Origin of the sequence: Paenibacillus solisilvae, from assembly GCF_042656405.1 — a bacterium.
GTDB classification, from domain to species: domain Bacteria; phylum Bacillota; class Bacilli; order Paenibacillales; family Paenibacillaceae; genus Paenibacillus_Z; species Paenibacillus_Z solisilvae.
In genome coordinates this window covers 57,092-114,762 of record NZ_JBHSOW010000106.1, presented here as the reverse complement: position 1 = coordinate 114,762, position 57,671 = coordinate 57,092, and the positions used below count along the sequence as shown (strand labels likewise).

Below are 57,671 nucleotides of genomic sequence, written 5' to 3'. Positions count from 1 at the left end.
TTTCAACTGATTTGGGTTACTTCCTTCAATCCGGTTCTATTGAACCGGACCTGGAACGCCTGAAATATGAATTTGCCTTGTACATGGAAGAATGGCCGGGGATTATTGACCGGGAAATAAATTTTCTTCTGCAGGAGAAGGTCGATTTGGTTGTTTCGGACATCTCGCCCATTCCGTTTGCAGCAGCTGATAAATTGAATATGGTTTCTGTCGGTATTTCAAATTTCACCTGGTACACAGCCTATGAGCAGATGATGGATGAACAATCATTAGCTTTTCTGTATCAGGCATACTCCCATATGGATTATTTCTTAAGTCTTCCGGGTGCCGACGAGCCTGATTGGGGCCGTCTTGGTCATATCCAAACCAATTTTTTCAGCCGTGCTGCAAGTCAGCAGGAGGTTAGTAAAATAAAAGCCCGTCTGAATCCGGACGGTTCCAAATTAATCGTTTATTTTGCTCTGGGCATGAATATAAGCGTTAATGATTTAGAAGAAATGAGCATGTGGGCAGATGATTCCTGCCAATTCATTGTATCGAGCAATATGAGCTTAGAGCGGTCTAATGTTTGTGTTATCCCTTCAGAGGATACAGAGTCGCAAAATTATTTAGCCGCCGCTGATCTCGTGATTTCCAAGCCTGGATGGGGGACGGTCAGCGAGGCAGTCTGTTTCAACAAACCGCTGCTGCTTGTAGACCGCAAATCCTTTACGGAAGATCAAAACACGGTAAAAGCATTAACAGGCAGGCATTCTTATCAGAAGATGGAATGGGAAATGTTAAAGCGGACTGCCGTAACGAGGGAACTCGTAGCAGCAATTGAAGAGCAGGATGTTCAAGAACGTGCTGCTGATCGTGATTTGTCTCTTCCAAGCATAACGGGCTTTTTAATGAATTTGCTGAAATAAACTATAGATTATCAGGGGTGAGAGAGAATGAAGCTTGCTGTGATCGGTACCGGATATGTAGGTCTCGTGTCAGGAGTGTGTTTCTCGGATTTGGGTAATGATGTTACGTGCGTAGATAAGGTAAATGAAAAAATCACAATGCTCCGCCAGGGAGAGGTTCCCATTTATGAGCCTGGCCTCAAAGAGCTGATCAAGAAAAATACCGATGCGGGACGCCTGCAATTTACAACGGATTTGTCCTCAGCGGTGAAGGAAGCCGAAATTATTATACTTGCAGTGGGTACGCCTTCTCTCCCCAATGGAGAAGCGAACTTGACCTACATTATGGAAGCTGCAAAGGAAATTGCGCTGGCTGTCGACGGGAAGAAGATTATAATGACCAAGAGTACCGTTCCGGTAGGTACGAATGAGAAAATCGAAAACCTGGTGCGCAAACATACTGCACATCCGGTAGCAATCGCATCTGTACCCGAGTTTTTAAGAGAAGGCTCTGCAATTCGGGATACTTTAGGTCCGGATCGAATCGTCATCGGTACAGAAAACGAGGCTGCGCAGAAAAAGCTGATTGAGCTGCATCAACCATTAACGGAAAACATCTTGTTAACGGATGTCAGAAGCGCTGAAATGATTAAGTATGCATCGAATGCTTTTCTGGCAACAAAAATTTCATTCATAAATGAAATTGCGAATATTTGTGAAAAGGTAGGCGCAGATGTAACGAGAGTTGCGGAAGGAATGGGGTACGACAAACGTATCGGATCTTCATTTCTACGGGCGGGTATTGGCTATGGTGGGTCTTGTTTCCCAAAAGATACCCAGGCGCTCATACAAATTGCCGGTCATGTAGACTATGATTTTAAATTATTGAAATCAGTAGTCGAGGTGAACCATGACCAAAGGTTTAATGTCATCCGTAAATTAGAAACGATTTTGGGTGATTTAAGCGGCAAGACTATCGCCATATGGGGACTTGCATTCAAACCGGAGACGGATGACGTAAGGGATGCGCCTGCTTTTGAAATCATTTCATCTTTACTGCAAAGAGGCGCGCTCGTGAAAGCTTATGACCCGATTGCGACTGAAAATTTTAAGAAGAACCTTCTTCATTTAGATGTAACATACTGCCAAACAGCGGAAGAGGCGGCTCTGCATGCCGATGCGCTCTGTGTGTTAACGGAGTGGAAGGAATTCCAGGAAACCTCACTTACGGATATCCAGTCCTGGCTGAAGACGCCAAATTTAATTGACGGCAGGAATATTTACAGCGAAGAACAGTTAGCAAAAACCGAGTTTGTCTATTATTCGGTTGGTCGTCCTAATATGAATAACGGAGTAAGAGAGCAAACACCGCTGTTATCATTCTAGTGAAATTGTCAGAAAAAAGTTTCGCGAAAATAGATACAAAACGGATAAACCGTGCTATAATTGCTACAGAACGTATCAAAGATAGGTCATAGGAACCAGGGGGATTACAATGATAGACCCAAAGGGCAATAATCTTATCTTCTTGCTTTGTACTCCCCGGAGCGGAAGCTCACTGGCTACCGTGATGCTGCAAAATCACAGCAAAGTATTCGCTACCCAGGAAATGTGGTTTTTAATGAGCTTGTATGATCTGCAGGCTGCGCCGCATCGGCCTTATGGCGGAGCTGGAATTATAAAACAATTCTTTAATGGTGTGCTTCCAAGCGAAACCTATGAACAAGCTTGCCGTGCCTTCGCTCTTCAAGTGTATAACGGACTGGTTCATAGCAGCGGAGCTGAAATGGTTGTTGATAAATCACCGCGTTATTACTATATGCTGGAATTTCTGGATACACTGTTTCCGCAATCACGCCGGATCTGGTTGGTAAGAAACCCCTTGTCCGTTATCGCTTCCTACAAAAAGGTTAATAAACATGTGAATGACCGTTTCAGCCTGAAGGAAGATTTGCTAAATCCGCAATTCAATATCAAGATGACTGATATAACCGTCGGATTGTTTCGATATATCAATTATTTCTCGACTGATAGCCCTTACGCATACCGCCTAAGTTATGAAAATATGGTTACTAACCCTAAAGAAGAAATGCAGAAGTTGTGCGAGTTTTTAGGGCTTACATACGAAGAAGGGCTTGAGAAATACGGTGACTATATGGATACATCTAAAGCCGGTCTGTATTACAGCATGGGCGTAGGTGATCCATTCGTCGGGCAGCACACAGAGCCGCATCTCGAATCCATTCATAGCTGGAAAGAAGTCCTGGATAAGCAGGAGGTCGAGATGTACTGCCGGGTGTTGGGAGCTAAGGTCTTTCATGATCTGGGCTACAGCGAACAACTAGCCGAAGCAGAGAAATGGACTGGAGTTCGCTTCGATATGAAAGCGAATATGGAACTGATTCATTCGCGCACCAAACAGCTGGTAGATGCTACAGGCTGCAGGTGGGAAGACAACTATCGGATTAAAGCCGATGTGAAGGAAAATGCTATTTTGCTTCAAGCCGATTCTGATGAAATTCAGAATGCGATTCAACCGCAGGTTCTGCAATTACAAATAACCGTGCGGGCCTTAGAGAATCGGCTGGAGAAAAGCTATGCCAATCAGAAGCGTGTAACCGATCAGCTGGATGCCCTGAAGAATAAAATCAACCGCATCAAATCTTTCATTCCTTTTGGAAATCATTTATCACAATGGGCATCGGCTTACTTGATCAATGGCGGGAGGAAGAAATGAGTGCTATAGCAGGTATTCTAAGCTTCGGAGATAATCATGGAGCAATTGAGGATAACGATAACATCATGCTCGATCTGCAGCGATACCGCGCCGACTATACGGATACTTGGCAGAATGGACCCATCTTTCTTGGATGCCTCGCCCAGTGGGTAACTCCAGAATCGTTAAACGAAAGATTGCCCTACTACGATGCTGAGAACAAGCTTGCGATAACGGCAGATGCGATCATCGACAATCGTGAGGAACTATTTTCTCAACTGCAGATTGAGTACACACGCCGTTCTATGATAACAGACAGTGAGCTCATTCTTCTGGCTTACCGGAAATGGGGGAAGGAAACACCCGGCTATTTAATTGGTGATTTCACATTCCTAATCTGGGATGAACGCGAGAAGATGCTTTTCGGAGCAAGAGACTTATTCGGCAACCGAACGCTCTATTACCATCAAAATGCAAGCCGGGTAGCCTTTTGCACCACGATCAATCCGTTGTTCGCTTTATCGGGTATGAGGAAGGAGCTTCATGAGTTATGGCTCGCTGAGTTCCTTACTATTCCGGTTATGCTTGAATCGTCGGATACCTCTTCAACTGTGTATAAGGATATCCGCCAGATTCCTCCTGCTCATACGATTACGGTTAAGGCGGATGGCGGCATTTCCTTATCTCAGTACAGCGCGCTGGTGTCTGATGATAAGCTCGAACTGAAGTCGGAGGGCGAATATGATGAGGCATTTCGCGAGGTGTTTGACCAAGCGATCAAATCCAGTATTCGCAGCTACAAACCAGTAGGGGCGACATTAAGCGGGGGGTTGGATTCGGGTGCGGTCGTCGGCTTCGCTGCCAAGCATCTGCGGCAGCAGAATAAAACGATGCATACTTACAGCTATATCCCTTCCGATGACTTTGAAGATTGGACGGGAAATGGAAGAATAGCCGATGAAAGGCCGTTCATCCAAGCTACGGTTGACTATACGGGCAACATTACTGACAACTATCTGGACTTTGCGAATCAGAGTCCGTTGTCGGAGGTCAATGATTGGTTGGAACTGCTGGAGATGCCTTATAAATTTTTTGAAAATTCCTTCTGGATTAAAGGGATTTTTGAGAAAGCCGAGCAGCAGGGAATCGGTGTTCTGTTAACGGGCGCCAGAGGCAACCATACCATATCGTGGGGGCCGGCGGTTCACTACTACGCACTTCTGCTTAGGAAATTGAAGTGGGTTCAGTTATATCGCGAAGTACATATGTACAGCAGACGAAAAGGCATACGCAGAGCTCATTTATTGCCGATCATCGGCAAACAGGCGCTGCCTTTCATGGCTCAAACATCTCTATTAAACAGTGATTCAGATGTCCCGCGCTTGATTCATCCGGAATTCGCGAGAAAGACAGATGTTTTTGCTAGACTTCAAGAGAAGGATAGCGGATTAAGCGGATTCCTCCGAAGAGATGCGACAGAAGCGCGAAGTAATCACTTGAACAACATGGCTATTGCCAATTTAAGAGGTACCAAGGGAACCAAGCTTTCGTTGAAATATTCAATATGGGAACGGGATCCGACCTGTGATCCTAGAGTCGTCAACTTCTGCTTATCCGTTCCGTTTGAACGATATGTCGGACACGGATACGACCGAGCGCTTATCCGCAGGGCGACAGCCGGTTATCTGCCGGATAAAGTGCGATTGAACCAACGAATCCGCGGCATCCAGGGTGCTGATTGGGTACACAGAATGATCCCGGTATGGCCTTCCTTTATGGAGGAGCTTAGAAACCTTTGCAAGGATGCCATGGCTTCTGAATATTTGGATGTAGCTTATATCAAGTCAGCGATGTCCAAGGTTGGCAGAAGTCCGCAGCCGCAGGATGCATTCGACCCGGAAATTCGGTTTCTGATGCGCAGCGTAATCGTATTTCGTTTTATTAAAAATATTCACACTCAACCTTACTGAAAGGAGGTGATAAATATGCAAAAACAAGCATGGCAACAACCAGTTTTGGAAACTCTTGAGGTTAGCTCCACAATGGCTGGTAAAGGCACGAAGTACATTGACTTCGTAAGCCCAAGCGACCTGGACATCACTGACACACCACCGGTATCCTAGTATTTCTCTAGTCTGAAGGTTCGTTATACTTAGGGCCCTTATACAAATTCAATTTGTATAAGGGCCATTCTTCAAATTGGACATGAACGCTATCAAATCATGTATGTAAAGGTGAGGAATATGATATCAACCGCCAAGAAAACGAAATATAGAGCCTTTGGATTACAGATTGTTAGCGAAATCGCCCTGCCTGAATTGATCTCTTCGGATGAACAATCAAATAAAGTAGATGTGGAAATTGTCGTTGGCGATTTAACCAAAGCTTGGGAGGACGCGGCAGTCTATCAGGAGTTCTATGGCTTTGCCAATGGTTGCATTTATCTTAATGTGCCGAAAACGGCGATTTTTTGCATTCAGGAAGGCAACAAGATTATCGTCTCTCCCGTAATCGGAGGAGAAGAGAATAAAATTCGTCTTTATTTGCTTGGAACATGTATGGGTGCTGTATTAATGCAGCGGAGAATTCTGCCTTTACATGGAAGTGCTGTCGTTATTAATGGCAAAGCTTATGCTTTTGTAGGAGATTCGGGAGCTGGGAAGTCAACGCTTGCCGCTGCATTCCTAAACAATGGCCACCAGCTTCTAAGTGATGATGTCATTGCCATATCGCTTACGGAGAACGGAAAGCCTGTTGTTACACCGTCTTATCCTCAGCAAAAGCTGTGGGAGAACAGCATTGTACATTTGGGAATGGAGACCAACTCCTATAACCCGTTATACCAGGAAGTTAACAAATATGCCGTTCCGGTCACTGCGACTTTTTGTGGCGAACCGATTCCTCTAGCAGGCGTTTTTGAGCTTCTGCCTTCTGAGAGCGATAAAGCCGAAATTCATTTCATTAAAAGCTTGGAGCGGTTCCCGCTCTTGCTCAAGCATACTTACCGCAATTTATTAATTCCGCTTTTGGAGCTGGAACAATGGCATTTCTCCACCACCGCAAGTATCGCCGGCCTTATCGATGTCTATCAATTACGAAGGTCGTCTGCAGGATTTACAGCTCATCAGTTGGCAGAGCAAATCATAAGTATTGTGAATAAAGGGGAGTAGATAAAGATGAATAATCAGCAAATAGCGTTAAACGATGTTTTTGTTCAGACCAAAGGCAACCTAGTGAGCAATATGGATGGCGAAAAAGTGATGATGAGCATTGATACCGGAAAATACTATAACCTCGGATCAATTGGAGGAAGAATATGGGAACTTCTTGAAACCCCAATGTCGGTAGAAAGTCTCATAGCTACTTTAACATCTGAATACGATATCGATGCAGCTTCCTGCGAGAATCACGTCGTTATGTTTCTGCAGCAATTATCTAAGGAAAATCTGATTCAATCCGGTGAAGGTGTCAAAGTCAATTCTTAATCAGAAAGGGCATACACACATTGAGGAAAAAAATGAAGATGTTTCTGTCCATGTCCCCATATATGAAGCGGCTAGTAGTTGAAGCATTCATTTATTTGGGATGGGCGCGCATTCTTAAAGCATTGCCTTTCTCCAAGATCGCGTCTTCTTTAGGAAAACGGATGGAGGAAACCCCTTTTCAACGTGACCGGGTAAATGAGGCCGAATTATTGCAAATCGCAAAGGCGATTCATATTGTCAGCCGCAATACCTGGTGGGAGAGCAAATGCCTCGTTATGGCTATTGCAGGCATGAAGATGCTTGAGCGCCGCCGGATAAACAGCACGCTTTATCTAGGGACAGCAAGGAACTCAAGAGGACAAATGATTGCGCACGCTTGGCTTAGGAGCGGTCCTTTATATTTAACAGGCGCCGATGAGATGGATAAGTACACGGTAGTCGGCATATTTGGAAAAACCATTCGGTATACCGAGAATCAAAGGAGCACAATAAATGGATAACGAGTTCACGCTCGATTTGAGCCCGTTCCCAAGGGAATTAAAGTTACTGCTTTTATTCACTGCGATGGGAAACGATCCGGATAGAGCGGATCGGATCAAAGACTGCTTGACTGACATCGATTGGAATCTCTTTCTCCAGCTGGCCAGACATCATCGTGTTTACCCGCTGGTTTATTCGAATTTAAAAAAAGTGGATAAAGAACTGATTCCTGTCCATATCATGCAAGCACTTTATCTGGATTATAGTAGAAATACGTTTCAAATGCTCCATTTGACTGCCGAAATGGAAAAAATATGCCGTTTATTCGATGACAATCATATCCGTACCCTCCTGCTGAAAGGCCCTGTTCTTACGCAGGCCCTCTATGGTGATCTCTCTCTGCGGACATGTAAAGATCTAGACATTCTTCTGCCCTTTGAGGATGTTGAGAAGGCGGAACAACTTCTGATTAAGCAAGGATTTGCACCGGATCATGAAGAAATCCGAATTCTGAACGACTGGAAGTGGAGAGTTCATCATCTTTCCTATTATAATCCTGAAACGAAGGTACAAGTCGAGATTCATTGGAGACTTAATCCGGATAAAGGGTCAGAACCTGATTTTGATGAAATGTGGAGCCGCAGAAGCGTCAGTACGGTGACTAACTACCCGATTCATGTTCTTGGGGATGAGGATATGTTTCTGTTTCTGGTTACACACGGTGCCCGTCACGCTTGGTTCCGTCTTCGTTGGCTTGCTGATATTGACCGGTTAGTTCGTAAACCGCTGAACTGGGAGGGTATTTTCACCTTATTGAAGAAGTATCACTGCCAAGCGGTTGGCGGGCAAGCGCTTGTCCTGGTTTCCGAGTTATTGCTTACGCCGCTTTCAGAAGATTTGAAGCCGCTGTACTTCAAGAAACAGATGTACCGGCTGGCGCAGTCTGCGATTATCTTTATCCAGGATATGATTACATTATCGCCGGTACCCAAACATTTGAAGATTTATTACAGACGTTATTTATTTTCTTTGAGATCTCTTCCACAGAAGTGGGCGTTTGTCTTCAGTCAACTGTACCCTAACAATAGGGATTTAGAAACGCTGCCCTTACCTAAACAGTTATATCTTCTTTATTTCCCGCTGCGCCCATTTTTATGGTGTTGGCGGCGAATGAAGCAGCAGCAGCATGCATCATCTTAGGGGAGGATCACATGAAGCAAATCTGGTTTTACATTAAGCGGCTGCAGGCATTCGCTGGCAAATGGTTTTATATCAATCTACTAGGCATGATTGTCATTGGTTTCCTTGAAGGAATCGGTATTTACTTAATTATTCCCATGTTAAGCCTTATCGGGATATTCAATCTAAATATGGGCAGCGTACCTTTGATATCTTGGATGCTGGAAGCTTTAAACGGCCTACCTACGAAGCTAAATCTGCCGGTTATCCTGGCAATCTATACCGTTCTGCTAGTAGGCCAAGCATTATTGCAGCGGAATCAAACCATCATGAACGTGAAAATCCAGCAGGGGTTTATCCGATATTTAAGGACCGATACCTATCAGTCGTTACTGCAGGCAAATTGGATGTTTTTTTTGAAAAAAAGAAAGACGGATTTTAACCATGTCTTAACATCGGAATTAGCTCGTGTCAGTCAAGGGACCAGCTTGACGTTGAAGCTGGCAACGTCGCTTATTTTTACCGTGGTACAAATCATTTTTGCCTTCTGGATTTCGGTAGAGCTGACAGCAGTCGTCTTATTAAGCGGGTTGATCCTCGCCGTTGTCTCGCGCAAGTTTATCAGGAATGCGAAGAGACTTGGTGATCGCACAACGGAGCTATCGCAAAGCTACTTTATTGGTATCACCGACCATTTCAATGGAATTAAAGATATTAAAAGCAATAGGCTGGAACAATCCCATCTCACATGGTTTCGTAATTTATGCAGTCAAATGGAACAAAATTTGAACCGTTTTACGAGGCTGCAATCCAATACCCAATTCTTTTACCGGACAGCATCGGCTCTATTAGTCGTCATGTTTGTTTATTTATCTTTCGAAGTGCTGCATGTCCAAGCTGGACAACTGATGCTTATTGTCATTATTTTCTCCCGGCTGTGGCCCAGATTTACCGACATTCAATCCAGTGCAGAGCAAATCGTATCTACGATTTCCGCATTCAAGAGCCTAATCGAGCTGCAGCAGGATTGCGAGGAATTCAAAGAACAGTATTCACTCGATATCCAATCGAATGTACAGCCTATTCACATGAAACAGGGACTTGAATGCCGCAACCTCTATTTCCGCTATGACTCGAAGCATTCCTCCTATGCCCTTCAACATATTAACGTTCATATCCCCATTAATAGCATGACAGCAATCGTCGGCAAGTCCGGAGCTGGTAAGAGCACGCTCATTGACATTCTCATGGGTCTAGTTCAGCCTGAGCAGGGCGAAGTATTAGTTGATGGAGCAAAGCTCGAGGGAGATAAAATATTGTCTCTGCGCCAATCGGTCAGCTACGTGGCACAGGATCCTTTCTTGTTCAATTCAAGTATCAGAGAAAATCTGATGCTGGTGGAGCCCGGTGCAAGCGAAGAACAGCTTTGGGAAGCTTTGAAATTCTCAGCATCCGATGAATTTGTAAGGAATCTCCCCATGGGGCTTGATACAATTCTCGGCGACCGTGGAATCCGGATTTCGGGCGGAGAGAGGCAGCGGATTGTGCTGGCCCGGGCGATCTTGCGTAAGCCATCCATTCTTGTGCTGGATGAAGCGACAAGCGCTCTGGACACGGAGAATGAAATGAAGATTCAACTAACCTTGGACCGTTTGAAACATAACATGACTATCATTGTTATTGCCCATCGCTTATCTACTATCCGTAATGCTGATCAGGTTGTTGTATTGGAGAAAGGCGAAATTATTCAAAAAGGCGGATACCAGCAGCTTTCTAGAGAATCAAAAGGCACGTTCAGCCAATTGCTTTCGTACCAGGCAGAAGCGAAAGCCTAACTTTGTTTCATACCTCAAACCCGAGTGAGATTGAGCTTACCGGCCTGGTTGGCCGGTAAGAAACTCAGACTCAAACATTAATTTTAATTAATAATCAGGATATAAGGGTCTGATGTCCTAGTCATAATTACCCTTGACGCATTTAAAAAACTTCTATAAATTAACAGTGTATACAAAAAGTTGCTTTATGGGAGGCGTTAAGAAATGCCGAATATTAGTTCAACTAGTAGAATGAAGCTAGGCTTGCAAGCTATGATTTCTATATTGCTGGTGTCCCTTATGCAATTGTCTTATTTCACCCAGTTTGTCTCGGCAGATGTAATTGATACAAGCAGAATTCAACTGGAACAAGGAACCTACTATGTGAATGAAGAAGCAGAATCTGTTGCTGTTCAAGTGCTCCGTAAGGATGGATTAGAAGAAGAAACCTCCGTCGACTACACGACGAAAGAGGGTACAGCTTCTAATGATAGCGATTATTCCGAAGTTTCCGGTACACTGACTTTTGGGGTAGGGGAAACGTCCAAGACGATTATTATTCCTGTGAATGATGACTTAATTGATGAAAATAACGAAATATTCAGCATTTACTTAAGTAATCCGACGAACGGAACATTGCTGGGCTCTCAGGTAAAAGCGATAGTGATTATTACAGATAATGATCCTGTCAGTGTTATTAAATTTGAGTCTCCCAACTACTACGTTGTTGAAGAATCAGGCTTAATCACGCTCACTATCACTCGGACAGGAAACACGAACGGTGCGGTCAATATCGTCTACTCAGCGGCATCCGATACTGCAGCAGCAGGGTTCGATTTTGCCAGGACCTACGGTAATCTGACTATGGCAGACGGTGAAACAACGAAGACGTTTCAAATAAAAATATTGGATGATAACCAGATCGAATATAATGAAAAATTTCTCGTTGAGATTGATTGCCGGACTGTCGGTACATGGATCGGATCAATCGCTTGGACGAAGGTGAACATTCTCGATCAGGATCATCTCAAAGACCTATAAATCGCATAGATTCTGCGGTATGACTTTTTTCAAAAACATACTGCAGAATTTTTTTATTCTCTCATCAGAAATTTGTTATCAATACCTGTAATTTAGGCGATCAGATGTGCATCAAAACACCTGGAAGTGACGTCTAAGTAGATGGAGGTCGACTATCTCGGGAACAGCACAGCACAGTTAAGGACTAGAACCAGGCCATTGATTGTAATGAAATGAAGCTGGGTAAAAGATAGGTCTCCCGAACTGTCGACCGCTTTCCATTTGTTATGATATAAAGAGAGGAAATAGAGTGTAAACTAACAGGATTTGCGCTCAAGTGGAGGTAGATTATGCAGAAACTAGACGAAACAATGAGATCTGAAAGGAGTGCAAGGAAAAGAAAAAGCCGCAATCGCTTCACTTACTTGTTTGTTTCAGTTTTGGCCATTATTAGTTTATTGGGCAACGGGACGTCAGCGTTCTCATCCGAAATCCCCACTAGTACGCAAGTAATCAATGTCAAAGAAGATTTTAATGCCAGAGGCGACGGTGTTCGGAATGATACAGCGGCGATTCAGGCTGCTATCGACGCAGTAGAGCCGGGCGGAACGCTTGTGATCCCACCCGGCGCTTATAATGTTAATGCGAACATGAATAATAAGGTGAATACGAACTATGGCAGAAGTTATTTTTCATTAAAAATTTCCAAGCCGATGACGATTATCATGGACGGCGCGGTTTTCTTAATGAAAACCAAAGATATGCATGGGGTATTCTGGATTTATAAGACTTCCGACGTACATTTAAAAGGCGGCTCCATCAAAGGCGATGTCATGCCGAAAGATGGAATACTCTCATCTAGAGTTGGTGTTCTGGTGCAGGAGAGCCGGAATTGTTCGATAGAAAACATGTATACAACCAACCTGTCGCAGGGCATCAACATCTACCGTTCTTATAATTGCGCCGTCCGCAATGTGTTCACTGAAAACAATAGAGGATCAGGGATCATCAATCTGAACTCGGATTATACGCTCATTGAGTCATGTAAGGTTATAAATTCAGGAGACGGTCACTTATCCTTGTACGGGGGAGGTTCTAACAACACGGTACGAAATTGCATTGTTGTGGAGAACCGCCTCGGTAATAACGGACAGCAGGGAATTACGTTGGAAAATGAACACAATAGTTATATTTATAATAATACGGTTAAAGGTTTTTATTATGGCATTGATATCAAGAATGGAACGGAGTCTTGTTCAATCGTACAAAATACCGCTTTTAATAATCAATATAATATTGCTATCCGTCTCGGTGACCCTTCACAAGAAACGGAACATGAGAGTCATAACATCATGCTTTATAAAAACAATGTCAGGAGTCCAAAGATTGGATCAGCTAATGCAGGCATTCTGATAAAAGCCGGCAGAGGTCACATTGTTCAGGAAAATGTGGTCGACACAGGGAAAATAATGTATTTTGGTGCTCAAATCAATTCCGATATCGAAATAAACGGAAATAATTTTACCAGTAACACATATGTTGATTAAGGTTAATTAAAAGAAATTTTATCTTTCAAATGAAGCGCACCCCTTAGAATGAACATTGGAATAAACCTTTGGTTTATCCGATGAAATCTAAGGGGTGCATTTTTTTGCAAGCAGGGCTAAGAACAGAAGTTTAGCAGGAATTCATTGAGGCATTAGAGGCGTCATAGGGTTCCATGTCGAAGAATATGGATGAAGAAGCATAGTTGAATGCTGTCGTAAGTTCATGTAAGCGGCTGTTACGCCCACTAGAAGCCGCAAACGCAAAGCAGTGAAGCGAGACCAAGTCCCAGACTTCTCTAAGCGTCCCTATAGGCTTTATACGCGAAGTGTGACAGCAATATGGGCTATTGCTAAGCAGCATCGTCAAACGGGAACTTAAAAGTAAGGGAGGTGGTTACGAGATGAATGAAAAATTGGGAAAGACGAAAGCGTTATGGGTTATTAGAGCTGCGGTATTTAGTCTATTAACTGCCGTTTCGTATTTTTATTTTTTTCATCATGACTCCCATCAAGCAGCTACGATTAATGTCAAAACCGATTTCAATGCACACGGCGACGGCATTCATGATGATACAAATGCGATTCAGGCTGCAATCGATTCTGTTGCTAAAGGTGGAACGATCGTGATTCCCCCGGGTGTCTATAAGATAAGCAAAGATAGTGAACACAGGATTAAAACCGGTTATGGCATAAGCTATTCCGCTATTAAAATATCCAAGCCGCTTACCCTTATTATGAATGGCGCTGTTTTTCTAACGTCAACGGAAGATAAATACGGTGCCTTCTGGATTTATAAGACTTCCGAGGTACATCTGAAGGGCGGATCTTTAAAGGGTAATGTATTTCCTACGGATGGAATATATACATCCAGAGTAGGTGTTCTGGTACAGGAATGCGATCACTGCTCGATTGAAGATATGAACACCCAAAATTTTTCTCAGGGATTAAACATCTATCAGTCAACGTACACCTCGATTAGTAAAGTGACTTCAGAAAATAATCATGGTTCTGGTATTATCAATTTTTCATCTCATCACACTCAGATTGATTCATGTGCGGTCAGAAATTCAAGCGACGGACATATCTCGCTCTACGGCGGCGGAACATATAATACCGTTACAAATTGCAAGGTCACCGAGAATCGGAAAGGATATCCCCGCGAGCAGGGAATTACAGTGGAGACAGAGAAATACAGCCTGATTAAGAATAATACGGTTTCCGGTTTTTTCTATGGGATCGATATTAAAAATGGATCAGACTCAGACATCATAGAACTTAATAAGACGTATAATAACCAATACAATATCATCGTTAGGGCTGGAGATCCGGGGAGGAACCTCCAGACCATCAGCAATAATATACAGATTCTGAAAAACACAGTAACCAAGCCGAGAGCTGCAGCGTCCAATGCAGGTATAGTCATTCAAGTCGGTCGCGGTCATGTCGTTCAGGAGAACGTTATCGATGAAGGGAAGCTGCGGATAACAGATGGTATAGAGAACCGAACGATGAAATCCGATGAGATTAAAGTTATGAATAACATTTTTATTAAGAGATCAGATTCGTACAGTATTGCGAGCCCTTAAGAAAAAAAAGAGGCGAATCCCTATAAAAGGCATCCGTCCCTGTCTTCATTCGATGGTTAAGTACTGTCTCAGCTCCAGTTGTTCCAGTAAAAAGCCGACTGCTTCCTCAACTGACATCATTTCAGTATCGACAATTATATCAGGTGTTCTTGGTACATCATATTGCGCCGATACACCTGTAAAATTAGGAATCGTTCCAGCTCTTGCTTTAAGATATAACCCCTTTGGATCCCGGCGTTCACATTCCTCAAGCGAGCACTTCACATAGACTTCCAGAAAATCACCAGATGGGAACAGTTCTCTTACCATCGATCGATCATTCTCATTAGGCGAAATAAATGCTGCAAGGACGAACAGTCCGGCGTCAACGAACAGCTTGGACACCTCGCCAATCCGTCGAATATTTTCTTTCCGGTCTTCTTCCGAGAAGCCGAGGTCGCGATTTAAGCCATGGCGGATATTATCGCCATCCAGCACATAAGAACCGATATTGCGTTCATACAATTCTTTCTCCAGACGGAAAGCAAGCGTAGATTTGCCGGACCCGGACAACCCCGTTAACCATAGGGCGCAGCTCCTATGCCGGCTGCGGTGATGCCGTTCTTCTCTAGTAATATTGGAGTCATGCCATGAGATATTTCTACTCTTTGGGTCCCTTGAATTTTTTAAAGGGCTGATTTCCATACAAATTCCCCCTCTTTTTCCTTCTTATTTCCTATTGCTGACAATACTACTTTATGATACATAACGTAACATGTCAAATGCTTTTTATTCCATTGTCTTCGTTTAAAAGCCCTTTCCACAGCTGAGAAAAGGCTTATTTAGGATGAAAACTAGAAGCAATTCAGGTTGAATATAGGAATAGAATTAGGAGGAGTCAGTATGCCAATGATAGTGGATGTTAAGCTGGATTACCAAGCGGCAGGGGATGGTATAAACGATGATACGCAAGCGATACAAGCTGCCATCGATCAGGTGGCGGAGGGCGGAACAGTTTTGATTCCACCTGGCGTATACCGGCTTACGAAGAATATGAAGAATAAACAGGTTACCGGATACGGAACGAGTTATTCCGCACTGAAAATTTCGAGGCCGGTGACAATCCTTATGGAAGGCGCTGTGTTTGAAACCGAAACCAGTCATTCATACGGTGTATTTTGGATTTACCAAGCATCGGAAGTTCATTTAAAGGGCGGCTCTCTGAAGGGTGATGTACTGCCGGCGGATGGGATATGGTCATCAAGGATCGGTGTACTGATCCAGAATAGCCATCATTGTTCGATCGAGGACATGGAGACGTTTAATTATTCGCAGGGTATCAACATCTACAATTCGGAATACTGCACCGTTCGCAGCTTCAAAACCTCTTACAACATGGGATCGGGTATCATCTGTTTCGGTTCCAAATATTCGCTTATCGATTCCTGTACGATCAGCAGCTGTGGAGATGGTCATTTATCCCTTTTTGGCGGCGGTCAACATAATACAGTCGTAAACTGCTTCGTTTCTGAAGACAGACCGGGATATTCCAGTGAGCAGGGGATTACTCTCGAGAGGGAGAGGAACAGCCTGATCAAGAACAATACGGTCAACGGATTTTATTACGGCATCGATATTAAGAATGGATCTGATTCCTGCACGATCGAATCGAACAGAACTTATAATAATCAGAACAACATTGCCATTCGCCCGGGAGATGGGGGAGGGAATGGACAAGCGGCCAGCAACAATATTAGTCTCAAGAAGAATGTAACTACTAATCCAAGAGGAGTAAGTCCAAACGCAAGCATTCTTATTAAAGCCGGCACGGGCCACACGCTTATAGAGAACACGATCAACAAGAACAAACTGGTATTGACGGGAGGAATTCTTCTTAACAGCAACATAATCACAAATCAATATAAACTGATAGCTAATACATTCATCGATTGATCGGCAATAAGATAATCATTTTGTGCAAACCTTGGTCACTTCATGAATGGAATGGGAGAGGCACGCGGGAATATAATGATACCAACAAGAGATACAATCATTATAAATTTTATGCGGGCGGAGGAGTTTGCTATGAGCTTATCCGGGATGTCAGAACAATCTTACATTCGGCCGATCCTGGTGCAAGACCGCTGGTGCGTGCACAGTTATTATACCCTGAGTCCCTATGCGCCGGACGGATCCGGACGAATATTACTAGCTGGAGGGGATTTGGATAAAGGAACCGGAGAGGTTATTATCGTCTCTTCAGAAGGAACGGTGCTGGATCGTTTCGGGCAATCCGCTCTGCACTCCGGATTTTTTCATACGGGTTTATGGCAGACATGGAGTCCGGATGCGAAATATGTGTATTACCAAAGCGGTACGTTAAACCGGCCGCTTGTCGTCAAACGTGAGCTGGATACGGGAATTGAGAGTACGCTCGAAGGCGATATGGAAGGAGCGCCGCCGCAGGGTGAGCCGATTATATCAGGTTTAATGGGCATGCTCTATGCAGCGGGATACGGCTACGACAAATATCAACCGGAGCTTGCTCCAGTTCCTTTTCATCATCGGAGTGAACATGGGCTCTTTCGGTTCTCGTTTGATCCAATCTGCATTTCTCTAGCTTTAAGCACGGCCGAAATACTGGATAGGCATCCGCATCGTGATCGGCTCCTTCAAAGTGATCAGGAAATCAATCAGAGGCTGGGAAGCAGCGAAGGTTTGACGTTAATGAGCTACTGCGTCAGGTGGAATGCGGACGGAAGCCGGTTATTATTTTATTTTGGGAATCATTGCGTTGACAAGAGCAGAGGCGAGCCGAAACTGGCTTATGTATTCACCTCCGATAGAGAGCTTAAGGAGCTGCATCTGGCCGTTGATTTGAGCTATGGGAGGCCGGGCGTTCATTGGTCATGGCATCCTGACGGAGAGCATCTGGTTGGTTACGGGCCTGATCCTGAAGATGAAAATCGTCTATGTTTAGCTCAAGTTCATTATAATGGAAGCGATTACAAAAAGCTGAGTAATCATAACAGCGGAGGTCATCCGAGCATTTCACCAACGGATTATAATTTGCTTTTAACGGATACGGGCGGAATTCCTGGAGAGGTATTGTTTATTGATATACAGAAGGATCAGGTTATTCGGAGCGTGTTCTTACCGCGGGTATTCGGGGAAACGGAGGAAGGAGGCAGACATCCCCTCCGGGTATGTCATCACCCCGTATTCTCAGGGGACGGTAAAAAAGTATTGGTGAACACATTGCCTGGCCGACATGCTGTTGTTTGTGAAATCGACGTCGAAGAGGTACTCGGATGAGCTTATGGACGTTATTGGATGGAGGGTACAGCATGCCGGACAAACAAACATGGAGCCGAAGATTGAGCTGCAAATTCGGTTATTGGTTGGCGACCAGACACCCAAGATCAATTGTGCACCCAACCTGTCTGATCAGTCCCGAGGCCAAAATTTGCCCCAGGGATGGGACGATCGAGATTGGCGAGCACTCGATGGTCGCTGTTGGCGTACTGCTCCAGGGGAATGTGCAAATCGGGAAACGCTGCTCGATTCAGGCTTATTCCAACATTGTGGGATATGGCACGACAGAGGACCTAAGCGGGCAGATTACGATCGGGAATGATGTGCGTATTGCATCCCATGCCATCATAATTGCGGGTAATCACCGATTCGATGACTTGAACCGGCCCATTTGCGAGCAGGGGGGCGATTTAGCGCCTATTACGATTGAGGATGACGTTTGGATCGCCGGAAGAGTGAATATCACTGCAGGAGTAACCATAGGCAAAGGGTCGGTGATCGGCGGAGGATCCGTGGTAACGCGTGATATTCCTCCTTATAGTATCGCCGTCGGGATACCGGCCAAAGTTATTAAAAAAAGAGGATCCGCATTAACATAAAGGTGAGCAGCCTCACTTCCGGTGAGGCTGTGCTTTTTTTTGTGCGTATTTTATGGTGTTTAAGACAAAATCCCCATGATATCTGGGTCTTCATGATCATCGCACTTTTATGCGCCGATATCGGACTGCAAAAAAGTGCAGTTTGGGGCAGTGAACATTTTTGCCGCAAGCGGATCACTGCATGTCCAAACAGCGGAAATCAAGGGTTCCGTGAAATGGACTGACCGGCAAAAGAGTCGTCTAGACGTGAGGCGCTGCTTCAAGTAAATTGAGCTTAACAACTTCCACACAACCAAACAGACGAAGAATAGGAGGAGCATTGATCATGGGAAAGTCAATCACAACCGTTCATCCGGAAATCCAACATACCCGAAGCCGGATAAAAACCAAGTCAAGAATGAAGATCATTTACCGAGACCGTTTCTTGTACCTGCTGGCACTGCCCGGCTTGCTATTTTTTCTCGTTTTTAAATATGTTCCCATGTGGGGGTTGATTATTGCTTTTCAGAATTACTCCCCGTACACCGGCATTATGAATAGTGAATGGGTAGGATTCGATCACTTTATCCGGTTCTTTAGCAATTCGGATTTTTATCTGTTACTGCGCAATACGCTTGCGATCAGCTTTCTGAATCTGCTGCTTTTTTTTCCAGCTCCGATCCTCATTTCCATTATGCTGAATGAAGTCAGGCAGGTCGTTCTCAAGCGATTTATCCAAACCGTTATTTATTTTCCCCATTTCCTCTCGTGGGTTATCATAGCGGGCATCAGCTTTATTATGCTGGGTCAGTCGGAGGGGGTAGTCAATAGTATCTTGTCGCTTCTAGGATTTGAAAAAATCCCGTTTCTAACCTCAACGAATTTGTTTTGGCCCATGTTGACGCTGCAAAATATTTGGAAAGATGCAGGATGGGGAACGGTGATCTTTCTTGCAGCGGTATCCGGTATCGATCCTACCTTGTATGAAGCTGCGAAAATGGACGGTGCCGACCGGTTGAAACAAATTTGGCATGTCACGCTTCCTGGAATCAGGAATGTTATTTTTGTCCTGCTTATACTGAAGATCGGGGATATTATGGATGTTGGTTTTGAACAGGTCTTTCTGATGGGAAGCGCGGCAGTTTCAAATGTTGCCGATGTTTTCGACACTTACGTATACCGAAACGGCGTCTTGAACGGAGAGTTCAGCTATACGTCTTCGGTCGGTTTGTTCAAATCCATTGTCGGGCTGATTTTGGTGATGGGCACCAACAAACTAACAAAAATGTTCGGTCAAGACGGCCTCTATTAAGCGGATGCTTAGAGAAGCCGCCTGGCTGAAGGAAAACCTCAAGGAGAGAAAATATGATTAAAGAAACCTTCACCGATAAATTATTTGATCGGGTAAATATACTGCTGCTGATCCTGCTTAGTCTAGCAATGGTTTTTCCGTTGTATTATGTATTAAGCGTTTCACTCACAGATCCAAAGGAATACTTGAAGGGCGGACTTATTCTATATCCACATAAATTTACACTTGAAAATTACAAATACTTGTTATCGACGCCATTGTTTATCCGTTCCATGGGAGTTTCAACTTTCCTTGCCGTTGTAGGAACAGCACTCGGTCTTATCGTTACTTCCGCCCTTGCTTATACGCTTTCTAGAAAGCGCTTACTCGGAAGGAAAGCAATTCTGCTTTTAATTCTAGTTACGATTTTATTTCATCCCGGCATTATTCCGAATTATTTGTTGATCAGGGATATGGGATTAATGAACTCTTTGTGGGCGCTCATTCTTCCGGCGCTCAGCAGCGGATGGAACGTCTTTCTGATGAAAAGCTTCTTCGACAGCATACCCGAAAGTCTGGAAGAAGCGGCTGTAATAGACGGCTGTAATGATGTGAACGTATGGTGGCGCATTATTCTTCCGCTTTCTTTGCCAGCCTTGGCGACCTTCGGCCTTTTCTTTGCCGTCGCTCATTGGAACGTATTTTTTAATGCAGTACTGTACATTAATGATTTTCAGAAATGGCCGCTGCAGCTCGTATTAAGGCAAATGCTGATCGAATCGAACACATCAGCCGGCGGGGGCAATATGCTCGAGCAAGGACAGATCATTAACCCGCAATCGATAAAAATGGCTGCTGTAATCATTGCGACGATTCCTATTATGATGGTATACCCATTCCTGCAGAAGCATTTTACCAAAGGGGTTATGGTAGGATCTGTAAAGGAATGAGAATATACAAGATATTAGATGTTAAAAGGGAGGAAAAAAAATTGAAGAAATCAAAACTGCTATCCATTCGAAAGATGTCGGCTGTGCTGCTTGTGTTTACACTTGCAGCCGGGACCCTGCTTGCAGCGTGCAGCAACAACAGCCCAAACAACACGACTAGCGGCAGTAATGTGAACAACAAAACAACCAACAACACGGGCAACAAACCAGATGATCAAAAGAATGGAAACGGCACTGGAACCGCACAGCAGGAAGAACCTACTCCCATCAGCATTATGACGACGTTCTTTGGAGCGGAGCCGCCAGGCCCGGATAACGTCATTGTCAAGGAAATTGAGAAACGAACGAATACCAAACTTAACATCACTTGGGTGTCCCCTAACAGCTACAACGAGAAAGTGAATGTCACTCTTGCTTCAGGAGATATCCCGGATCTGACCCTGATCGGCGATAATTTTGCACCAAATGTTAGAACAATGGCCGAACAAGGTGCTTTTTGGGAATTAGAATCATATATTAAAGATTACCCGAGTCTAAGTGAGTATCCGAAGGAAGCCTGGGATAACTCGCGGTATCAAGACGGGAAGATTTATGGCGTACCGCGTGTCAGAGGATTGGACGGAGGTATGGTCTCTGTCCGTAAAGACTGGCTCGATAAGCTGAAACTGCCGGTACCAAAGACTATGGATGATCTATATAATGTGATGAAGGCATTTACTAATGACGATCCTGACGGGAATGGCAAGAAAGATACGGTCGGACTTGTAGGCAGTATCGGCTCGGACGGTCTAGGTCTGGGTAGTTTCGCACCTATTGTTAATACATTCCAAAATGCCAATGACGGATGGAAAATTGACGGAAGCGGTAAATTGGTTAATATGATTACAGATAAATCGACGAGAGATGCGCTTGCATGGCTCAGCAAGGCGTATAAGGAAGGACTTATTCACAGCGATTTTGCAACTTTGAAGAACACCCAGGCCAGAGAAGCCGTAATGGCCGGCAAAGCGGGTATTGCTTTTGAGGCTGCATCAGCGGCATGGGTAATGACGGAAGGGATCAGAGCGACGAATCCTAGCGGTGATATGCTTCCACTTGTTTCGTTAACCGGACCGAGCGGCATTCCATATATCGGCAAAAACGTTGGATATAACGGAATATTCGTTATTCCAAAAACCGTTTCTGAAGAGAAGATGAAAAAGATTCTCTCCTTCTTGGATTTCGGCGCATCGGCGGAAGGATATGAGCTGGGATCTTATGGGTTTAAGGATATCCACTTTACGAAAGACGGAGATTTCTACGTGCAAACGGAACAAGCGAAGAAGGATATCGTCTCCACCTCTGCAATCGGGCAAATTTTCACCCGTTACGATAAATACGCTTATGCGAAGGCTCCGAACGTTCCGGCCGACTATTATAACCGGAATAAAGGAATCATAGACGAGATCGGCAAGGTCAGTGTTTCCAATCCGTCATTTGGTCTCTATTCCGAAACATGGACGAAATACAGAAACGACCTCCTTAAAAAGGTGACTGATCTGCAAGTGAAAATTATGCTTGGAACAGAATCGCTGGATAAATGGGATGCCTTCACGAAAGAGCTGGCGTCGGATCCGAATTGGAATAAGTCCTTGGAAGAATTGAATAGCGCTTACAATAAAAAGGCAGGTAAGTAATGGCTCGAAGTTTGTTATAATGGTAATATTATGAAGTTTCAAAGATTGGATTGATCGCCATGAGGAAGATAAGTCTGAACTTTTTCTACAAGAATTTAATAATTGTCTTCTTGGTGACTTGTCTTCCTATGGCGATTATTGCAGTTAGCAACTATTTTATCGGCGTTAAACAAATTGAGGCTGAGGTGAAACGAAACCACCGGCTGCAGCTGCAGGAAATCTACCAGAGCATGGAGAAGCAGCTGTTCCAGGTTGAAATTATCGGTAATCAATGGGTGTTTAATCCGGTGTTTAACAAGGAACTGCTAAACGGTGATTTGCGTTTAAAGCCTGATACAACCCGTGAGCTCCTCGTTTCTTTACGGATTTTGAAGGAATCGAACCCGCTAATCGGCAATGCGGTATTGTATCTGGATAAGAATCATTTAATCGTTTCGGATGAAGAAGGGATCTATACCATCACAGATGAGGAAATCAAGCAAACCTTCCATCAATTATTAAACGAAAAATCCTCTCTTATGTGGTGGAACCACCCTATTAGTCCGCTTAAATATAAAAGCAAGGTTAACGTAGCGTTTGCTCACAAAATTCAAGGAGCGGGAGGCGATCCACTCGGCACGATCATTCTGTATCTGGACAAAAACCAAATCGATGAATTCCTTTATCCGCTTAACCCCGATGGGGAAGGCGTTGCCTATATATTAAATAAGGATGGAGATTGGGTAACAAACGGCAGAAATCAGAATGAGAAGGTACTTGAGCTGGACGAAGCGGTCCGGCGCGAAGTTATCGATCATGATCTTGAAGCCGGGGACTTTATCTTCAAACGACAGGGAATCAGTTATTCGGTTACAGTAGGTACCTTCTCGCGGAACGAGTGGAAGTATGTCGTGGCCACACCGCTCTCCAAACTAACATCCCCCGTTATACTGGTATCCCAACTTGGTTTTGCAATCAGCTTAATTGGCTTGTTTGTTGCCATTATCCTCTCATGGTTGGCGTCAAGACGAATTTACAGACCCGTTAAACATTTAGTAGGCCTGTTTAAGGACAACGTCGGGATACCTTCAAACATTGATAAGAATGATGAATTTCAATTCATTGCAGGAAGATGGCGGAAACTTATTGATGAAAGTCAACAGCTGGAAACAAAGCTGGAGCAAAACCGGCATTCGTTAAAGGAAGGCTTCTTGCTTCAATTGATACAGGGTCACTTATATTTTTTTTCCGAGAAGGACTTAAGAGAGAAAATGACGTTCCACGGCTGGAATGCGGACGATAAAGGATTTGCTATCTTACTGGTTCGGATGGACAGCATTGCCGACACCAAAGGAAAGTTCAATGAAGGAGACGAGCAGCTAGCAACCTTTGCCGCAGCCAATATTACGCAGGAATTACTGCAAAGCAGCTGGAAGGATGCGGAGGTCATTAACTTCCACGATTTGTCGCTGGCCGTGTTTTTTACATTTCCGGCTGAGCTTCCTAAGGAACAAGTGAAAAGCGATCTGTTTCATTTCTCCAACCAATTGATCCAGGTGTTGACCCGATATTTGACAACGCGAATTACAGTCGGGGTTGGGAAGCTTGTCTACTTCACGCATGATATTCATAAATCTTTGGAAGAAGCCAGAGCAGCTCTCCAATTCAGAGATTTAGACAAGAATGAACAGATTCTGGATATGGACAATTTACTGCCGCAGGAGAAAACTCAGGTGAGCTATCCGTTCAACAGTGAAAATGCCATTATTCAGTCGATGAAAATGGGCCTTAAGGATGAAGCGATCAGGGAACTCGGCAGCTTCGTGGTTGAGTTGAAAGAAAGTCAATCGATGGAGATTCAATTTCAACAGGGAATGCTGCAGCTGCTTGGCAGCATCACGCATGCTTTGCTCAAATCGGGCGTTTATTCGACTGTACTGCAGCGCGGCGGCAACCTGTATGAGCAATTGAGCGCGATTAAAGAACCGGATGAGATCATTCTATGGATGCGCCATATGATCATTGAGCCCTATGTCGAAGATCTCTCCAACACGCGAGAGAAAATCTTAGAGCAAATTGTGAGTAATGTGACTTTAGCCATTCATGAGAATTACCACACTCCAATTTCTCTGGAACTTTTTGCGGATGAGCACGGGGTTACGTCTTACAATCTGAGTAAAGCGTTCAAGCAGTACACGGGAACGAACTTTATTGATTATTTGACGAATACCAGACTGGAAAAAGCAAAAGAGCTTCTTCGGACGACAGAGATGAAAATTAACCATGTGGCCGAAAAAGTAGGATACCAGCCGACTTACTTTATTCGGATTTTCAAGAAGCTGGAAGGGCTCACTCCTGGGCGCTACCGGGAAATGTATGAAGAAAGAAGATAAGCCTATTCGTAAACATCAGCTTTTTCTTTCCAATCGTATTGTAAGCGCAATCATTATGCTAATTATGCAAAAAATGGGTGAATGGAGGTTATATATGACCAATAACCAGGGGGCTATCATTTTAGGAATCACATCTGCAAAAAATAGACTTCAAGAGGAGTGATCTGAAATGTCTAGTGGCGGGGTAAAGATGTACAACGTGCAGAGAGTAATGATATGGATGACAATTGCTTTGACGTTTTTATATGGGATATTATCATTACCGCAAAGTTTACGTGCAGAGGACCCAAACGGGATTATTGTTCCCTCGGAACAGACGGTGGGTAGCGAGGAATTGGCAAATTCACCACAACCTTTGGCAGCGGCAGCGGGATCTATTGTTTCTGGAGCGATCCATGTGTCAACCACCGGATCCGATTCTGGGAGCGGGACTGAGGCTGCGCCTTTTCAAACGCTAGAGAAAGCTCGTGATATCGTCAGGGCAAAGCTCGCAGCGGGAAAGCAAACGGCGGATATCGTGGTTTACATTCACGGAGGAACATACTACTTGAGTCAGACCTTTCAACTTAATAGCCAAGATTCAGGAAAAAACGGGTATAAGGTCATTTATCAAGCCTATCCTGGAGAACATCCGATTATAAGCGGAGGCACAAAAATAACGGGATGGGAATCGATTGGGAACGGTGTGTTTAGAGCTCCGGTAGGCAGTCTGGAGTTCCGCCAGCTGTATGTTAATGATAAGAGGGCGGTTCGGGCGAGAACGCCGAATATAGGTGAGTTCTTCAGAATAAAGCGGTGGGATAGAGCGAATCAGAATATTATTGTCAATTCACCCGAAGTGGCGAACATCCAAAACCCGCAGCAAGTTGAGATGGTTATCCAGACGTATTGGTCCGATCAGCATATGCAGATTGAATCTTTGACTCCAAATGGGGACGAAACGACAATCAAAGTAAAAAGTCCGGGAAAGGATGTTCTATTCAACCGGACAGCGCCGCAGATGGATCCCAAACAGTCCTATCATCTGGAAAATGCGATGGAATTTATGGATCTTGCCGGAGAGTTTTATCTTGATCATGCCGGTGGAATGCTCTACTACAGACCTCGCTATGCGGAAGATATGACGAGAGCTTATGTTATCGCTCCGGTTCAGGAAACCTTAGTAAAGGTAACCGGAACACTTGAACAAACGGTGAAAAATATTCAGTTTATCGGACTTTCCTTCCAGCATACCGGATGGAATCTGCCGACACAGCAGGGGTATACCAGCACTCAAGCAAGCTTTTATCCGATATTAACGAATTATGACGGCAAGGTCCCTGCAGCTTTTTCTGTTGAGGCAGCTGAGAAAATCGTCTTCAAAGGCAATACCTTCCAGCATTTGGGAGGCACGGGGCTTGATCTTATCTCCGCGACGAATAATGTGGATATTATCGGTAATGTATTCAGAGATATATCCGCCAACGGGATGAACGTGGAGAGCGGGTTATCGATACTGAAACAGATGCCAAGCGATTTAAGAACCATTGTCAAACAAACGCGTGTATCGAACAACTTCATCACGAAAGTCGGCCAGGATTATTATGGCTCCGTCGGAATATTTGGCGGCTTTACGGAGGCGCTGACGGTGGAGCATAACGAATTGATGGATCTCCCTTACTCAGCGATTTCCGTAGGCTGGGGATGGACCATAAACACCACACAGCTTAAGGATAATGTGATTCGATATAATAATATCCATCATATTATGCAGCAAATGGTGGATGGCGGCGGGATCTATACGTTGTCCAAACAGCCGAATTCGAAAATTTATGAAAACTTCATCCATGATTTTGACCGATCCCCTTGGTCTGCGCCGCCTACGGATCCCACCAAGAACTGGTTTCCGGTCGTAGGCATCTATCTCGATCAAGCTACCGAAGGGTACGCGATAGAGCGAAACGTGATCGTCAATGTCCCTACTCCAATATTCGCGAACCGGTTTAAACTCGGAGCCAACACGTATACCGATAATTATGGCGATTCCGAAACGATCAAAGCTAATGCAGGTTTAACGGGACAATACAAGAGCCTATCTACCCCGGTTAAAGAGTATGATCCGCTGCTGCCGGAGCTCACGCAGGCCATTACAGACGAGGAAGGTACAAAAATTGAATTAACCTTCAGCGAAGCGATACAGGCTTCTTCCATTCGCCCGGAACGTTTTGTTCTGGGCGGAACAGCCACAACCGTAGCAACAGCTGTAATGAATAGCGCTTTACCAAATAATAATGTGGTTGTTTTGCAGGTTTACGGACAGCTTGAATATCAAAAACCGATAACGGTTACCGTACAGCAAGGGGCATTGAAGGACGCAGCGTTAAATGAAAATGCCCCAATCGAACAGTTCTCAATAACCAATCAGGTCCGCAACCCTTTTGTTATTGATCTTGAAATAACGGGGTCTCCTATTCTCAGCGTTAATGAAACAGCCACTCTTCATCCGTTTGTGAAAACCCGCGACGAAGTGCCCGTCCCTTCGGGTCCGGATGAATGGGAGTATGTTTCGGCTAATCCAGCCTTAGCGACAGTAGATGCTCAATCAGGTGAAATTCATGCCGTGGGCGCCGGAGAAACTTTCATTACGATCACGACGGTGCATGATGAAATCGTAGTTACAGCGAAACTGGATCTCTATATATCCGCTGCAGGACAAACAAAACCAGCCTTTGTCAATATCGCGAAAAATAAACAATCCTTCTCCTCTGGTACAATCGCAGGTCCGAGTTTCGGCCCGGAGAAAGCATTAGACGGCAACGTGCAAACGATTTGGACGACAGCAGGTGTGGGCACACTTACCGCTGATCTGGGCGACTTATTCCGTTTATACAAAATACAGCGAATCGAAATTGTTACACGTCAGGATACGGACCAGCAATCTCCACGAAGAAACTTTGAAGTGCAGGCTTCCAACCGCAAGGATTTTTCCACTTTTACGGTACTTGGAAGCCAAAATGAACAGACGCTTCCATTCCGCGCTACTTGGGGCGTGAATCTGCCTCAGCCGCAAACCTTCCAATATATTCGTTTCTCAAAACCAATTGATTATGCTTCCGTGGCCGAGCTGCGTGTCATTGCTGAATATGATACTGGAGTCGATCTTTCTCTGAATTGGCCTGAAGGAAGTACACTGCAGGCTTTCAAAGAAGATGAACCGGGTAAAGTCCGTTTGGAATGGACTCCGCTTGCTGCATCTTACAATATCGCATCCTACAACATCTATGTCGATGGACGCGCGCCTACTTCTGTAACCGGTTCGGTCTATACGGCAACAGTAAGCAATTGGCCGGAAGATGTACCCGTAACCGTTAAGGTTGATGCGGTCAATACTGCAGGACGCTGGAGTACCAATGGTCCATCCGTCTCGTTTGCTACAAGTTGGCCGGATTATCACGTCGAATTGGGTATGGGCGGAGGTTCGCCTATCATGAATGTGGGAGAAACGCTGCAGCTTGAGCCGGTTCTAACCCATGATAACGGAACCGTCATTGAGGGACCTACAACTTGGCAGTATGAGTCGCTAAATCCGGCAATAGCAACAGTGAATGCACAAACGGGTGCAATAAATGCTGTCGGCAGCGGTGATACCCAAGTGAAAATTACAGGTGTCCACGCGGACGGAAACTTTATTACGAAGCTTGATCTATATATCGTTGCAGCTGGGCAAACAAAACCGGCTACCGTCAATCTTGCCAAAAGAAAACCGGCGACCGCTACTTCGGCGATTAGTGCGACTTATGGGGCCGATAAAGCTTTTGATGCCAATAACGGTACGCTTTGGGCGACGAGCGGCCCTGGTTCATTGACTGTAGATTTAAGTGAATCATACCGCTATTACGATATTACACGTATCGAGGTCGTTACACGGCAGGATACCGATCAGCCGTCAACGCGCAAATTGTTCAGCGTTCAGGGATCCAATCAAAGCGACCTTTCTAATTCCGTAATCTTGGGAAGTCAAAATGATGAAGTTCTGCCTTACCGTTCAACCTGGTCTGTCGATTTAGCAACACCGCAGTCATTCCGGTATATTCAATTCGTCAAGCCGGTCAATTATGCAGCTGTGGTTGAATTAAGAGTAATCGGAAGACCTAAGCAGGCGCAGTCGCTGCAGTCACTGCAGGCAGAGCAGCCGCCGGCAGAGCAGCCGCCGGCAGAGCAGCCGCCAGCGGAGCAGCCGCCAGCGGAGCAGCCGCCAGCGGAGCAGCCGCCGGCAGAGCAGCCGCCGGCAGAGCAGCCGCCGGCAGAGCAGCCGCCAGCGGAGCAGCCGCCAGCGGAGCAGCCGCCAGCGGAGCAGCCGCCAGCGGAGCAGCCGCCGGCGGAGCAGCCGCCAGCGGAGCAGCCGCCAGCGGAGCAGCCGCCGGCGAAGCAGCCGCCAGTGCAGCCGCCAGTAGAAACGTAATCCATTTTTAATCAAAGGGGAGCTCTCGCGGCTCCCCTTATTATTTAATAGTTCAGCGAATGAGATAAAAATTAATTGTTTCCTTCATGTTATATAGGAGCTTGAAATTATAGAATGAGCTTGTAATTTATTCTTCATAAGGGGGAAGCTCTTCGTGAATCCGTTGTATATCTCGCAAAAGCTCTTCGAACATTATGAACACATCGAGGAGGTTAAACATTATTACGGTTTATTGGCCATCTATGCCTTGCTGCTAACCGCTGAAGAAAAGCAGGATCCCGTTCTGCTGGGCAAATGCAAAACCGTATTATCCCGGTTTCCCGACCACATTCAACACCCGCGATATAATTTTCCCAGCTACCGGATCGGCGGCATTCCAAAGGCTTACTCGCTCATGAAAGACTACCTGCCGGAAGCAGAAGAACAGGTAAGATATTATGCGGAGGAAATGTTGACCGCCTCCAGAGACCGTAAAGGCATTATGTCGTATCCATATGCACCCGAGAAGGAATTGATCTGGATTGATGTAGCGATGGCAGTGACTCCGTATTTGTTGTTCGCTGGCCTGGCGCTTGGCGATGAGAAGTATATTGACGAAGCGGCTAAACAAACATTTCTGATGTACGAGGAGTTTCTCGACCAAGAGAACGGCCTGCTGCATCAAAGCAAAAACTGGGCGGGTCCGGGCAAATATTCCGAGGATCACTGGGGGAGGGGAAATGGCTGGGGTTACCTGCCTCTGGCCGAGCTGGTTCAGCATCTGCCGCAGCATTCCCGCCACCGGACCAAAGCGGAGAAATATTTTAAAGATCTATCGGCGTCCTTACTGCCCTATCAGTCGGAGAGAGGATTATGGAGGCAAGAAATTCCTTTTGAATACGCTTACGAGGAGACATCGGGCAGCGGATTGATCCTGTACGGAATGGGAGTTGGCATGCGCACAGGCTTATTGGACAGGGAGAAGTATTTCCCTGCCTTCAAAAAAGGGATTGAGGCATTGAATCAGATCTGTATCAATGCGGACTTCTCGACGGAACGCAGCTGTCCGGGGTGCTTGTGTCCCGGTGACGGCGAGGAGAAAGGAACCGTGAAGGCGTATGTCACACTGATGCTTCCGCACCGGGATGAGCATCATAGCTTCGCTCCGTTAATGTTCGCGCTGGTGGAGGCTTACCGGAACGGTATATATGATTTACCTCGCGATTCCCATTAAGAGAGCAGAAGGAGGCAGGCATAGGTGCAGTCACATTTAAAGGAGCAGTTTTTTTTGCATACGGATGATCCGAACCCCGATATCTGGAGCTTTGAAACAGAAGAAGCGGGCGGAATCCTGGCGCCGGCCCTGTCCAATCATGGGGATAGCGTTACACATAAGCAATTAAGCCAGCCTAATCGCTCGGTTATGCGGCTGGATGGCATTGAAGTGATTCGTTCAGATGCGGCGCAGAGGTATGAACAGCCGATATTAAAGGCGGAGCGGACTTGGATCATGGCAGATCCAAACACCTTCTTTATTATCGACCGGATTAATGCGGACCGTCCGGTAAAGGTGCATAGTCAATTTACACTCAACAACGCGGACAGCCGGCTGAGCCTGAAGGTTGCCGCTGAAACAAAGCTTGTTCTGAGGCGAAATGGCGCGGGGATGAAATTTTTTCTGGTGCGTGCAGCTTCGAACGGGGAGGAAAACCGGGCCAGCTTATGGCTCGATACCGGAGATTCGCGATACAGCGAGCCGGTGGAAGTGATCGCCGCCAGGTTCGGTTATACCAGCGAATCGTATCGGCAAGAGCACACAATGGTTTATGCCGCTGCAAGAGACGATACGGAAACCGTAAGACACTGGCATATACTTCCTCTGACAGACAGGCAGTTCTACGTGGAACCTTCTGCCAAGTCTGGCGGCTATTCACTGGAGCTGGCGCAGGATGAAGAACTTATCATTCGAAACCACAGCAGCGGCAGGAATTACAGAATAAGCCGGGAGGAGCTGACTCTCCTATAAAGATTTAAAAATGTTACCCTTTCAAATAATGCGATGGGGATTCGCCGGTCAGCTTTTTGAACAATCGGCTGAAATAATAAATGTCCTGGAATCCAACCGACAGCGCAGCTTCCGTCACGTTGCAATCACCGCTGAGCAGCAGGTCCTTGGCCTTGTTGATGCGTATATGATTCTGGTACTGCACGGCGGTCATACCCAGTATTTTTTTGAACAGCAGTCGGAAGTGGGAGGAACTTAAGCCGGAAAGGTTAGCGAGCTCATCGATGGAGAAGTCTTCTTTATAATTGGAAAGAATGAGGCTGGCTGTTTTCTCGATTGCGGTGTAATGGGCCGCGCCATGAATCGTCCGATCCTGTTCTTTAATAATTTGGTACAGAATATCCATAAGAATGCTCTTGCATTTGATCGTGAAACCGCTTCGCTTGCCGCTCCAGACCAGACTAAGCTCGGCGAACAACGATTGAAGCTTGTACGGATGGGTGCTGCGAATGACATTCTCAAACTGATCCAACTGCTTCCGGGCGTTGTCATTGTGGAATTGGATATCGAAAGAAATCGAATAAAAGGCCCAAGGGTTCTCCGGAATGGACCTTGCAGAACGCTTCAGTCCTTTGGGGAAGAAAAGGAGATCCCCTTTCTTAATATGCATCTCCTCATTTTGAAACTTGTAGACAGCCTCGCCATCTGAACAATAGGCAATGATATAGGTATTCAGATTGACGATGCCATCAAGCTTCCAATGCGGATCGGGCTCTCTTTCATTGATATGCTCGATGTATAGAATATTGAAATCATAATCATTTTGTACATGAATACCGGACATAAGCGGATCGCTCCAACCGTATAGATTTCATTGTTCCCATTATAAATGTGTATGCAAATGAATGTCCAGTTTGACTAACATAAATATCCATTAAGCATTTTGTATAAACAAACTATGAAAACGGAGGATTCATAATGAATCTGGACGAACTGAAAGCAAAACGAAGCAAGAAGAAGCTAGATCCGCTTCCTATTGCCGAAAAGGAATTGTGCGATCGTTACCAGGAAGTATTCACAGCGGCAGTTAATGATGTATTGAGAGAACAAGGGCTGCTGCATCAGGTGCTGCCAAGCAATATCGTACCCTTGAAGCTGGAAATGAAGGTATGCGGCGTGGCGTTTACGGTCAAGGGATCGAAGAACTTGACGATAGAAAGCGAGATGGAACAGCGGGCCCAAATGCTTGAAGAGGTGGGAGAAGGCTCGATTGTTGTCTGGGATACGAGCAGGGATGATGAATCGGCGCAGTGGGGCGAAGTCATGACCCTGGCATCGAAGCAGCGCGGTTGCAAAGGAGCAATCGTTGACGGAGGAGTCAGGGATACGAACAAGGTGCTTGAGCTTGAGTTCCCTGTATTTTGTAAATATCGGACCTCCAATGGCATGCTCGGCAGATTTCGGATGATCGATTGGCAAATCCCGGTGATGATCGGCAATGTATTTATTTATCCGGGAGATATCATCTTTGGAGATATCGATGGCGTTATTGTCATCCCACGGGATATAGCCTTCGACGTTCTGGTTAAAGCGGAAGCAATTAAAGAGAACGAGAAAGAAATCAAGAGGATGGTACTCGAAGGATTGACCCCGACGGAAGTAGTTAAAAAGGGCGGTTATTTCTAAACATTTGGCCGGCACTTCTCTTCTTTGCTTGTTAAATCTGATCGTGAAAGGGGTAACAGAATGAGAGCAGCAGTACTGACGAATTGGGAAAATATCGAGATCAAGGATGTTCCGATTCCCGAGATCGGGGAAGAAGAATGTCTGGTCAAAGTAAGATATACGGGAATATGCGGTACCGACCTGCATATTTACGGCGGTCATCATCCGACGGCACAAGCGCCTGTCATTCTTGGGCATGAGTTTGTCGGAACGATTGAACGGATCCAAACCAAGTATCCCACTAATCTTAAGCCAGGGGATCGCGTGGTCGCGGAGCCCTTGATCAGCTGCGGCATATGTGAGGCATGTAAAGAGGGCAATTGGCATGTATGCCGGAGCCTGAAGCTGCTTGGCATTCATACAAACGGCGGATTTGCGGAGTATATGAAAGTATCGGTTGATAAAGTGATTAAAGTGGACGACCGGTTATCCGATCGGGTTGCTGCAATGGCCGAGCCATTCGCGGTTGGCTTCCATGTCAATCAGCGCGCGGGAGTGAAGAACGGAGATCGTGTGCTGGTCATAGGTGGAGGGCCGATCGGTTTGATTGTCGGTCTCGTTGCCCGCGAGGGAGGAGCTGCAGAGGTTGCGTTCTCAGAGATCAATCCGATCCGGATCGAGCAGGTCAAATCATTTGGATTTACGAGCGTCATTAATCCAGTCGAGGAAGATGCTGCTGCTAGAGCCGCTGAATTAACGGCTGGGGAAGGCTTTGATGTCGTCATCGAAGTGTCCGGTTCCCAGGCAGGTCTGCTCTTCGCAACGCAGGCTTGCAGAATTAGAGGAACCGTCGTTTTTGTCGGCTTTCCGGGTAAGGTTCCGCAGGTCAATGTGCTGCAGGGGATTTTTAAAGAGCTAACCATGGTTGGCAGCCGCGTATACACCTTCAGCCACTTTCAGAAAACGGTTAAGCTTCTGGAGAATATGGCAGCTGCCAAGCAGTATGATTTGGAGAATCTCATTAGCGATGTCTGTCCCTTGGATAAGCTGGGGGAGTCCATCCAAACGATGAAAGAGGGAAAGAATCTCGGTAAAATCTTAATTGAGTTTTAATAGGGAAGGAGAAGATCGCATGCAGACAAATCGACTCAAGGATAAAGTCGTTATCATCATCGGCGCCACCGGCGGCATGGGGCAAGCGGCCGCCAAGGCGCTTGCTGCTGAAGGCGCAAAGCTGATGCTCGGTTCCAGGAAGGAGCAGGTACTGCATACGTTGGCCGATGAGCTGGTGAGCGGAGGCGCCGAAGCAGCGTACAGGAAAGTGGATGTAACAAATGAAGAAGAAGTACAGGCATTCTTCGACGATACGGCTAAGACCTTCGGGCGATTCGATGTGCTGCTGAATCTGGCCGGTCTAAGCATTCCTTCATCCATATCGGAAATGACGATTCAGCAGTATGAACAATCGATGGATGTGAATCTGAAGGGCACCTTCCTTTGCTCGAAGCATTTTATTCCGTTCGTTGAAAAGGAGCAAGGAGGGTTAATTGTCAATATTGGCTCGATGGCAGCTAAACGCGCAAACCCCAATGCTCCGCTTTACTGCACGGCGAAGGCGGCCTTAAATATGTTCTCGCAGGGATTGTCATTGCAGCTGATCGAGAAGAACATTCGAGTGACGACATTAAATCCAGGCGCAACAGATACCGAGTTTTGGGGTAACCGCCAGGTGCCCAGAGAGAAGTTCATGACGGCATCAGATATTGCAGAAGTGCTGCTGTTCGTTCTTCAAATGGATCCGCGGCTCGTATTTCATGAAATTAATTTCGAATCCTTTGCGTTCTATAAGTAGAGAAGAAGCAGCGGGATTGAATGTATGGTTCCGCCCGTAGCAAAGAAATGCAGGGAGGCTTTGCATTCCCTGCTATTTTTTTGCTTGGCGTGCAGCAGGATATAACATTATTCCGGGAGTTGTGATACAATTCGTATCAGCAAAGTAATGGTGTTTATTCCATGAATACAACAATCTCGGATGTAAGGGGTCTTGCAGGATGAAACGTCGTTATAAAAAAATCCTAATGTGGTCAGGGATTGCTATTGTTTGTCTTGTCATCATAGGGGGCGGCTATGCGTGGTATCTCTATCACTCAGCGAAACAAGAAGTGGCTAAGATGTATGAAGAGATCGCGAGGCCGGTCTATGTCAGCAAAGACCCGAAAATGAAGCCGAGCCCTAAGCCCGCTGATTTAAAGAACAACGATCCGTTTACGGTTCTGTTGCTGGGTGTTGACCAGCGGGAGAATGATAAGGGCCGTTCCGACACGATGATTGTGCTGAGCGTCAATCCTAATAATAAATCAATCCTCATGTTCAATATTCCGCGAGACACGAGAACTGATATTGTCGGTCATGATACAGTGGACAAAATCAATCATGCCTATGCATTCGGTGATGTAGAGATGTCCATTCAGACCGTGGAACAATTTCTTGACTATCCAATCGATTATTATATGAAAGTGAACATGGAGGGGTTTGAGCGGCTGATTGATCTGATCGGCGGCGTGAAGGTAGACAATCCCTATTCTTTCAACATGCAGGGGCATGAGTTCGCGAAGGGACGCTTGTCTTTGAACGGCTCCGATGCCTTGTTGTATTCACGCATGCGCTACGACGATCCAAGAGGAGACTTGGGGCGCAATGCAAGGCAGCGTGAACTTCTGCAGGAAATGATGCGCAGCTCGCTTAATTTATCCAATATTACACGTGTACGGAGCTTGTTGAATGAGATGGGGGATAGTATAAAGACGAACATTACGTTCGAGGACATGAAAACCTTCATGTCAGAATACCGTCCAGGCATCGGCCAAATCGATACGATTGAGATTAAGGGCAAGGCCCAGACCATAAACGGGATTTGGTATTACATTGTGAACGATGATGAGCGCAGCAGAATTCATAACGTGCTCAAAGACCATTTGCAGACGAAGGAGATGAATCCGGCTGTAGCCTCTAAATGAATGGAGTAAGACGTATATATCCGTGTCTTGTCTCATAAAGTGAAGCATATGGGACAGGAGTGGGTGGAATTGAAACGACGGCGCGGTGATCATTTACTATTGTTTAAGCTTGTAATCGGCTTTTTTATTCTGCTTGTGGCTTGGATGACTTGGCATAACGCCTCGCGCTTTTTCTCTCCTGGCGAAGAGAGCGAAGCGCTTCATGCAGTTGAGCAATTTTATAAGTATGAGCAGGTCGGTGATTTCGGAAGCGCATGGGAGCTTTTTCATCCGCTCATGCAGCAGCGGTTTAATAAGCCGGATTATATTCAGAGAAGGGCCCACATTATGTTGCAGGACTTCGGCGTGAAGACATTTGAATTCCATACGGGAAAACCGGAATTATTGACCGATTGGAAAATGAGCCAGGAAACGGATGCAATCGCTGAAGTCTATCAAATTGATGTCACTCAAATTTTTCACAGTCCATATGGCAATTTTGAAATTGTTCAATCCTGCTTTGCCGCATATGAATCGGGTGAATGGAGATTGTTATGGTCCTATCAGAACGATTTGATTGAAACAGCTGCACATTAATGCTTGACTAGATACAATATGTATCATAAATTAAATATATGAAGCTGATAAGTGTTCCATGGAGGTGTGCGAAGGAATGAGTCATTCGGTCAATATGACATTAACCGCCCCAAGATTAATTCGTTCCGCTGATGGAACGCTTCAAGCCAGAATGGACGGATATTTGTACGAGCAGGTCAAGCTTGTTCGCGCATTTCCTTTCTCTATCCCCGACAATTTCATATCGCTGCGTACCGCTGACAACCAAGAGATCCTGTTGTTAAGGGATTTAATCGGCCTGGATGATAACAGCAGACAGCTGGCAAACGAGGAGCTGCAGCGGAGACATATTATACCTCAAATTATGCGAATAATCTCTATTTTCAATCAATCCTCTCAATGGTTTTGGAACGTGGACACGGACTGCGGTCCGGTTGTGATCATCATGGACAACCTGCATGAGAATATTCATCCGATCGCTGACGGCAGGTGGATCTTGACGGATGCTGAAGGCTTCCGGTTTGAACTGTCTAATGTAGCGGCAATGGACGATACGAGCCGTTTATTATGGCAAAAAGTCAATTAGACGGCAGCAAGGGATGAATAGGCTTTTTTTTAAGATTGATGATACATAACGTATCTGCTTTGCTGGATTGTATTGTACGAGTTGTATTCTGTGAAGGGGACAGGTGTAGCAATGGCTATTGCCAATAAGCAAGCAGTTCAGCATCGTCAGCACATACGTATTCGCATTCGCGAAGGGATTCAGGTCAGGTTATCTATTGTCAATGTGCATGGGAAAGATGTAGAATCGCGTGACATTCCCGTCTATCTAAAGGATATTAGTCCTTCGGGGCTGCGGTTTTGGACGCATCTTCGTTTTCCTGTAAGCTGCGATTATACGGTCCGTTTTATGATAACGCTCGGCGAGTGGCAGTTTAACTTGGCTGGCAATATAGTCTGGAGAGGGAAAGATGAGAATCAGTATGTGTACGGATGCTTGTTTTTTCCCGATCAAAAGTTACGGCGGGCTCTGATTCAGGCGATTTCCTGGAAGCTGTCCGAAGGCTTTCCTCTGGGCAAACAAATTCCTCAAATTTACCGTCATCTGAGCAATAACTTGGAGCATAAACATATCGGAGCATCCATGGATGTCAGGAGCTGAACGGTAAAATGTTCAGCTTTTCTTTTTGTTGGAGCATGCTGAGAGAGAACAATATGACTAAGAAAAGCCCGAATAACAGATTCCTAATATATATTAATGAAAGCGCATACACGACAAATTCTTCACTTTCTCGATCCTTTCTATTGACAAAAATCGCTAAATATCATAATCTAAAAATAGTTTGATACGTAATGTAACATAAAACGATAATTTGATACATATAGTATATAGAATAGATTGATAAGGGAGAGGATCAACATGGTAGATAAGGAACAATTTTGTTGTGTGCGCTGCGAACAGTTATTCTTGAAAACTGATGCAGAAGTTATATTCCGGACTGGATTTTACCGGTCGATCCTTGCGCTGGGCTGCTGCAAAGCCTGCTATGATGCGACATCAGGAGCATCACTCCCGGAAAGCGAAGATCTTTTCAGCGAAGGCAGGCTGAAGCGGTATGAGGATGTATCGGATCAACCCTTTACAGATATCAAACAGCAGATGGCCCTGGCTTTGTAAGACAATCGGAACCGACCTGTTGACTGCAGAAATGGCAGTCAGCAGGTCGGTTTTTAATTTTACCTAAAGAAACTTCCAATCGTTTCCTTTCTTTTGTATAATAATTAGGAAGTGAAAGGGCTGCCCGGGATGACCGGGCATGTTCGACAGGAGGGTAAGGATGAGCAGCTTTCAATCCGAGTCAAAACCGGTTGTTCAATTAAAGAATGTAACGAAAGTGTTCGGGAAACGAACGATTATCGATCATTTAACGCTTGATCTGCCGTCTGCAGAAGTGTTTGGCTTTCTTGGCCCTAACGGCGCGGGCAAAACAACAACGATCCGGATGATGGTTGGCTTGATGGGGTTAACTGACGGAGATGTTCTAATCGAAGGACACAGCATCCGTCAAGATTATGAGAAGGCCATTCGCCATGTAGGGGCTATTGTTGAGAACCCGGAGATGTACAAATATTTGTCCGGATTTCAAAATTTGCTTCACTTTTCAAGAATGGTACCGGGAATTACAAAGCAGCGAATCGATGAGGTTGTCGAACTGGTCGGACTTAAGTCCCGTATTCATGACAAGGTGAAGACCTATTCGCTTGGTATGCGCCAGCGCCTTGGCGTTGCACAGGCAATCATGCATAAACCTTCACTGCTAATATTGGATGAGCCTACGAATGGCCTTGACCCTGCCGGAATTCGCGAGCTGCGAGATTACTTGCGTAAGCTATCCAGAGAAGAAGGAATTACTGTCTTCGTATCGAGCCATCTTCTAAGCGAGATGGAGCTTATGTGTGATCGCGTTGCTATAATTCAGGCGGGCAAGCTGATCGATGTCCGCAGTATCCGCCAGGGTGCTCCTCTTGCAAGCGAAGCGAGCCGTGTGCTGTTCGAGGTAGATCAGGCAGAGGAAGCTGTGCGGTTCTTAGCGAAGTACGATGCCCTTCAGGAGGATGGCGCTGCAATGGTGAATGTGGACCGGGATACAATCGCGGTCATTAATTCCGAGCTTGTTAATGCGGGATTCAAGGTTTTCGGCATTCGCGTATTAAACAAGTCCCTGGAAGAGCAGTTCCTGGAAATGACAGGAGGCGAAAGCGTTGTTTAATTTTCTTCAGCTCGTAAGAAATGAAAATATGAAAATTTATTTACGTATACGGACGTGGGTCATGTTCGGCATCCTGATTGTCCTGCAGCTTGCGATTTCGATCGTAGCTAAGCTTGTTACGGATACTGATCCTAACAATTGGTCGATGATGCTGAACGAATCAGGCGTACTTCTTGTTATCGTCACCATATTTACAGTTGTTGCATCGGCTGACAGCGTAGCCGGGGAGTTCACGAGCGGTACGATTAAGTTGCTGCTGATTCGTCCTTGGAGCAGGTCGAAGATTCTGCTTTCCAAATACATAAGCTTGCTGTTGCTCGCCCTGTTTATGTCGATACTCGTATTTGTTCTAACCCTGGTTGTCAATATGCTGTTCTTCGGCTATGATAGTTCGCCGGATGTCGTTTCTACAGTGCTGCATGTGAACAGGGACCTGCCGGTCGTGGGGTATATGCTGCTTTATTTCTTCTATGAGTTCATCTCCTTAGTCATCACGGTTACGTTAGCATTCATGCTTTCTACGGTTTTCCGCAGCGGGGGGCTTGCAATCGGACTTTCCTTGTTCGTCCTGCTGGCGGGAGGTACGGTTACCGGCTTGCTGAGCATGCTTGACTATGAATGGGTCAACTACATTTTATTCCTGAATATGAATTTGTCTGCTTACCTTAACGGTGCACCAATGAAGGAAGGCATGACAATGGGCTTCTCGGTTGCGGTATTAGCGGTTTATTACGTGGTATTCATCGGCGTGACTTGGCTGATCTTCAATAAACGTGATGTCGCAGCATAGAGCAAGATTCATCTGAAGCAGCTTAAAGAGCTCCTTGTCTTCATGACAGGGAGCTCTTTAAGCTGCTTCAGGCTTGCCTGCCTGTCGCTTCTAAACGAACTGCAAATCAGCAAGTACTCCGGCTAGCCGGCTTGGCGGGATTTTTCCGCATTCGCAGCCGCTTCCTTGTTCTGCTGCAGAACATGGGCATGTTCATGCTCAGGAAGGGGACGAGTTTTCGTTCCTGGTTCCGTTCCATCCTGCTGCAGACGGGCGATATCGTTTCGTTTAGCTTCAATTCGTTTTAAATGATAATAGGTTGCATTCTTAGAACGTTCAAATAGCTATTTATTCGAGGGTGCTGTAAAACATGCCAACAAAAGGAGTATTGGCAGGCGTCGCGGGTTAAGCTAGTAACATTTCAAATCAATGGGAGGACTTCTATGGTATGGGTTCTGCTGGCACTCATCATCTTTATTTTTCAAATTGCCACGATACTTATACTGGAGTTTCGTCATCCGTCTAAGACGGTCGCTTGGCTGCTGATTTTGTTTATTTTGCCGATTATCGGTTTTGTCATGTATTATTTTCTTGCTCAGGAGTACCAGCGGAGACGGACGGTGCGCAAGCGCGGGGTAGTCGCGGAAGAGATACGGCTTCAGGCACTTCTCCGCTGCAAAATCGTTCATCGTCCCTCAGATATGCATAGCGTTCAGTTTGAGCATCAGGAGCGGCTCTTCCGGATGCTGCAGGGGATGAGCCTGTCCCCGATAACAAGCTGTAATGAAGCAGTGGTGCTGACCGATGGACAGGAAACCTTTGCATCGATATTTGAGGCGCTAGAGCAGGCGGAGAATCATATCCATGTGGAATATTATACGATTCGTCACGATCATATCGGACAGCGCTTCAAGGAAGTTCTAATTCGTAAAGCCAAGGCAGGACTGGAGGTAAGAGTCATTTATGACGGGGTAGGCAGTCTGGAGCTAAGCAGCCTTTATCTCGCGGAGCTGGCAGAGGCAGGCGTACAGACCCGGTGTTTCCTCGCTCCGAAACTGGCTTTTTTCGATAAACGGATGAACTTTCGGAATCATCGGAAAATCATTGTCGTGGATGGGCTTGTCGGTTTTGTCGGAGGGATCAATATCGGAGATGAATACTTAGGCGGGAATAAGAAGCTGGGGTTCTGGCGCGATACGCATCTGCGCATTAAAGGCGACGCCGTTTATTTTCTTCAGGACGTGTTTATGCAGGATTGGTATTTCACATCCAAAGAGCGGCTGAGCAGCCTGTCCTACTTGCCTGAGCATAAATGTGAGGGGAATGAGCAGCTGCAGATCATATCGAGCGGTCCGAACACCAGCGCAGATGCCATTCTGGAATGCGTATTCGCCGCCATTTCAGTTGCCAAATCGCGAATATATATTGAGACACCGTATTTCATACCGGATCAAAGCGTTCTGATGGCGCTTCGGACGGCTGCGTTAAGCGGGGTTGACGTGAAAATCATCATTCCGTATGTGGCGGATTCCAAGCTGGTGCTCTACGCCTCCTTGTCTTACGTGGAGGATATGCTGATGGCCGGTGTAAGAATGTATCGGTATCAGAAAGGATTCGTCCATGCCAAAGTATTGATCGTCGATGATTTTATTGCATCGGTAGGCACAGCCAATATGGATATGAGGAGTTTCTTCAGCAACTTTGAAATTAATGCGCTCTTGTTTGATGAATCTGCGATCAACAAGCTGTATGAGGATTTCAGCAGGGATTTGGCGGACAGCCTGGAGATTAATATGTATGAATTTAAGCAGCGCCCGCGCTGGCAAAAGGCGAGTGAGGTTGTAGCGCGAATGCTGTCCCCGCTGCTATAATGCAAGTAATAATTCAAAGGGACTGTCCCAAATCTTAACGAAGTTGGGGCAAACCCGTATTGCACTTGTGTGAACGACTTGCAGCGTGCTTAGCATTCGCGGTTTAATTCTGCATTGTGCGCAGCTCCCGGCGTGGCAGGCCGATAGGTGTCGACAGTCAACCGCATGACGCATGCGCATCTATACTGGATTGTTACAGCTATTTCGGGCTTTAGATGTACGAACGAGCGCTATACTGGAAATTTCCAGTTATAAATGCCAAATTGGGCTCCAAAAGGCTTATTTGGGGCGATATAGCTGTATGGAATGCAGTATAGAGACAGTCTTAATCGGATGGAAGTCTTTTAACTGTACGAATTCCAGTATAGGCTAGGGTGTAACAAGTATCTGATGCTCAAAAGAAAAGGGTCTGTCCAAAAGCCTATGGCTTTTGTGACAGACCCTTTTCATACCTTGACGCTATATATTCTGAAGAGAAGGACGGTCAAGCTTAACGATATGGGCGATCGGGTGATTTTCTCCAAGGATCAGATTGCGCAGCAGTGTAGAAGCGAGCGTACTGTATACCGTTCCGTTTCCGCCATAGCCGAGGCAATAATAGACGCCGGGCCAGCTGGGATCGGCACCGATAAAAGGTAAATTATCCCGTGATTCGCCGAATGCCGCCGTCCAATCGTAGGCAAGCGGGGCATTGAAGCTGGGGAAATGCTCCTTCACACGTGCGTGCAGCTTATCGGTCCGTTTATGACGAGCCTGCTCACTGGTTACGGGGTGAGAAGAATCTTCATCAAGTCCGCCTGCAATGACCCTTCCATCGGGAGTGGTTCGCATATAAAAGTAAGGCCTGGCTGTCTCCCAAATCATATGCTTCATATACCACTTCTCCATATCAGCTTGAGGTTCGGTTGCAATTGCGTATGTCCGGTTGATGTCGGACTTAATGAATTGGCCTCGCAGCTCCTCTGGTTCATATCCGACTGCATAAATAACATGCTCCGCAAGAACAGTTAAACCGGCTGAGGTTGTCAGCTGATGAAGACCATGATCAAGCGTGATATGCTCGGTGATATCTGTTTGCTCATGAATGGCCGCCCCCATCTTCGAAGCACCAGCAGCCAATGCATGAACGAAACGGAAGGGGTTGATCTCCGCATCCCCATGAGTAAGAATCGCGCCTGGTTTGCTGAACGGATAATGGGCGGCAATATCGGCCGGGCTCCAATATTCAACGCCGAATCCATGCTTATGGAGTGCTTCATATTCAAGGTTTAATTTGGGCAGATCCTGTTCAGAGCTGGCATAATATAAACTGCTGCGGCTGATAAAGCCGACATCTTCGCCAAGCTCAGCTGCAGTTTGCCCAATATGAGCAACAGACAGGACGCAGGCTTTATAGAAGCTGACGGCATCAAGTTCGCCGATTTGATCGATGAGATCGGTAAGCATCACATCATTGCAAAACTGAAGAAGGCCTGTATTTGCGGAGGTGCTGCCGCCGGCGATCTCGCTGCGCTCCAATATGCAGGCGTCAATTCCGCTTTTGGCTAGTTCATAACCGCAGGTTGTGCCTGACATGCCTCCGCCAATAATGGCGACCTTAACCTTGAGATCCTCTTGAAGAGGTTGGTATGTACGATAATGCTGCATCGTATGGGGCCAATATAAATGGCCATTGTGTAAGTCTTTCATGATCCTTACCTCCCATGCCTACTATGCCCAATTTTCAAAAATAACTTGCTCCGTCCGCCCATAGACGACAAGCGGTAGGCTGCGCGGGCAGGACAAAAAAGAGGGAGAACAGCATTCCCTCTTTCCTTGTCTAAGAACGGTCAGGAAAGGGTAGAGGCGATCCTATCCTTTCCGGTCGTTCTAAGGGGAGACAACTAATCAGCCAACTGGCGCGTTAGTCGTCGTTTCTTCATGCTACTCTTGAATGGGATCGGGAACCAATCCTTCTTCCTGCAATTGGGAGTTGGTTTTCATCCCTTTCATGTCATTGCCCAGACGTTTCATATCCTGCTCATCCTGGACCATCGACCCATTCTGAGCTTCAGCGATGGGCTTTGAAGGTTTACCAGCTTGGCCAGCGGCAGGAATCGGTTCACTGCTGTGACTATAAAATTGGTTAGCCATCGTATCCACTCCTAATGACTGTTTTTATCTTGCTCATCACGAGAGTTTTGATTATTCTGATTATTCAGGCTGCGACTGTAATTGTCGGCTGTATGCTCAGCAGCTGTGCCTAATTTGTCAGCAGTGCTGCCGACCTTGTCTGCAACAGCAACACCTGCCTCCTGTGCCCGGGTTGTATAGTTATCGACAATCCCTTTGGCTTGGGAGGCGAGCGTGCTTACTTTGCCGCCTACATCACCTGCCGCATCCTTGGCCTGCCCCGCCATGGAGACAACCTTGTTACTGACACCTGCTGCCGTTTCTTTGGCCTGTGCGGTAAAGGAAGCAACCCGGTCCATTGTCGCCGTGGAGATTTCATCGGATTTACGTCGAATCGTCTCCCGCATTTCTTTACCTGTCTTTGGTGTCATCAGAATAGCTGCAGTTGCACCAACCGCGCTGCCGATAACGAGACCCCGCAGCAATTTAGATCCGCCAGATTGTCGATTATTCGTTTTTTCCATGATGGTCAGCTCCTTTGGTTTCAAAATAGTATAGTGGCCTTTCATAAGAAGAACCTGTATCATCAAAAGTGATGGCTTACGACCCTTCTTCATTTTGTAAGGCTCGATGTCTTCTTGACTTCTACATACCCCACTTTACTTCGTTTTGAAACGGAACCTTCGAATCAGGAAGGGGGAAATCTGTTTGAGGCAATGAAAGAGTGAAGCCAATCAACCAGGCTATTCAAGCATAATTATGGAGGCAGTCAATGATGGATAAAGATATAACCAATCAGGTGCTTGGCGTTCCGCTCGTACAAACCACACGCGGCAATCGGGTGGAAAATGTGCACAGCGGACATATTGCGGTCGTCTCCTTAGATGGCGATGGAACCATCCTTGCTCAGGCGGGTGATGCTGAAATTACAAGCTACCTGCGTTCAACGGCAAAGCCGGTTCAGGCTTTTGCGGCAGTATTAGGAGGCGTTCTGGAATCGTACGGCTTGGAGGAAGAGGCGCTGGCTATTATGTGCGGCTCCCAGCAGGGTGAAGCGGAGCATGTCGCTCTGCTTACTCGGATGCTTCAGCGAACAGGGGTTGATGAAGAGCAGCTGATCTTTGGCAGGACAATGCCTGCGAGTTTGAAGGCGAGAGATCAGGTTGCTGCTGCCGGAGGAGAACCCCGTAAGCTCTATCATGTATGTGCGGGCAAACATATTGGTATGCTGGCACTGTGCAAGCTGCGCGGCTGGCCGCTTGATTCCTATACGCAGCCGGATCATCCGCTGCAGCAGGAGCTGCTCGGGCATGTCGCTGCCTTCTCAGGCACGCGGCCGGAGGCGGTCGAATGCGCCGTCGACGGCTGCGGCCTGCCGGTTTTCGCGCTGCCGTTATGGCGGCTCGCGCTTATTTATGCGCGGCTCGCTGCCCCGGCAGGCGCCGGCGGCAGCGCCGCCTACGCTGCTGCGGCTGCGCGCATTGCCGCAGCCATGAACAGCCGCCCGGCCCTCGTCGAGGGTCCAGGCCGGCTGGCCAGCGTCATGCTTGGCGACGGGAACGCCGTCGCCAAGAGCGGAGCGCAGGGCGTCTTCGCCTTCGCCCTGCGGCGTGAAAGACTGGCCGTCGCCATAAAGATGGCCGACGGCGGAGAATCCGCTTGGCCGGAGGCCGCCTGCGCGGTGCTGGAGCAGCTCCGCGTCGGCGGCGACCTCGCCGAACGCATCCGCAGTCACTTCCCGCCGGCAATCGTCAATGACGCCGGCGAAACCGTCGGGCGCCGCGAGTCCGTCCTGCGGCTGCATATTCATTAGCAGCCGGCGGAATACCTCGTTCACATGTGGTCTATCGCCGTCATGCGATGCCTCAACGCGCCCTCGCCGACCCGGCCTGCTTGCGCGAACAATTTTTTAAAAACCGGATTATTGGAGCGGCAGCAGCGTAAGCCATGGCTTTCCCAATAATATCTCTACGAATAAAGAGTGAATTATCCATCCTCCGAAAGACGTGTGAACTGGGAACGGTTTCCACGTCTTTTAGGCATGTTCAGGACTGATTTCCGCTGGAAAACCGCATACAAAACGGACTCCCGAAGTTTCAGCCTGGCGCCAAGCGGTGTATATCCAAAATAAGATGATGAGCACTACGCAGCATGATCTTTAGGAAATACATTTTAGAAAAAAGAAGGGTGGAGTTACTATGTTAGGATGGGCTGTATTATTTTTTATTTTTGCCATAGCGGCAGGTATTCTAGGGTTTTTCACATTAGCATCGGCAGCGGCCGGCATCGCGAAAATTCTATTCTTTGTTTTTCTTATCATATTCGTTGTCTCGCTTATTTTCGGCAGAAGACGAGTCTAACGGCCGGCTTCACGAACACTTATCCTTAATGCACTTGCTTTAACGCAATTCCCATTACCGTAAACGAAATCAAGGAGGGATTCACCATGGAAATTCAAGTAACCAATGTACACACGGTCAATAACATTGCAGAGGCGCGCAAGCAGATCGAGAAATACAAGTCCAAGGGCTATGATAGGGAACATCTATATGTCCTTGCGCATGACAAAGAGCGGACGAAACGGATTGCCGAGGAAACTAACGTCGAGCAGATCGGAGTGGCTGAAGAGGGGATTGATACGGCGATTGCCAACATCTTCCGTTCCCGCGGCAGCGAGCTTCGCGCGAAGCTCAAATCCATGGGCGTCAGTCCCGAAGAGGCTGAGCGTCTTGAACGTGAGATGGATCAGGACAAAATTGTCGTGATCGCATGGGGCGGCGTCCAGTTTAATGATGAAGATTATGATCCGGCGGTAGTTTATTACCCCCTGATTCTGGTTTAAGAATAGGACAAAGTAGAATAGCATTTCACAAAAGTAGACCGTTCACTGTCGAACGGTCTACTTTTGCATCCGAAGGGGCGAGGTCGATCATGCTGCAAAAAAGCCGGTTTTTCCGATTTTGTGTCTATACCCTAGCATTTCTGTTGATCATCTACATGATATCAAGGGTCAGTTTTATGTTTCACCCGCTGTTCAAAATGTTCAACATCCTCATCGTGCCTTTTGCGCTCGCCGGTTTTTTCTATTATCTGCTGCGTCCCATCGTCCATTTCCTTACCGAGCGGCGAGTACATAAAATCGCAGCCATTCTGCTGATTTATTTGGTACTGGCGACTTTGCTTTTCCTCTTCTCCCTCGTCGTATGGCCGACATTGATCAGACAAATCAACAATTTCGCCCAGAGTGCACCAACATTAATCGAAGACTTCAGGAATCAGATTACCAATATTCAGAATAACCGCATCGTCCGCTTCTTCAACTCTGATAATTCGGACCTGTCGAATAAACTGTCGGAATCACTGAACACTGTCATTACATCGGCATCCAATTATGTAACGAATGTGATTGGCATCGTGACGAGCTTCTTCATCGTGGTTGCCACTGCGCCGATTATTTCGTATTACATGCTCAAGGAAGGAGAGTCGATTCCGAGATCCGTTCTGCATCTCATTCCGAGCCGGTATGCCAAGGACGGCAGGGAGGTGCTCGATGAAATCGATGCAGCTCTGAGCGGCTTTATTCTAGGCCGGATGATCATTACTTTTCTGCTCGGGATCATGATGTATATCGGGTTTCTCATTATCGGCCTGCCGTACTCTTTGCTTATCGCGTTTATTGCGACAATCCTGAACATCATCCCCTATATCGGGCCGATTCTTGGCGCGATCCCCTGCGTGATTGTTGCCTTTATCGATTCTCCGGCCATGGTGCTGTGGGTTTTAATCGTCGTACTGATTGCACAGCAGATCGAGGGCAATGTACTGTCGCCTTTTATTTATGGCAAAAGAATCGATATCCATCCCCTGACCACCATTATTTTGCTGTTGGTTGCCGGAGAAATATCCGGTATCCTCGGTGTGATCTTAGCGATTCCATTCTATATGGTGATCAAAATCATTGCGGTTCGTATCTACCGGCTGTTCCTGGCGGAGAAGGTGGAGGAGCTCGTTGAGTGACGGCGCACCAAGACCTCCTTCAGCTGCCAGCAAGCCAAAGCTCACTTTCATTAAGGAAAACGTTACAGCGACTTCATTGCCTCCCGATAAGCGCTCGGCGATTGTCCATAGAAACGCCGGAACTGCTTGGAGAAATAGAGCGGATCCTGGAAGCCTACCGATGCCGCGATCTGCTCAATAGTGAGCTCCAGCCTCTCACGCAGCAGCAGATGCGCTTTATCGATGCGCAGCTTAAGCAGAAAGGTAACCGGCGTAATGCCGGTCTGCTGCTTGAACAGCCGGGATAAGTATGCACGGTTATAGCCGAGCATATCAGCCATATCCTCGATGGACACCGGCTCAGCGTACTGTGTCGACAAATACCGGATAACCTGCTGTACGAGCACTTCTCCATCACCGCCTCTTTGCTGTGCGCCGGATGGATCGCTGTTAATCGGGGAACCGAACTCGGCAAATAATAAATAGAGATAGCCGGCGGCGCGAAGATGCGCAGTAGGTCCGCCTAAACGGAAGGAGCGGGCAATGCTGTTGAACAATACGCGGACTCTTGGGTTTTGGCCGGTATCAATAATGGGATTTAGTTTGGATAAGCCCGCTCCTGCGGCTAGTTCGCCTGCATGGCTGCCTTCGAAAGCAATCCAGCGGTAACGCCAAGGTTCGTTTTCATTCGATGCGTAGCTGATCAGCTGCTCGGGGTGAATAATGAAGGATTGTCCTGCCCTGACGGTGCTTTGCCCGCCTTCATAAGAGAAGGAGCCCGAGCCGGACAGCACGTGATGCATTAAAAAAAAGTCGTATACTTTAGGCCCGACAATATGCGCGGGCTTTGTTTGGCTTTCTCCAGCAAATAATACATATAAATCACCATGCTCATTGGGGATGGGATTAGATACGACATTATAGGTAACAGGCAGCTCCAAGTGGTTGCACTTCCTCCATATAGGTATGTCTTGCCTCACATGAATTGTATCACAGCATCATTTATAAGATCGACATAAAGTCACATTAATCTATGTGATCCTCACATCAAGCCATTTTTTTATTTCTTCCATTCAGCTATACTGAACCTAGAAGACAACAAACTAGAAGAGAAGGAAAGTGGTGCTGCAATGGCTAACATCCAAGAGCTTACACAACGATTTCTTAACGTATACGGTGAATCATCGGAAGGCATCAGCGTCTTTCATGCACCGGGCAGGGTTAACCTGATTGGCGAACATACCGACTACAACGGCGGTTATGTTTTTCCGGCGGCCTTGACCTTTGGAACGACACTGCTGATCCGCAAACGCAGTGACAACCAGCTGGGCCTTGCTTCGACTAATTTTTCCGAGCACAAGCATTTGCCGATTGAGCCGATCGTTTATGATGAAGCAGACGACTGGATGAATTATCCGAAGGGTATCGTTCATGAGCTCCAGCAGAGCGGACGCAAGTTCGATACAGGTTATGACCTGCTGTTCCACGGGGAAATTCCTAACGGTGCAGGCTTATCTTCCTCGGCTTCCATAGAAGTGGTTACGGGGTTCGCGCTGCTGACAATGGCCGGCTATCCTACGGATACCGTTAAGATTGCTCTGCTGGCACAGAAATCGGAGAATGAATTCAATGGCGTTCAATGCGGAATTATGGATCAATTCGCAGTAGCAAACGGCCGTAAGGATCATGCGATTCTGCTTATGTGCGACACGCTGGAATATGACCTTGTACCGTTCAAATCGGGTAAATATCAGCTCGTGATCGGGAACACCAACAAACGCCGCGGTCTTGTTGATTCCGCTTATAATGAGCGCCGAAGCCAATGTGAACAAGCAGTTGAAGATCTGAAAGCAGCTTTCCCGAACCTGACTCTGCTTGGCCAGCTCTCGCTTGCAGACTTTAACGGGAATAAACATCTCATTAAAGATGATGTTGTGCTTAAACGCGCAGAGCATGTAGTGGAAGAGATCGACCGCGTTTTACGTTCAATGGAAGTACTTAAATCCAATGACCTTGCAGCATTCGGTCAGCTGATGAACCAATCGCATGACTCGCTGCGTGATTTGTATGAAGTAACCGGCGCTGAATTGGATGCTATGGTTGCTGCAGCCCGTACGGTTGAAGGCGTCTTAGGTTCACGCATGACTGGCGCCGGGTTCGGCGGCTGTACCGTTTCACTCGTTCATGAGGACAGCATTGAGCGGTTCAAGGAAGAGGTTGGACGTCAATACACAGCAGCTACAGGCCTCACGGCAGACTTCTACGTGTGTAAAATCGGTAATGGTGTGGAGCAATTATCATAATTTATCATAAATAACAGCTGACTTTGATTAGAGTCAAGTGAATGGATAAGGGGAGAAACCATATGGCAGTTTTAGTAACTGGAGGCGCAGGCTACATTGGCTCACATGCCGTAGCTGCACTGGCCGAACGCGGCGAAGAGATCGTAATTGTGGACAACCTGCAGCAGGGTCATAAAGATGCGATTATTGGAGGCAAGCTTTATGTAGGGGATTTGCGCGATGCGGATTTTTTGGATACCGTGTTTCAAGAGAACAAGATCGATGCAGTCATCCACTTTGCAGCTAATTCACTCGTTGGCGAGAGCATGAAGGATCCCGGCAAATATTATCACAATAATGTATACGGTACGCTTGTGCTCCTTGAGAAGCTGGTTCAGTATGGCGTATTGAAGATTGTCTTCTCCTCGACTGCGGCTACTTATGGCGAACCGGAAAGTCTGCCGATTCAAGAGAATGATCGGACTCTTCCTACGAATACGTATGGTGAAACGAAGCTTGCCATGGAGAAAATGATGAAGTGGTACGATACCGCATATGGTCTCAAATATGTTGCTCTTCGCTACTTCAATGCAGCCGGCGCACATGCAAGCGGCCGCATTGGCGAAGATCACAGCCCGGAGACGCATCTGGTGCCGCTTGTGATTCAAGCCGCGCTTGGACAGCGCGCACATATCTCTGTCTTTGGAGAGGATTACCCGACAGAGGATGGCACTTGTGTTCGTGACTATATTCACGTCAGCGATTTGGCTGATGCGCATATTCTCGCTGTGGACCGTTTACGTAGTGGCGGAGAGAGTGCGGTATATAACCTCGGTAACGGCACAGGCTTCTCCGTGAAGCAGGTTATTGACATTGCCCGTCAAGTAACGGGCCGTGAGATCCCGGCGGTAATTGAAGAGCGCCGTGCAGGAGATCCTGCTGTCCTGGTTGCATCCTCTGACCGCGCCCGTCAAGAACTGGGCTGGAAACCATCGCGGAATAAGCTGGAGGATATTATCGGCAGTGCATGGGCTTGGCATCAAGCAAACCCTCAGGGCTACAACGATAAATAATCGATCGACGGATACCCGCCCTGCTTGCATGGGCGGGTTACCTGGGATAAAGCATGCTTTATAAAGGAGATCCTGCCATGACCTTACAACATCAAACACCCAGCGCAGATGAAACGCTCGTTCTCATCGAACGTCTCGTTCAATTTGCGGTGCAGCGCGGCCTTATTGAAGCTCTCGATATCAGTTATTCGCGCAATGCGCTGCTTGATTTATTCGGGTTTACGGAAGCTTACGACGGTGAAGTTCCTCTTGAACATCTGGAAAGCCCGGTGCCTCTGCTTGAGCCGCTGCTGGATTATGGAGCTTCGATTGGGCTAATCTCGGATAATGTCGGCACGTTCCGCGATCTGCTGGATGCCCGAATTATGGGGCTGCTTATACCGCGTCCTTCAGAGACTGCGGCAAAGTTCAGGAGGATATCGGGTGCAGAAGGCGCTGCCAAGGCGACGGATGATTTCTACCGCCTTAATATTGATTCTAACTATATTCGAATGGATCGCATCGCCAAGAATCAGTATTGGGAGCAGCCTACGGAATACGGAAATTTGGAAATTACAATTAACCTGTCCAAGCCGGAGAAGGATCCTAAGGAAATCGCTTTGCTGAAGACATTGGCACCGAGCAATTATCCGAAGTGTTTGCTTTGCTTGGATAACATGGGTTATGCAGGCCGTGCCGATCATCCGGCCCGTCAGAACCTTCGTGTCATTCCCCTTGAGCTTCAAGGTGAACAATGGTACTTCCAGTATTCGCCTTATGTGTACTATAACGAGCACAGCATCGTGTTCAAAGGAAAGCATGAGCCGATGCGGATCTCGAACGAGTCGTTTGCGCGGCTGCTGGATTTCGTCGATGTATTCCCGCATTACTTCATCGGTTCGAATGCGGATCTGCCGATCGTTGGCGGTTCTATTCTGAATCATGACCATTTTCAAGCGGGATGTCATGTGTTCCCTATGGAAACAGCTCCGGTCGAGAAGGTCTTCACGGACCCTGCTGAACCGGAATTGCGTTACGGTACAGTTGCATGGCCGATGTCGGTCGTTCGGGTGAATGGTACGAGTAAATCAGCTGTTCTGAATGCAGCCGGCCGCATTCTGGAAGCCTGGCGTGGATACAGCGATCCTGCTGCGCAGGTGCTGTCATTCTCTGATCAAGATGGCGTCAAGGTGCCGCATAACACAATTACACCGATTGCTCGTCTACGTGACAATGGCGAATACGAACTGGATCTGGTGCTGCGCAACAACCGCACAAACGCTGAGCATCCGGACGGTATATTCCACCCTCATCAGCATTTGCATCATATCAAGAAGGAAAATATCGGACTTATTGAGGTCATGGGCCTTGCTGTGCTCCCTGGCCGCTTGAAAGCAGAGCTGGAGGAAATCGCAGCGCTGCTTACAGGGGAAGCCGCCGTAGACCATGCGGCGCTGAGCCAAGGTAACCTGGCTAAACATGCAGAATGGGTTTCGGGTATCATTGCTGCTCACGGCACGAGCTTATCGGCCAAGCAAGCTGAAGAAGTGCTTCGTGATGAAGTGGGCCGTAAATTCCTTGATGTTCTTAAAGATGCCGGAGTTTATAAGCGTACGGCAGAAGGTCAAGATGCTTTTGCACGGTTCTTGCACTCTCTTGGCTTAAACGACGCAACCAGCATATAGTCATATAGATGCTGGTGCACACAGCAGGAACCTATCAGGCGATCGTTTAACGGTATGCAACCGGGGAACGATCGTTTTTTGTTTATTTTGTTTAAACCTATTTTCTTGTTTCGGTCTTTTGAAATGTGATAATATTAATTAATGGAATTTATTTATAATTAATAAGAGGATTATTGTTGTTTGTGGCGAAAAGTAATATAGGTTCAAATATAGATTTTTCGGGAGGATCCATATGCCTTTACCAATCATGCCGCTGGATAATTTTTTGAGTCTGTCAACGGATGAGCAAGTGGAGAAGCTGAAGCAGTGGAAGATGGACTACACGCTTAAAGATATTCGAGACGCATGGGGCTTCAAGCATTCAGCTCAATATTATATGCTTCTTAAGAAACTCCGGATCTACGAGCGGGTCGTTAATAAATCAGATAAGTTCTCTCCTGAGCAGCTGCTATCTTCGCGCAGTGGAGCGGACGGTTATATAACATCCCCCTACGTATCGAGCCAGTACAGCGCTCCTGCCGACCAGTTCGGCTACGAGCTGAATTCAACTTTGTCAGGTCCGGAACTTGCCGATAAGCTTGAGCGACTTGCTCATTTCTTGAAGGGTGAGCATAAAGCCGTTACGATTAAGCTGTCCATTACGGCCGCGTCTCCTCTTGCGGAATCTGGAAATGAATAGGGTCAATGGTTTGCCTTGCTCGTTCCATATTGAAAAAAACCGGCGCTTGATAAGCACCGGTTTATTTTTGTGAAATTAAAGTCGAATAATGTAATTAATTGTTACAAATTGTAAGAAGGAAATGATTATTGCTTTGAACGCAAACGTCCAAGCTCAGATACGAGTGCTTCAACCTCGCTGATGCTGAATTTGTCTTTTCCAGCCACAATGTCGTAGATGTCTTTCATATCCTCATACTTGTCGAGATCAAAATTTGAGGCCTGCATAGCTGCTCCAGAAGCCATTCTCAATTTGGTTTTGATGGCGTCTATCATAAATTCGACATTTTCAGCTGTCGGTTCATTCAAATTTTTCATAATCGAAAGCCTCCCTTTCCTACCTGTACGGTTGTCCGTATTGTATCATGTGCGGGATAGTGCCCGCTACCTGCTACCTCCTGTGGATTGATGCCTGCCGCTCAATTGAGTACAATTAGATGGGAAGCCTTCATTTAATACGCAGAATCACTTTGGGTTATGCTTTCGAAGTGAGTTGCAAAACTCTTAGGAGTGTTCATCATGGGTAATCGGGCTAAAAAGCGCAGAACTATAAATCAGGATGCAAGACTCAAGCAGCATCTTAAGGAAAAATGTTCCATTCAAGGTGTGCGCCGGTTTTTTAATGAAATCGCGCTCAAACACCCCGACCGGTCGCAGATTGTTTTTGTATGTATTGGAACAGATCGGTCAACCGGCGATTCCTTCGGCCCATGGATCGGAACCATGCTGAGGGAGCAGGGATGGCTTAACGTAATCGGTACGCTGCAATCCCCCTGCGATTCGACTCGATATGAAGCTGAGGTATGGGACATCCCTTCCTCGCTTACAGTTGTTGCTATTGACGCTTGTCTGGGCAAAATAGATGAAGAAGATTGTTATCTGGTATCGGGTGGCCCCTTATATCCGGCAAGAGCAGTTGGCAAACGTCTGCCGCCCATCGGAGATTTCAGTCTGGAAGGCATAGTTGGGCCGCTTAGTGCTAAACCTTATTGGAGTCTGCAAAGCGCATCTCTATACGAAGTGATGGGGATGTCCCGCGCCGTTGCGGATGCTGCTCATGCGGCTTGGCCGGCTTTTGGAGTGAATGAAGATCGGGTAATGGAAAGAGCTTGATTAATTCTCGAATTGGAAGGATGAAGGAATATGAAAGCATTATCGTTAGCGAATCAGTCGATTACGATAGCAGGCGGGCGTCAAATCGCTTACTATGATTCACAGAGTCAGGAGAAGAGCGCGGTTTCGACAGAACCGGCTGCCGTATTCCTCCATGGTTTTTGCGGGAGCTCCGCTTACTGGGAACAGCTGCTTCCGATTGTAGAGAGCAGGGCCCGAATCCTCATTCCGGATCTGCGCGGGCATGGCAGCAGCTCTGCACCGGCTGATGATGTATATGAAATGGATGCATTCGCAGAAGATTTGTTTCTCTTACTGGATGCTCTTCATATAGAGAAGATAAGCTTATTCGGCCACTCGCTTGGCGGATATGTATCCTTAGCCTTTGCAGAGCGGCACTCGGACCGTTTAAAGTCCCTGAGTCTGATCCATTCCACTGCCAAGCCTGACAGCGAGGAAGCGAAGAAGAACCGCGATAAGGCAGCGGCGGCGCTGCAAGATGGCGGTATCGACCCTTTTGTAAACGGATTAGTTCCGAAGCTGTTCGCTCCTGCTCATCTGGAGTCGATGAAGGAAAGTGTACAGCGGATCATTGATATCGGTTCTGGTACATCGGCTGCAGGCGCTGCGGCTACAGCATTTGGGATGAAAGCACGGCCAGACAGGACCGCAATGCTGGATGAGCTGCAAATCCCGCTGCTGCTAATTGCCGGCTCTGAGGATGGCGTTATTCCAGTGGAGAATACATTTACGGCGAATGGACCTCACGTATCCCAGGTGCTGATCTCCGGAGCTGGGCATATGTCGATGGTGGAAGAGCCGGCAGAGCTCGGCAAACAGGTTTCAGCGTTCATTAGCTTTCTATCTACAATCTAGCTAGCCCGGGAGAGGCAGAGGATGAACCATGTTCGAAAGAGACTATTTCATGCGGATGATTGGTCAGATGGCGCAGGTTATGGGGCAAATGATGGGTCTGCGCAAAGAGCGTAAACAGGAGGAAGCTCTCCTGGTTATCGATGATCTGTTCAATCAACAGTTCCGGATGAACGCCAAATTAATAAGATCCTTGTCCGATGCGGATCTCGTGCGGATAATGACGACCAATGGAGTCGTAGAGACGGCTAATCTGCACGCTATTGCACTGCTTATGAAGGAAGAAGCGGAAATATTAGATGAGCTCGGCCGTCCGGATCAAAGCTATATAAGCCGTCTAAAAGCCTTTCATCTCTTTATTCGTCTCTCTTTGCTGGATGCTCCGGCCTTGCTGCGCACGCCGTCTGAGGAGGCAGCGGATCTTGCCGTGAAGCTGAATGTCTATGAGCTTCCGGCAGCAACCAAGCTGCTGATGTTTGAATGGTATGAAGCGGACAAACGCTATGATCAAGCTGAGAATGTCCTGCATGAACTGCTTGAAGACGGTGAAGTCCAAGGCGGGGAAGCAGATGAGTTTTATCGTCGTCTGCTGCTTCTTCCGGACGAGCTGCTAAGCGGAGGCGGGCTTCCAAGGGGCGAGGTTATTGAAGGGCGAAAGCGGATATTGATGGATAAAGAAGGTTTAGGAGCTGAATGAGAGAAGATGGAAGAGTGGCAAGAGGATATCAAGCAATGGATAGAAGATGGCAGCTTGCGTCAAGCAACCTTAAGTCAGCTGCGGCGGAAGGATGAGCATATTCCGGCCAAAACAATCATTCGTCCCATTGAGCTGAAAGGAAGCAAGCATATTCAATTCGAATATCATTTTCAGACAAAAGTAACCCATGAGAACGTACCGCACGCTGAAGCTTATTCACGGGTTATGGAATGGCTGCAGCAGCATTACCGTCAAGCGCTGTTCAAGACCAGTCATGCGGATGCACAGCTGCTGATTTCCAAGAAAGGAAAAGCGGCAATGCTGCTGAAGTCCGCTACGGCAAAGGCAGAGGCGGATTCTCTTTCCCATAACCGCCAGAAGCAGCGCGTCGTTCAAGAAGGGGAACTGGTTCCATTCCTGATCGAACTCGGCATCATGACCAAGGACGGGCAGGTGATTGCCAAGAAGCAGGATAAGTTCAGGCAAATTAACCGGTTCCTTGAGATGGTTACGGATGTCCTGCCGAATTTGCCGGCGGACCGGGAAATCAAAATCGTTGATTTTGGCTGCGGCAAGTCTTACTTAACGTTCGCGCTTTATCATTTGCTTGCAGTCAAGCAAAATCGCCAAATCTCCGTCGTAGGCTTGGATCTGAAGCAGGATGTCATTGCATTCTGTACCGAGCTTGCCCGTAAATTAGGTTATGAGAAGCTGCATTTTCAAGTTGGCGATATTGCGCAATACGAGGATCAAACTGCCGTGGACATGGTTGTTACCCTTCATGCCTGCGACACGGCAACAGATGCTGCGCTTGTTAAAGCCATCGATTGGGGAGCCTCAGTTATTCTGTCTGTTCCGTGCTGTCAGCATGAATTATTCCGGCAGGTGGCCAATGACGATCTGAAGCCGCTGTTATCTCACGGCTTATTGAAGGAGCGATTCTCAGCTCTGGCGACTGATGCCGTTCGTGCGCAGCTGCTGGATGTTCTGGGTTATAAAACGCAGCTGCTTGAATTTATCGACCCGGAGCACACGCCCAAGAACATGCTGATTCGGGCGGTTCGAGGAGCTGCGGCAGATACAAAGCGGAAATGGGACGAGTACACAGCTTTCCGAGATCTTCTGAGTCTTTCGCCCTATCTGGAGCATGCACTTAAAGACCATTTGTCACGGGTGACAGAAGCCGTTAAATA

The 57,671-nt window shown here is 46.7% G+C and carries 53 protein-coding genes (2 of these 53 running past the window's edge); 46 read left to right on the top strand and 7 right to left on the bottom strand.

Annotation, left to right across the window (positions count from 1 at the left end):
• The 13 genes from ACFPYJ_RS28010 to ACFPYJ_RS27950 form a co-directional block, all read left to right on the top strand.
• A protein-coding gene (locus ACFPYJ_RS28010) for a glycosyltransferase (RefSeq protein WP_379191536.1) crosses the window boundary here: on the top strand, positions 1-908 show its 3' portion. It extends 190 nt beyond the left edge of the window; only the last 908 of its 1,098 coding nucleotides appear in the window; its start codon lies beyond the left edge, outside the window; the stop codon is at positions 906-908.
• Between the two features lie 27 nt (positions 909-935).
• On the top strand, positions 936-2,273 hold the full coding sequence (locus ACFPYJ_RS28005) for a UDP-glucose dehydrogenase family protein (protein ID WP_379191535.1): 1,338 nt from the start codon (positions 936-938) through the stop codon (positions 2,271-2,273).
• Positions 2,274-2,382: 109 nt separating this feature from the next.
• On the top strand, positions 2,383-3,624 hold the full coding sequence (locus ACFPYJ_RS28000; RefSeq protein WP_379191534.1) for a sulfotransferase family protein: 1,242 nt from the start codon (positions 2,383-2,385) through the stop codon (positions 3,622-3,624).
• Positions 3,621-5,573 (top strand): asparagine synthase-related protein, encoded by a 1,953-nt coding sequence (locus tag ACFPYJ_RS27995; protein ID WP_379191533.1) that lies wholly within the window; start codon positions 3,621-3,623, stop codon positions 5,571-5,573. The genes ACFPYJ_RS28000 and ACFPYJ_RS27995 overlap by 4 nt, the downstream gene beginning before the upstream one ends.
• Before the next feature lie 15 nt (positions 5,574-5,588).
• Positions 5,589-5,726: a paeninodin family lasso peptide gene (locus ACFPYJ_RS27990; RefSeq protein ID WP_379191532.1), complete on the top strand. Its 138-nt coding sequence runs from the start codon at positions 5,589-5,591 to the stop codon at positions 5,724-5,726.
• A 120-nt stretch (positions 5,727-5,846) separates the two neighbouring features.
• Complete coding sequence (locus ACFPYJ_RS27985) at positions 5,847-6,773, top strand: aldolase (RefSeq protein WP_379191531.1); 927 nt, start codon at positions 5,847-5,849, stop codon at positions 6,771-6,773.
• Between the two features lie 6 nt (positions 6,774-6,779).
• On the top strand, positions 6,780-7,088 hold the full coding sequence (locus tag ACFPYJ_RS27980) for a lasso peptide biosynthesis PqqD family chaperone (RefSeq protein ID WP_379191530.1): 309 nt from the start codon (positions 6,780-6,782) through the stop codon (positions 7,086-7,088).
• Between the two features lie 32 nt (positions 7,089-7,120).
• A complete protein-coding gene (locus tag ACFPYJ_RS27975; protein ID WP_379191529.1) occupies positions 7,121-7,588 on the top strand; it encodes a lasso peptide biosynthesis B2 protein in 468 nt (155 codons plus the stop codon).
• Positions 7,581-8,768, top strand: a complete 1,188-nt coding sequence (locus ACFPYJ_RS27970; protein WP_379191528.1) for a nucleotidyltransferase domain-containing protein — start codon at positions 7,581-7,583, stop codon at positions 8,766-8,768. Before ACFPYJ_RS27975 ends, ACFPYJ_RS27970 begins: the two co-directional genes overlap by 8 nt.
• Before the next feature lie 11 nt (positions 8,769-8,779).
• Positions 8,780-10,582: an ABC transporter ATP-binding protein gene (locus ACFPYJ_RS27965; RefSeq protein ID WP_379191527.1), complete on the top strand. Its 1,803-nt coding sequence runs from the start codon at positions 8,780-8,782 to the stop codon at positions 10,580-10,582.
• Positions 10,583-10,786: 204 nt separating this feature from the next.
• Positions 10,787-11,602 carry a Calx-beta domain-containing protein gene (locus tag ACFPYJ_RS27960; RefSeq protein WP_379191526.1) on the top strand — a complete coding sequence of 272 codons (816 nt, stop codon included), beginning with the start codon at positions 10,787-10,789 and terminating at the stop codon, positions 11,600-11,602.
• Positions 11,603-11,931: 329 nt separating this feature from the next.
• Positions 11,932-13,128 carry a right-handed parallel beta-helix repeat-containing protein gene (locus ACFPYJ_RS27955; RefSeq protein ID WP_379191525.1) on the top strand — a complete coding sequence of 399 codons (1,197 nt, stop codon included), beginning with the start codon at positions 11,932-11,934 and terminating at the stop codon, positions 13,126-13,128.
• 401 nt (positions 13,129-13,529) lie between these two features.
• The gene (locus ACFPYJ_RS27950) at positions 13,530-14,714 is read left to right on the top strand and encodes a right-handed parallel beta-helix repeat-containing protein (protein WP_379191524.1); all 1,185 of its coding nucleotides are present in this window, start codon (positions 13,530-13,532) and stop codon (positions 14,712-14,714) included.
• Positions 14,715-14,759: 45 nt separating this feature from the next.
• Here ACFPYJ_RS27950 and cysC read toward each other — a convergent pair whose 3' ends face one another.
• Complete coding sequence (gene cysC, locus ACFPYJ_RS27945; RefSeq protein WP_379191523.1) at positions 14,760-15,398, bottom strand: adenylyl-sulfate kinase; 639 nt, start codon at positions 15,396-15,398, stop codon at positions 14,760-14,762.
• 198 nt (positions 15,399-15,596) lie between these two features.
• Here cysC and ACFPYJ_RS27940 point away from each other — a divergent pair, with 198 nt between their 5' ends.
• The 10 genes from ACFPYJ_RS27940 (at position 15,597) to ACFPYJ_RS27895 (ending at position 31,321) form a co-directional block, all read left to right on the top strand.
• Entirely contained in the window at positions 15,597-16,646 is a 1,050-nt protein-coding gene (locus tag ACFPYJ_RS27940; protein ID WP_379191522.1) for a right-handed parallel beta-helix repeat-containing protein, read from the top strand.
• Between the two features lie 132 nt (positions 16,647-16,778).
• Positions 16,779-18,008, top strand: coding sequence for a hypothetical protein (locus ACFPYJ_RS27935; protein WP_379191521.1), 1,230 nt, complete (start codon positions 16,779-16,781; stop codon positions 18,006-18,008).
• Positions 18,005-18,607: an acyltransferase gene (locus ACFPYJ_RS27930; RefSeq protein WP_379191520.1), complete on the top strand. Its 603-nt coding sequence runs from the start codon at positions 18,005-18,007 to the stop codon at positions 18,605-18,607. Before ACFPYJ_RS27935 ends, ACFPYJ_RS27930 begins: the two co-directional genes overlap by 4 nt.
• A 325-nt stretch (positions 18,608-18,932) precedes the next feature.
• Positions 18,933-19,898, top strand: a complete 966-nt coding sequence (locus ACFPYJ_RS27925; RefSeq protein ID WP_379191519.1) for an ABC transporter permease — start codon at positions 18,933-18,935, stop codon at positions 19,896-19,898.
• 53 nt (positions 19,899-19,951) lie between these two features.
• Complete coding sequence (locus ACFPYJ_RS27920; RefSeq protein ID WP_379191518.1) at positions 19,952-20,827, top strand: carbohydrate ABC transporter permease; 876 nt, start codon at positions 19,952-19,954, stop codon at positions 20,825-20,827.
• Between the two features lie 41 nt (positions 20,828-20,868).
• Complete coding sequence (locus ACFPYJ_RS27915) at positions 20,869-22,503, top strand: extracellular solute-binding protein (RefSeq protein WP_379191517.1); 1,635 nt, start codon at positions 20,869-20,871, stop codon at positions 22,501-22,503.
• Between the two features lie 128 nt (positions 22,504-22,631).
• Complete coding sequence (locus ACFPYJ_RS27910; RefSeq protein WP_379191516.1) at positions 22,632-24,875, top strand: helix-turn-helix domain-containing protein; 2,244 nt, start codon at positions 22,632-22,634, stop codon at positions 24,873-24,875.
• A 397-nt stretch (positions 24,876-25,272) separates the two neighbouring features.
• A complete protein-coding gene (locus ACFPYJ_RS27905; protein ID WP_379191515.1) occupies positions 25,273-29,316 on the top strand; it encodes an Ig-like domain-containing protein in 4,044 nt (1,347 codons plus the stop codon).
• Between the two features lie 154 nt (positions 29,317-29,470).
• Positions 29,471-30,529, top strand: coding sequence for a glycoside hydrolase family 88 protein (locus tag ACFPYJ_RS27900; protein WP_379191513.1), 1,059 nt, complete (start codon positions 29,471-29,473; stop codon positions 30,527-30,529).
• Positions 30,530-30,553: 24 nt separating this feature from the next.
• Positions 30,554-31,321 (top strand): hypothetical protein, encoded by a 768-nt coding sequence (locus ACFPYJ_RS27895; RefSeq protein ID WP_379191512.1) that lies wholly within the window; start codon positions 30,554-30,556, stop codon positions 31,319-31,321.
• Positions 31,322-31,334: 13 nt separating this feature from the next.
• Here the strand turns inward: ACFPYJ_RS27895 and ACFPYJ_RS27890 are convergent, their stop codons facing one another.
• Positions 31,335-32,144, bottom strand: coding sequence for an AraC family transcriptional regulator (locus ACFPYJ_RS27890; RefSeq protein WP_379191511.1), 810 nt, complete (start codon positions 32,142-32,144; stop codon positions 31,335-31,337).
• 134 nt (positions 32,145-32,278) lie between these two features.
• Between ACFPYJ_RS27890 and ACFPYJ_RS27885 the strand changes: the two genes are divergently transcribed.
• The 11 genes from ACFPYJ_RS27885 to cls all read left to right on the top strand — a co-directional run bounded on the left by ACFPYJ_RS27885 (position 32,279) and on the right by cls (position 41,951).
• Positions 32,279-32,986 carry an RraA family protein gene (locus ACFPYJ_RS27885; protein WP_379191510.1) on the top strand — a complete coding sequence of 236 codons (708 nt, stop codon included), beginning with the start codon at positions 32,279-32,281 and terminating at the stop codon, positions 32,984-32,986.
• 60 nt (positions 32,987-33,046) lie between these two features.
• On the top strand, positions 33,047-34,078 hold the full coding sequence (locus ACFPYJ_RS27880) for a zinc-dependent alcohol dehydrogenase (protein WP_379191509.1): 1,032 nt from the start codon (positions 33,047-33,049) through the stop codon (positions 34,076-34,078).
• Positions 34,079-34,097: 19 nt separating this feature from the next.
• Positions 34,098-34,817 (top strand): SDR family oxidoreductase, encoded by a 720-nt coding sequence (locus ACFPYJ_RS27875; protein WP_379191508.1) that lies wholly within the window; start codon positions 34,098-34,100, stop codon positions 34,815-34,817.
• Positions 34,818-35,016: 199 nt separating this feature from the next.
• Complete coding sequence (locus ACFPYJ_RS27870; RefSeq protein WP_379191507.1) at positions 35,017-35,982, top strand: LCP family glycopolymer transferase; 966 nt, start codon at positions 35,017-35,019, stop codon at positions 35,980-35,982.
• A gap of 69 nt (positions 35,983-36,051) precedes the next feature.
• Positions 36,052-36,558: a hypothetical protein gene (locus ACFPYJ_RS27865; RefSeq protein WP_379191506.1), complete on the top strand. Its 507-nt coding sequence runs from the start codon at positions 36,052-36,054 to the stop codon at positions 36,556-36,558.
• Positions 36,559-36,634: 76 nt separating this feature from the next.
• The gene (locus ACFPYJ_RS27860; protein ID WP_379191505.1) at positions 36,635-37,123 is read left to right on the top strand and encodes a DUF1854 domain-containing protein; all 489 of its coding nucleotides are present in this window, start codon (positions 36,635-36,637) and stop codon (positions 37,121-37,123) included.
• A gap of 111 nt (positions 37,124-37,234) precedes the next feature.
• Positions 37,235-37,702, top strand: a complete 468-nt coding sequence (locus tag ACFPYJ_RS27855; RefSeq protein WP_379191504.1) for a PilZ domain-containing protein — start codon at positions 37,235-37,237, stop codon at positions 37,700-37,702.
• Between the two features lie 258 nt (positions 37,703-37,960).
• Positions 37,961-38,218, top strand: coding sequence for a hypothetical protein (locus ACFPYJ_RS27850; RefSeq protein WP_379191503.1), 258 nt, complete (start codon positions 37,961-37,963; stop codon positions 38,216-38,218).
• A 160-nt stretch (positions 38,219-38,378) separates the two neighbouring features.
• Positions 38,379-39,311: an ABC transporter ATP-binding protein gene (locus ACFPYJ_RS27845; protein WP_379191502.1), complete on the top strand. Its 933-nt coding sequence runs from the start codon at positions 38,379-38,381 to the stop codon at positions 39,309-39,311.
• Entirely contained in the window at positions 39,304-40,101 is a 798-nt protein-coding gene (locus tag ACFPYJ_RS27840; protein ID WP_379191501.1) for an ABC transporter permease, read from the top strand. Before ACFPYJ_RS27845 ends, ACFPYJ_RS27840 begins: the two co-directional genes overlap by 8 nt.
• Before the next feature lie 422 nt (positions 40,102-40,523).
• Positions 40,524-41,951 carry a cardiolipin synthase gene (gene cls, locus ACFPYJ_RS27835; RefSeq protein ID WP_379191500.1) on the top strand — a complete coding sequence of 476 codons (1,428 nt, stop codon included), beginning with the start codon at positions 40,524-40,526 and terminating at the stop codon, positions 41,949-41,951.
• Between the two features lie 459 nt (positions 41,952-42,410).
• Here the strand turns inward: cls and ACFPYJ_RS27830 are convergent, their stop codons facing one another.
• The 3 genes from ACFPYJ_RS27830 to ACFPYJ_RS27820 form a co-directional block, all read right to left on the bottom strand.
• Positions 42,411-43,640 (bottom strand): NAD(P)/FAD-dependent oxidoreductase, encoded by a 1,230-nt coding sequence (locus ACFPYJ_RS27830; protein ID WP_379191499.1) that lies wholly within the window; start codon positions 43,638-43,640, stop codon positions 42,411-42,413.
• Positions 43,641-43,874: 234 nt separating this feature from the next.
• Entirely contained in the window at positions 43,875-44,084 is a 210-nt protein-coding gene (locus tag ACFPYJ_RS27825; RefSeq protein WP_379191498.1) for a hypothetical protein, read from the bottom strand.
• Positions 44,085-44,095: 11 nt separating this feature from the next.
• A complete protein-coding gene (locus ACFPYJ_RS27820) occupies positions 44,096-44,587 on the bottom strand; it encodes a YtxH domain-containing protein (protein ID WP_379191497.1) in 492 nt (163 codons plus the stop codon).
• Between the two features lie 248 nt (positions 44,588-44,835).
• Between ACFPYJ_RS27820 and ACFPYJ_RS27815 the strand changes: the two genes are divergently transcribed.
• The 4 genes from ACFPYJ_RS27815 to ACFPYJ_RS27800 all read left to right on the top strand — a co-directional run bounded on the left by ACFPYJ_RS27815 (position 44,836) and on the right by ACFPYJ_RS27800 (position 48,080).
• A complete protein-coding gene (locus ACFPYJ_RS27815) occupies positions 44,836-45,876 on the top strand; it encodes an asparaginase (RefSeq protein WP_379191496.1) in 1,041 nt (346 codons plus the stop codon).
• A gap of 385 nt (positions 45,877-46,261) precedes the next feature.
• Complete coding sequence (locus tag ACFPYJ_RS27810; protein ID WP_379191495.1) at positions 46,262-46,423, top strand: DUF1328 domain-containing protein; 162 nt, start codon at positions 46,262-46,264, stop codon at positions 46,421-46,423.
• Positions 46,424-46,509: 86 nt separating this feature from the next.
• On the top strand, positions 46,510-46,905 hold the full coding sequence (locus ACFPYJ_RS27805) for a YflT domain-containing protein (protein ID WP_379191494.1): 396 nt from the start codon (positions 46,510-46,512) through the stop codon (positions 46,903-46,905).
• A gap of 89 nt (positions 46,906-46,994) precedes the next feature.
• On the top strand, positions 46,995-48,080 hold the full coding sequence (locus ACFPYJ_RS27800; protein WP_379191493.1) for an AI-2E family transporter: 1,086 nt from the start codon (positions 46,995-46,997) through the stop codon (positions 48,078-48,080).
• Positions 48,081-48,142: 62 nt separating this feature from the next.
• Here ACFPYJ_RS27800 and ACFPYJ_RS27795 read toward each other — a convergent pair whose 3' ends face one another.
• Positions 48,143-49,000, bottom strand: a complete 858-nt coding sequence (locus ACFPYJ_RS27795; RefSeq protein WP_379191492.1) for an AraC family transcriptional regulator — start codon at positions 48,998-49,000, stop codon at positions 48,143-48,145.
• Between the two features lie 189 nt (positions 49,001-49,189).
• Between ACFPYJ_RS27795 and ACFPYJ_RS27790 the strand changes: the two genes are divergently transcribed.
• From ACFPYJ_RS27790 to ACFPYJ_RS27775, 4 genes are all read left to right on the top strand, one after another.
• Positions 49,190-50,362, top strand: a complete 1,173-nt coding sequence (locus ACFPYJ_RS27790) for a galactokinase (protein WP_379191491.1) — start codon at positions 49,190-49,192, stop codon at positions 50,360-50,362.
• A 62-nt stretch (positions 50,363-50,424) separates the two neighbouring features.
• Entirely contained in the window at positions 50,425-51,414 is a 990-nt protein-coding gene (gene galE, locus ACFPYJ_RS27785; protein ID WP_379191489.1) for a UDP-glucose 4-epimerase GalE, read from the top strand.
• Between the two features lie 77 nt (positions 51,415-51,491).
• Positions 51,492-53,078 (top strand): UDP-glucose--hexose-1-phosphate uridylyltransferase, encoded by a 1,587-nt coding sequence (locus ACFPYJ_RS27780; RefSeq protein WP_379191488.1) that lies wholly within the window; start codon positions 51,492-51,494, stop codon positions 53,076-53,078.
• 232 nt (positions 53,079-53,310) lie between these two features.
• A complete protein-coding gene (locus ACFPYJ_RS27775) occupies positions 53,311-53,757 on the top strand; it encodes a hypothetical protein (protein WP_379191487.1) in 447 nt (148 codons plus the stop codon).
• Between the two features lie 125 nt (positions 53,758-53,882).
• Here the strand turns inward: ACFPYJ_RS27775 and ACFPYJ_RS27770 are convergent, their stop codons facing one another.
• Positions 53,883-54,113, bottom strand: a complete 231-nt coding sequence (locus ACFPYJ_RS27770; RefSeq protein WP_379191486.1) for a DUF1128 domain-containing protein — start codon at positions 54,111-54,113, stop codon at positions 53,883-53,885.
• A gap of 201 nt (positions 54,114-54,314) precedes the next feature.
• Between ACFPYJ_RS27770 and yyaC the strand changes: the two genes are divergently transcribed.
• The 4 genes in view from yyaC to ACFPYJ_RS27750 are tightly spaced (at most 30 nt apart) and all read left to right on the top strand, a layout consistent with a single transcriptional unit that may run on beyond the window.
• Positions 54,315-54,908 (top strand): spore protease YyaC, encoded by a 594-nt coding sequence (gene yyaC, locus ACFPYJ_RS27765; RefSeq protein WP_379191485.1) that lies wholly within the window; start codon positions 54,315-54,317, stop codon positions 54,906-54,908.
• A gap of 30 nt (positions 54,909-54,938) precedes the next feature.
• Positions 54,939-55,784, top strand: coding sequence for an alpha/beta fold hydrolase (locus ACFPYJ_RS27760; protein WP_379191484.1), 846 nt, complete (start codon positions 54,939-54,941; stop codon positions 55,782-55,784).
• Positions 55,785-55,812: 28 nt separating this feature from the next.
• Complete coding sequence (locus tag ACFPYJ_RS27755; RefSeq protein WP_379191483.1) at positions 55,813-56,478, top strand: DUF6483 family protein; 666 nt, start codon at positions 55,813-55,815, stop codon at positions 56,476-56,478.
• A gap of 6 nt (positions 56,479-56,484) precedes the next feature.
• Positions 56,485-57,671, top strand: the 5' portion of a protein-coding gene (locus ACFPYJ_RS27750) for a class I SAM-dependent methyltransferase (protein ID WP_379191482.1). 1 nt of this gene lie beyond the right edge of the window; only the first 1,187 of its 1,188 coding nucleotides appear in the window; the start codon lies at positions 56,485-56,487; the stop codon is cut by the window's right edge — 2 of its three bases fall inside, at positions 57,670-57,671.

Coding starts and splice junctions, on each gene's coding strand:
- ACFPYJ_RS27775 (WP_379191487.1), top strand. CDS start 53,311: ATGCCTTTACCAATCATGCCGCTGGATAATTTTTTGAGTCTGTCAACG.
- ACFPYJ_RS27760 (WP_379191484.1), top strand. CDS start 54,939: ATGAAAGCATTATCGTTAGCGAATCAGTCGATTACGATAGCAGGCGGG.
- ACFPYJ_RS27985 (WP_379191531.1), top strand. CDS start 5,847: ATGATATCAACCGCCAAGAAAACGAAATATAGAGCCTTTGGATTACAG.
- ACFPYJ_RS27980 (WP_379191530.1), top strand. CDS start 6,780: ATGAATAATCAGCAAATAGCGTTAAACGATGTTTTTGTTCAGACCAAA.
- ACFPYJ_RS27910 (WP_379191516.1), top strand. CDS start 22,632: ATGGCGATTATTGCAGTTAGCAACTATTTTATCGGCGTTAAACAAATT.
- ACFPYJ_RS27850 (WP_379191503.1), top strand. CDS start 37,961: ATGGTAGATAAGGAACAATTTTGTTGTGTGCGCTGCGAACAGTTATTC.
- ACFPYJ_RS27960 (WP_379191526.1), top strand. CDS start 10,787: ATGCCGAATATTAGTTCAACTAGTAGAATGAAGCTAGGCTTGCAAGCT.
- ACFPYJ_RS27970 (WP_379191528.1), top strand. CDS start 7,581: ATGGATAACGAGTTCACGCTCGATTTGAGCCCGTTCCCAAGGGAATTA.
- ACFPYJ_RS27930 (WP_379191520.1), top strand. CDS start 18,005: ATGAGCTTATGGACGTTATTGGATGGAGGGTACAGCATGCCGGACAAA.
- ACFPYJ_RS27875 (WP_379191508.1), top strand. CDS start 34,098: ATGCAGACAAATCGACTCAAGGATAAAGTCGTTATCATCATCGGCGCC.
- ACFPYJ_RS27990 (WP_379191532.1), top strand. CDS start 5,589: ATGCAAAAACAAGCATGGCAACAACCAGTTTTGGAAACTCTTGAGGTT.
- ACFPYJ_RS27890 (WP_379191511.1), bottom strand. CDS start 32,144: ATGTCCGGTATTCATGTACAAAATGATTATGATTTCAATATTCTATAC.
- ACFPYJ_RS27830 (WP_379191499.1), bottom strand. CDS start 43,640: ATGAAAGACTTACACAATGGCCATTTATATTGGCCCCATACGATGCAG.
- ACFPYJ_RS27825 (WP_379191498.1), bottom strand. CDS start 44,084: ATGGCTAACCAATTTTATAGTCACAGCAGTGAACCGATTCCTGCCGCT.
- ACFPYJ_RS27925 (WP_379191519.1), top strand. CDS start 18,933: ATGGGAAAGTCAATCACAACCGTTCATCCGGAAATCCAACATACCCGA.
- ACFPYJ_RS27920 (WP_379191518.1), top strand. CDS start 19,952: ATGATTAAAGAAACCTTCACCGATAAATTATTTGATCGGGTAAATATA.
- ACFPYJ_RS27815 (WP_379191496.1), top strand. CDS start 44,836: ATGATGGATAAAGATATAACCAATCAGGTGCTTGGCGTTCCGCTCGTA.
- galE (WP_379191489.1), top strand. CDS start 50,425: ATGGCAGTTTTAGTAACTGGAGGCGCAGGCTACATTGGCTCACATGCC.
- ACFPYJ_RS27935 (WP_379191521.1), top strand. CDS start 16,779: ATGAGCTTATCCGGGATGTCAGAACAATCTTACATTCGGCCGATCCTG.
- ACFPYJ_RS27995 (WP_379191533.1), top strand. CDS start 3,621: ATGAGTGCTATAGCAGGTATTCTAAGCTTCGGAGATAATCATGGAGCA.
- ACFPYJ_RS27790 (WP_379191491.1), top strand. CDS start 49,190: ATGGCTAACATCCAAGAGCTTACACAACGATTTCTTAACGTATACGGT.
- yyaC (WP_379191485.1), top strand. CDS start 54,315: ATGGGTAATCGGGCTAAAAAGCGCAGAACTATAAATCAGGATGCAAGA.
- ACFPYJ_RS27810 (WP_379191495.1), top strand. CDS start 46,262: ATGTTAGGATGGGCTGTATTATTTTTTATTTTTGCCATAGCGGCAGGT.
- ACFPYJ_RS27755 (WP_379191483.1), top strand. CDS start 55,813: ATGTTCGAAAGAGACTATTTCATGCGGATGATTGGTCAGATGGCGCAG.
- ACFPYJ_RS27950 (WP_379191524.1), top strand. CDS start 13,530: ATGAATGAAAAATTGGGAAAGACGAAAGCGTTATGGGTTATTAGAGCT.
- ACFPYJ_RS27800 (WP_379191493.1), top strand. CDS start 46,995: ATGCTGCAAAAAAGCCGGTTTTTCCGATTTTGTGTCTATACCCTAGCA.
- ACFPYJ_RS27860 (WP_379191505.1), top strand. CDS start 36,635: ATGAGTCATTCGGTCAATATGACATTAACCGCCCCAAGATTAATTCGT.
- ACFPYJ_RS27845 (WP_379191502.1), top strand. CDS start 38,379: ATGAGCAGCTTTCAATCCGAGTCAAAACCGGTTGTTCAATTAAAGAAT.
- ACFPYJ_RS27880 (WP_379191509.1), top strand. CDS start 33,047: ATGAGAGCAGCAGTACTGACGAATTGGGAAAATATCGAGATCAAGGAT.
- ACFPYJ_RS27955 (WP_379191525.1), top strand. CDS start 11,932: ATGCAGAAACTAGACGAAACAATGAGATCTGAAAGGAGTGCAAGGAAA.
- ACFPYJ_RS28000 (WP_379191534.1), top strand. CDS start 2,383: ATGATAGACCCAAAGGGCAATAATCTTATCTTCTTGCTTTGTACTCCC.
- ACFPYJ_RS27870 (WP_379191507.1), top strand. CDS start 35,017: ATGAAACGTCGTTATAAAAAAATCCTAATGTGGTCAGGGATTGCTATT.
- ACFPYJ_RS28005 (WP_379191535.1), top strand. CDS start 936: ATGAAGCTTGCTGTGATCGGTACCGGATATGTAGGTCTCGTGTCAGGA.
- cysC (WP_379191523.1), bottom strand. CDS start 15,398: ATGGAAATCAGCCCTTTAAAAAATTCAAGGGACCCAAAGAGTAGAAAT.
- ACFPYJ_RS27780 (WP_379191488.1), top strand. CDS start 51,492: ATGACCTTACAACATCAAACACCCAGCGCAGATGAAACGCTCGTTCTC.
- ACFPYJ_RS27855 (WP_379191504.1), top strand. CDS start 37,235: ATGGCTATTGCCAATAAGCAAGCAGTTCAGCATCGTCAGCACATACGT.
- ACFPYJ_RS27940 (WP_379191522.1), top strand. CDS start 15,597: ATGCCAATGATAGTGGATGTTAAGCTGGATTACCAAGCGGCAGGGGAT.
- ACFPYJ_RS27770 (WP_379191486.1), bottom strand. CDS start 54,113: ATGAAAAATTTGAATGAACCGACAGCTGAAAATGTCGAATTTATGATA.
- ACFPYJ_RS27805 (WP_379191494.1), top strand. CDS start 46,510: ATGGAAATTCAAGTAACCAATGTACACACGGTCAATAACATTGCAGAG.
- cls (WP_379191500.1), top strand. CDS start 40,524: ATGGTATGGGTTCTGCTGGCACTCATCATCTTTATTTTTCAAATTGCC.
- ACFPYJ_RS27975 (WP_379191529.1), top strand. CDS start 7,121: ATGAAGATGTTTCTGTCCATGTCCCCATATATGAAGCGGCTAGTAGTT.
- ACFPYJ_RS27885 (WP_379191510.1), top strand. CDS start 32,279: ATGAATCTGGACGAACTGAAAGCAAAACGAAGCAAGAAGAAGCTAGAT.
- ACFPYJ_RS27820 (WP_379191497.1), bottom strand. CDS start 44,587: ATGGAAAAAACGAATAATCGACAATCTGGCGGATCTAAATTGCTGCGG.
- ACFPYJ_RS27965 (WP_379191527.1), top strand. CDS start 8,780: ATGAAGCAAATCTGGTTTTACATTAAGCGGCTGCAGGCATTCGCTGGC.